Annotated in this window: 57 protein-coding genes and 1 pseudogene (1 of these 58 running past the window's edge); 32 read left to right on the forward strand and 26 right to left on the reverse strand. The window is 46.7% G+C overall.

From position 1 onward, the window contains the following. The 14 genes and pseudogenes from S2091_RS24535 to S2091_RS17470 form a co-directional block, all read left to right on the forward strand. A pseudogene (locus S2091_RS24535) lies at positions 1–155 on the forward strand (IS5/IS1182 family transposase); the annotation flags it as partial. A 251-nt stretch (positions 156–406) separates the two neighbouring features. Next, positions 407–835, forward strand: a complete 429-nt coding sequence (locus S2091_RS17405; protein WP_105533231.1) for a hypothetical protein — start codon at positions 407–409, stop codon at positions 833–835. Positions 836–905: 70 nt separating this feature from the next. Then, positions 906–1,541 carry a lipopolysaccharide transport periplasmic protein LptA gene (gene lptA, locus S2091_RS17410; RefSeq protein WP_105533232.1) on the forward strand — a complete coding sequence of 212 codons (636 nt, stop codon included), beginning with the start codon at positions 906–908 and terminating at the stop codon, positions 1,539–1,541. Positions 1,542–1,876: 335 nt separating this feature from the next. Then, a complete protein-coding gene (locus tag S2091_RS17415) occupies positions 1,877–2,326 on the forward strand; it encodes a hypothetical protein (RefSeq protein ID WP_105533233.1) in 450 nt (149 codons plus the stop codon). Between the two features lie 111 nt (positions 2,327–2,437). Further along, the gene (locus S2091_RS17420) at positions 2,438–2,854 is read left to right on the forward strand and encodes a GNAT family N-acetyltransferase (RefSeq protein WP_207769741.1); all 417 of its coding nucleotides are present in this window, start codon (positions 2,438–2,440) and stop codon (positions 2,852–2,854) included. A gap of 223 nt (positions 2,855–3,077) precedes the next feature. Further along, entirely contained in the window at positions 3,078–3,353 is a 276-nt protein-coding gene (locus tag S2091_RS17425) for a hypothetical protein (protein ID WP_105533235.1), read from the forward strand. 231 nt (positions 3,354–3,584) lie between these two features. Further along, on the forward strand, positions 3,585–4,139 hold the full coding sequence (locus S2091_RS17430; protein WP_133166935.1) for a hypothetical protein: 555 nt from the start codon (positions 3,585–3,587) through the stop codon (positions 4,137–4,139). A gap of 163 nt (positions 4,140–4,302) precedes the next feature. Beyond that, the gene (locus S2091_RS17435; protein ID WP_133166936.1) at positions 4,303–4,704 is read left to right on the forward strand and encodes a hypothetical protein; all 402 of its coding nucleotides are present in this window, start codon (positions 4,303–4,305) and stop codon (positions 4,702–4,704) included. A 98-nt stretch (positions 4,705–4,802) separates the two neighbouring features. Then, entirely contained in the window at positions 4,803–5,891 is a 1,089-nt protein-coding gene (locus S2091_RS17440) for an NHL domain-containing protein (RefSeq protein WP_165795020.1), read from the forward strand. An 878-nt stretch (positions 5,892–6,769) separates the two neighbouring features. Continuing rightward, positions 6,770–7,087 carry a hypothetical protein gene (locus tag S2091_RS17445; protein ID WP_105533239.1) on the forward strand — a complete coding sequence of 106 codons (318 nt, stop codon included), beginning with the start codon at positions 6,770–6,772 and terminating at the stop codon, positions 7,085–7,087. A 410-nt stretch (positions 7,088–7,497) separates the two neighbouring features. Further along, a complete protein-coding gene (locus tag S2091_RS17455; protein WP_105533241.1) occupies positions 7,498–8,178 on the forward strand; it encodes a cupin domain-containing protein in 681 nt (226 codons plus the stop codon). Next, entirely contained in the window at positions 8,175–8,759 is a 585-nt protein-coding gene (locus tag S2091_RS17460; RefSeq protein WP_105533242.1) for a TetR/AcrR family transcriptional regulator, read from the forward strand. Before S2091_RS17455 ends, S2091_RS17460 begins: the two co-directional genes overlap by 4 nt. A gap of 58 nt (positions 8,760–8,817) precedes the next feature. Beyond that, complete coding sequence (locus S2091_RS17465; protein ID WP_105533243.1) at positions 8,818–9,591, forward strand: SDR family NAD(P)-dependent oxidoreductase; 774 nt, start codon at positions 8,818–8,820, stop codon at positions 9,589–9,591. A 16-nt stretch (positions 9,592–9,607) separates the two neighbouring features. Further along, positions 9,608–9,916: a carboxymuconolactone decarboxylase family protein gene (locus tag S2091_RS17470; protein ID WP_105533244.1), complete on the forward strand. Its 309-nt coding sequence runs from the start codon at positions 9,608–9,610 to the stop codon at positions 9,914–9,916. Positions 9,917–10,283: 367 nt separating this feature from the next. Here the strand turns inward: S2091_RS17470 and S2091_RS17475 are convergent, their stop codons facing one another. The 6 genes from S2091_RS17475 to S2091_RS17495 form a co-directional block, all read right to left on the reverse strand. Then, complete coding sequence (locus S2091_RS17475) at positions 10,284–10,469, reverse strand: CsbD family protein (protein WP_105533245.1); 186 nt, start codon at positions 10,467–10,469, stop codon at positions 10,284–10,286. Positions 10,470–10,513: 44 nt separating this feature from the next. Next, positions 10,514–10,882, reverse strand: a complete 369-nt coding sequence (locus S2091_RS17480) for a PRC-barrel domain-containing protein (RefSeq protein ID WP_105533246.1) — start codon at positions 10,880–10,882, stop codon at positions 10,514–10,516. 255 nt (positions 10,883–11,137) lie between these two features. After that, positions 11,138–11,293, reverse strand: coding sequence for a hypothetical protein (locus tag S2091_RS24085; protein WP_165795021.1), 156 nt, complete (start codon positions 11,291–11,293; stop codon positions 11,138–11,140). Positions 11,294–11,629: 336 nt separating this feature from the next. After that, positions 11,630–12,667 (reverse strand): zinc-dependent alcohol dehydrogenase family protein, encoded by a 1,038-nt coding sequence (locus S2091_RS17485; protein WP_105533247.1) that lies wholly within the window; start codon positions 12,665–12,667, stop codon positions 11,630–11,632. 92 nt (positions 12,668–12,759) lie between these two features. Beyond that, entirely contained in the window at positions 12,760–13,434 is a 675-nt protein-coding gene (locus S2091_RS17490; protein WP_243405474.1) for a BON domain-containing protein, read from the reverse strand. A 328-nt stretch (positions 13,435–13,762) separates the two neighbouring features. Next, positions 13,763–14,149, reverse strand: a complete 387-nt coding sequence (locus S2091_RS17495; protein ID WP_105533249.1) for a collagen-like protein — start codon at positions 14,147–14,149, stop codon at positions 13,763–13,765. Between the two features lie 431 nt (positions 14,150–14,580). Here S2091_RS17495 and S2091_RS17500 point away from each other — a divergent pair, with 431 nt between their 5' ends. From S2091_RS17500 to S2091_RS17525, 6 genes are all read left to right on the forward strand, one after another. After that, complete coding sequence (locus S2091_RS17500; RefSeq protein ID WP_105533250.1) at positions 14,581–14,763, forward strand: hypothetical protein; 183 nt, start codon at positions 14,581–14,583, stop codon at positions 14,761–14,763. Positions 14,764–14,906: 143 nt separating this feature from the next. Then, positions 14,907–16,505 carry a phospholipase D family protein gene (locus S2091_RS17505; protein ID WP_105533251.1) on the forward strand — a complete coding sequence of 533 codons (1,599 nt, stop codon included), beginning with the start codon at positions 14,907–14,909 and terminating at the stop codon, positions 16,503–16,505. A 324-nt stretch (positions 16,506–16,829) separates the two neighbouring features. Beyond that, complete coding sequence (locus S2091_RS17510; protein ID WP_105533252.1) at positions 16,830–17,510, forward strand: thiol:disulfide interchange protein DsbA/DsbL; 681 nt, start codon at positions 16,830–16,832, stop codon at positions 17,508–17,510. Positions 17,511–17,926: 416 nt separating this feature from the next. Next, entirely contained in the window at positions 17,927–18,715 is a 789-nt protein-coding gene (locus tag S2091_RS17515; protein ID WP_105533253.1) for a gamma-glutamyl-gamma-aminobutyrate hydrolase family protein, read from the forward strand. Between the two features lie 33 nt (positions 18,716–18,748). After that, complete coding sequence (locus tag S2091_RS17520; RefSeq protein WP_105533254.1) at positions 18,749–19,468, forward strand: type 1 glutamine amidotransferase; 720 nt, start codon at positions 18,749–18,751, stop codon at positions 19,466–19,468. Between the two features lie 50 nt (positions 19,469–19,518). Continuing rightward, the gene (locus tag S2091_RS17525) at positions 19,519–20,802 is read left to right on the forward strand and encodes an NAD(P)/FAD-dependent oxidoreductase (protein WP_105533255.1); all 1,284 of its coding nucleotides are present in this window, start codon (positions 19,519–19,521) and stop codon (positions 20,800–20,802) included. On the opposite strand, the gene S2091_RS17530 is transcribed toward S2091_RS17525, so the two are convergent. Then, entirely contained in the window at positions 20,803–21,132 is a 330-nt protein-coding gene (locus S2091_RS17530; RefSeq protein WP_105533256.1) for a DMT family transporter, read from the reverse strand. A gap of 72 nt (positions 21,133–21,204) precedes the next feature. Here S2091_RS17530 and S2091_RS17535 point away from each other — a divergent pair, with 72 nt between their 5' ends. Beyond that, complete coding sequence (locus tag S2091_RS17535) at positions 21,205–21,630, forward strand: hypothetical protein (protein WP_105533257.1); 426 nt, start codon at positions 21,205–21,207, stop codon at positions 21,628–21,630. Between the two features lie 265 nt (positions 21,631–21,895). On the opposite strand, the gene S2091_RS17540 is transcribed toward S2091_RS17535, so the two are convergent. From S2091_RS17540 to cadR, 11 genes are all read right to left on the reverse strand, one after another. Continuing rightward, positions 21,896–24,175 (reverse strand): diguanylate cyclase domain-containing protein, encoded by a 2,280-nt coding sequence (locus S2091_RS17540; RefSeq protein ID WP_105533258.1) that lies wholly within the window; start codon positions 24,173–24,175, stop codon positions 21,896–21,898. Between the two features lie 428 nt (positions 24,176–24,603). After that, complete coding sequence (locus S2091_RS17545; protein ID WP_105533259.1) at positions 24,604–25,779, reverse strand: acyl-CoA dehydrogenase; 1,176 nt, start codon at positions 25,777–25,779, stop codon at positions 24,604–24,606. Between the two features lie 51 nt (positions 25,780–25,830). Continuing rightward, entirely contained in the window at positions 25,831–26,223 is a 393-nt protein-coding gene (locus S2091_RS17550) for a RidA family protein (RefSeq protein ID WP_105533317.1), read from the reverse strand. Continuing rightward, the gene (locus S2091_RS17555) at positions 26,223–26,654 is read right to left on the reverse strand and encodes an acyl-CoA thioesterase (protein ID WP_105533260.1); all 432 of its coding nucleotides are present in this window, start codon (positions 26,652–26,654) and stop codon (positions 26,223–26,225) included. The genes S2091_RS17550 and S2091_RS17555 overlap by 1 nt, the downstream gene beginning before the upstream one ends. Before the next feature lie 11 nt (positions 26,655–26,665). Beyond that, the gene (locus tag S2091_RS17560; protein WP_105533261.1) at positions 26,666–27,835 is read right to left on the reverse strand and encodes an acyl-CoA dehydrogenase family protein; all 1,170 of its coding nucleotides are present in this window, start codon (positions 27,833–27,835) and stop codon (positions 26,666–26,668) included. A gap of 14 nt (positions 27,836–27,849) precedes the next feature. After that, positions 27,850–28,704 (reverse strand): enoyl-CoA hydratase family protein, encoded by an 855-nt coding sequence (locus S2091_RS17565; protein WP_105533262.1) that lies wholly within the window; start codon positions 28,702–28,704, stop codon positions 27,850–27,852. Then, positions 28,704–29,192: a MarR family winged helix-turn-helix transcriptional regulator gene (locus S2091_RS17570; protein WP_105533263.1), complete on the reverse strand. Its 489-nt coding sequence runs from the start codon at positions 29,190–29,192 to the stop codon at positions 28,704–28,706. The genes S2091_RS17565 and S2091_RS17570 overlap by 1 nt, the downstream gene beginning before the upstream one ends. A gap of 31 nt (positions 29,193–29,223) precedes the next feature. Further along, the gene (locus S2091_RS17575; RefSeq protein ID WP_105533264.1) at positions 29,224–30,009 is read right to left on the reverse strand and encodes an SDR family NAD(P)-dependent oxidoreductase; all 786 of its coding nucleotides are present in this window, start codon (positions 30,007–30,009) and stop codon (positions 29,224–29,226) included. A gap of 1 nt (position 30,010) precedes the next feature. Beyond that, entirely contained in the window at positions 30,011–32,374 is a 2,364-nt protein-coding gene (locus S2091_RS17580; RefSeq protein ID WP_105533318.1) for a bifunctional salicylyl-CoA 5-hydroxylase/oxidoreductase, read from the reverse strand. A 20-nt stretch (positions 32,375–32,394) separates the two neighbouring features. After that, positions 32,395–34,041 carry an AMP-binding protein gene (locus S2091_RS17585; protein WP_105533265.1) on the reverse strand — a complete coding sequence of 549 codons (1,647 nt, stop codon included), beginning with the start codon at positions 34,039–34,041 and terminating at the stop codon, positions 32,395–32,397. 96 nt (positions 34,042–34,137) lie between these two features. Beyond that, positions 34,138–34,563, reverse strand: a complete 426-nt coding sequence (cadR, locus tag S2091_RS17590; protein ID WP_105533266.1) for a Cd(II)/Pb(II)-responsive transcriptional regulator — start codon at positions 34,561–34,563, stop codon at positions 34,138–34,140. Between the two features lie 174 nt (positions 34,564–34,737). Here cadR and S2091_RS17595 point away from each other — a divergent pair, with 174 nt between their 5' ends. Next, the gene (locus tag S2091_RS17595; RefSeq protein WP_105533267.1) at positions 34,738–37,044 is read left to right on the forward strand and encodes a heavy metal translocating P-type ATPase; all 2,307 of its coding nucleotides are present in this window, start codon (positions 34,738–34,740) and stop codon (positions 37,042–37,044) included. Positions 37,045–37,179: 135 nt separating this feature from the next. Here S2091_RS17595 and S2091_RS17600 read toward each other — a convergent pair whose 3' ends face one another. After that, complete coding sequence (locus S2091_RS17600; protein ID WP_105533268.1) at positions 37,180–37,647, reverse strand: nuclear transport factor 2 family protein; 468 nt, start codon at positions 37,645–37,647, stop codon at positions 37,180–37,182. A gap of 116 nt (positions 37,648–37,763) precedes the next feature. Here S2091_RS17600 and S2091_RS17605 point away from each other — a divergent pair, with 116 nt between their 5' ends. The 8 genes from S2091_RS17605 to S2091_RS17640 all read left to right on the forward strand — a co-directional run bounded on the left by S2091_RS17605 (position 37,764) and on the right by S2091_RS17640 (position 47,834). Next, positions 37,764–38,315 (forward strand): TetR/AcrR family transcriptional regulator, encoded by a 552-nt coding sequence (locus tag S2091_RS17605; RefSeq protein WP_105533269.1) that lies wholly within the window; start codon positions 37,764–37,766, stop codon positions 38,313–38,315. 444 nt (positions 38,316–38,759) lie between these two features. Next, entirely contained in the window at positions 38,760–40,130 is a 1,371-nt protein-coding gene (locus S2091_RS17610; RefSeq protein WP_105533270.1) for an amino acid permease, read from the forward strand. Positions 40,131–40,212: 82 nt separating this feature from the next. Further along, entirely contained in the window at positions 40,213–41,040 is an 828-nt protein-coding gene (locus S2091_RS17615) for a phytanoyl-CoA dioxygenase family protein (protein ID WP_105533271.1), read from the forward strand. A 26-nt stretch (positions 41,041–41,066) separates the two neighbouring features. Continuing rightward, positions 41,067–42,182 (forward strand): porin, encoded by a 1,116-nt coding sequence (locus S2091_RS17620; protein WP_165795022.1) that lies wholly within the window; start codon positions 41,067–41,069, stop codon positions 42,180–42,182. A 296-nt stretch (positions 42,183–42,478) separates the two neighbouring features. After that, a complete protein-coding gene (locus S2091_RS17625; RefSeq protein WP_207769742.1) occupies positions 42,479–43,240 on the forward strand; it encodes an ABC transporter ATP-binding protein in 762 nt (253 codons plus the stop codon). Further along, positions 43,240–45,663: an ABC transporter permease gene (locus S2091_RS17630; protein ID WP_105533273.1), complete on the forward strand. Its 2,424-nt coding sequence runs from the start codon at positions 43,240–43,242 to the stop codon at positions 45,661–45,663. The genes S2091_RS17625 and S2091_RS17630 overlap by 1 nt, the downstream gene beginning before the upstream one ends. 96 nt (positions 45,664–45,759) lie before the next feature. After that, the gene (locus tag S2091_RS17635; protein ID WP_105533274.1) at positions 45,760–46,500 is read left to right on the forward strand and encodes a response regulator; all 741 of its coding nucleotides are present in this window, start codon (positions 45,760–45,762) and stop codon (positions 46,498–46,500) included. Next, entirely contained in the window at positions 46,497–47,834 is a 1,338-nt protein-coding gene (locus tag S2091_RS17640; protein WP_105533275.1) for an ATP-binding protein, read from the forward strand. Before S2091_RS17635 ends, S2091_RS17640 begins: the two co-directional genes overlap by 4 nt. Positions 47,835–47,869: 35 nt before the next feature. Here the strand turns inward: S2091_RS17640 and S2091_RS17645 are convergent, their stop codons facing one another. Then, on the reverse strand, positions 47,870–48,760 hold the full coding sequence (locus S2091_RS17645; protein ID WP_105533276.1) for a LysR family transcriptional regulator: 891 nt from the start codon (positions 48,758–48,760) through the stop codon (positions 47,870–47,872). A gap of 134 nt (positions 48,761–48,894) precedes the next feature. On the opposite strand from S2091_RS17645, the gene S2091_RS17650 reads away from it, so the two are divergent. Then, positions 48,895–49,653, forward strand: coding sequence for an SDR family oxidoreductase (locus tag S2091_RS17650; protein WP_105533277.1), 759 nt, complete (start codon positions 48,895–48,897; stop codon positions 49,651–49,653). A 29-nt stretch (positions 49,654–49,682) separates the two neighbouring features. Here S2091_RS17650 and S2091_RS17655 read toward each other — a convergent pair whose 3' ends face one another. The 6 genes from S2091_RS17655 to S2091_RS17680 form a co-directional block, all read right to left on the reverse strand. Further along, positions 49,683–51,092: a PAS domain-containing sensor histidine kinase gene (locus S2091_RS17655; protein ID WP_105533278.1), complete on the reverse strand. Its 1,410-nt coding sequence runs from the start codon at positions 51,090–51,092 to the stop codon at positions 49,683–49,685. 192 nt (positions 51,093–51,284) lie between these two features. Beyond that, the gene (locus S2091_RS17660; RefSeq protein ID WP_105533279.1) at positions 51,285–51,569 is read right to left on the reverse strand and encodes a hypothetical protein; all 285 of its coding nucleotides are present in this window, start codon (positions 51,567–51,569) and stop codon (positions 51,285–51,287) included. 35 nt (positions 51,570–51,604) lie between these two features. Continuing rightward, positions 51,605–53,155: a SpoVR family protein gene (locus tag S2091_RS17665; RefSeq protein WP_105533280.1), complete on the reverse strand. Its 1,551-nt coding sequence runs from the start codon at positions 53,153–53,155 to the stop codon at positions 51,605–51,607. Next, the gene (locus S2091_RS17670; protein ID WP_105533281.1) at positions 53,152–54,426 is read right to left on the reverse strand and encodes a YeaH/YhbH family protein; all 1,275 of its coding nucleotides are present in this window, start codon (positions 54,424–54,426) and stop codon (positions 53,152–53,154) included. The genes S2091_RS17665 and S2091_RS17670 overlap by 4 nt, the downstream gene beginning before the upstream one ends. A gap of 109 nt (positions 54,427–54,535) precedes the next feature. Beyond that, positions 54,536–56,458 (reverse strand): PrkA family serine protein kinase, encoded by a 1,923-nt coding sequence (locus S2091_RS17675; protein ID WP_105533282.1) that lies wholly within the window; start codon positions 56,456–56,458, stop codon positions 54,536–54,538. A 213-nt stretch (positions 56,459–56,671) separates the two neighbouring features. Further along, entirely contained in the window at positions 56,672–57,130 is a 459-nt protein-coding gene (locus tag S2091_RS17680) for a MerR family transcriptional regulator (protein WP_105533283.1), read from the reverse strand. 150 nt (positions 57,131–57,280) lie between these two features. Between S2091_RS17680 and S2091_RS17685 the strand changes: the two genes are divergently transcribed. Further along, positions 57,281–57,671, forward strand: the 5' portion of a protein-coding gene (locus S2091_RS17685) for a GGDEF domain-containing protein (RefSeq protein WP_105533284.1). It continues 479 nt past the right edge of the window; only the first 391 of its 870 coding nucleotides appear in the window; it begins with the start codon at positions 57,281–57,283; the stop codon falls past the right edge of the window.

Here is a 57,671-nt window from a genome sequence, read left to right on the forward strand (position 1 = left end):
GCACGATCAAATTCTGGATGGGCACGCAGCACTTCCTAATGCGAACGCTAAAACACGTGGCCACCGAAATGAGTTTGCATGTGCTGGCGTACAACATGAAGCGCATGATAAAAATTATCGGGATCGCACCATTAATGCAGGCGGTGCAGGGATGAGGTGGGCTTTTTAGGTCGAATCAGAGCTAATTTAAACGCGAATTAGGCCGTTTTATGAATCGCGCTCAAAAAAATGGGATGCTCAAAAGGACTATTTCCGATTAAACTGACGCGTCTTGAGCGGCTTTAAAAAGTCGTTTGAATGGAAAAATTAGGTCGCAGCGCGAATTCTTGTTTTTACACGGCCTCGGCACATAGCCGACGGATTTAATGGCATTCAATTTATTTGAAAGATAGAGGACCTAAATAGTATGCGGCTACACGTCTTATTGATTGCAGGAATTTGTACCTGCGCAAGCGCTCAAGAAACCCAAAAACTTGACATCGGCCATGCAGAAATTTCTGGCGTACTTAAGAATGGGTCAAGGGTTCAACCGGGAGATGATGTTCCAACTGTCCCAGGAAAAACGTATGCAGGATTGCGGCCAGAACGTCGATTGGATGTTAGCGCCATAACCTCTGGGATGGATTCTTCGCCATTGGCTGGCGCTATTAAACTTGGATACCTAGATAATATCCAGCTCATCATGGATGCGCGTCAAACGGCCGAGTACAAACGTCTTTATGGCAAACATGTGGTCGTCGATTGTAATATTGATTATATTGGACGATATTACACACCAGTATTCTGTGGCGTTGTGTCGATTGTTTTGAAGCCTTCAGAAACGTCCAGTAAATGACAGGCGACACTCGGCATTTTTCGGAAGCTCGACCAGGGCATGTACTTTACGAAACCTGGCGAAAAATGAAATGAATAAATGGCCTTTTCATTTAGTTTTCCTCACATTGTCCTTAGTCTTGATTATGGCGCACGCCGAGAAGGCGGACAGCCAGCAAGACTTGCACATTCGGGCGGAATCGCAAACCTACGACGGCAACAAAAAAGTGACTGTACACATCGGCAATGTGCACGTGACGAAAGGAACCTTGGTCATTGATGCGGCGCGTATGGAAGTTGTTCAGGACGCCAATGGCGGTAACGTAGGTACGCTGTTTAGTGGCCCAGAAAAATTGGTGCATTACCGCCAAAAGAGAGATGGTGGGCCTGACCTTTGGGTCGAAGGTGAGGCCGATAAGGCTGTTTATGACGATACTCTTGGACAAATCAAACTGTATAACAAGGCACATCTGATCCTACTCGACGGAAAAAATAAAACCCATGAAAGTTCGGGAATCTATATTTCCTACGATAGCCGAACAGATTTTATGTCAATGAATAACACCTTGGATGGTGTTAGCGTTCCCGGTGCTGGTTTTACCGATGTTGTAATTTATCCTTTGGTAAAAAAGGAAGCGGATTTAAAATCGCCGACATCCAAGTCAGGCGATTCTTCCGGAAATAAACCAGCTACCAAATCGCCACCAAATTCCACTGAGCTGCACTGATTTGCCTGTTATTGAATGTCATCTGTCGGAAACCATATCTGTCTCTTCAGGGCACAGTCCTGGCAATCACTGAAAAGCCTCAATGACGGCAATCTGATCTGACCCGCCAGAGAACAGAAAAATTGCTATTTTTAATTTTTTAAATTATTGTTTGACGGCTGTGAATGGCGGCAATGCGCGAGACAGAAGACAGTGCCGTATGCCGGCATCCGCTCGGTGTCGGCACTTTTCGGACGTTGGACGCCTTGAGCAGAAATTGGTTAATTAACTTTAAATTGGGTCCCCATGCGTAAATATACCGTGGCAATATTGGTGATTATTTCCCTGTTTTTCCGATGATCGCACAAGCAGAATACTGTTGGATGATTGGCTGTATTGGTAATGTGGGGTACGTATATATTCCAGCAAGCCAAATGATTGTTAAGGCAGACACAACGGAGATGGACTTTAACGGTGCTAAATATAAGTTAGATCAATCAAATAAACTCTTGAAAGAATTTGGTTTGCCTTCTGTCGGCACTACGGTTGAACTTAATATTAATGCGACACTCCTTGCAAAAGATGAAATTGACTCATCATCAGTGCTCCAGGAAATTAAGCAACCTTGGTTTAATTTGGATAAGGAGCAATTGAAAGTTCAGTTGCATAATTATGACTTTAGCGAGAATTTTTTAGGCGGGGGCCTGATGAGATCAGGAGCGCGTTTCAAGGTTTTAGGTTATGTAGGTGATTATTTCTATGGGCATTCGAGATTATTTGCTCTCGTTTACATTGAATCAGATTGAAGTGAAATTCGCCTGAATTCGGCACATACCGGCCACTGACCTTTACTACCAATTTGCAGTTATGAAATCGTTTTTTTGACCACCGTTAATTCAATAATATTGGAGTGAATTTTGAACTTTGAATTCAAGACTCAGGACGTTGACTGGACAGTTGTTGCATCAATTTTTCAACAAGTGGGATGGGGTAATCGCCAACCAGCGGAGATTCGTTCCGCATTCGAAAAAAGTAGCTATGTAATATTCGCATACGATGGCGCCGAATTAGTTGCGTTCGGAAGAACCATGGACGACGGCCAGTACTACGCGCTTTTGGTCGATATTGTTGTAAAACCTGACCGGCAACAATCGGGCCTAGGTCGAGAAATTGTGAATTATCTCAAGTCACAATTAGTGGGCTACAAATTCATTACATTAACTGCAGCACCAGGAAAAGAAGAGTTTTATTTAAAATTAGGGTGGCAACGGCAGGCGACGGCGCTCATCTGGCCAGTGTCAGAAGAGCAGCAAAGACTACATGTGACATCCTAGAATCAAGTAATTGCTATTTCAAATATTTTGAATTATTGTTTGCCAGCGATGAATTCCCGCAATGCGCAAGACAGCGGCCAGTCAAGAATTTCAGTATCGGACGGCTGGCGGCACAAACGAGCCAGTCGCCACGCAGGTCAAAATATAAAAGCGAAGTCTATGCAGCACTAGGATTTCGTATGGTTCGCAAGTCATTGATATTAGCTACATTCAAGGGTTAGAAATGAAAGAATTAGTTTGTGACGTAGTGATCGGTTTTTCTGGACTGCTAATATTTCTAAACTGGGGCGGTATGATCTCCGCTATTTATTCCAAAAAATGTTATTCATTTGCACCGCCCTTCATGGCAGGTTTAGCTTCGATGATTGCAATGCTTGTTCAACCGAATATGCAAATTCGTGCGCTCTCGTGGATTCCGTTAGTGCTAGATCCAAGTATTGCATTGGCGATGTCATGTATTGCATTTAATTACTTTCGAAGAAAGCACCAAAATAAGTAGGCCAATTAATTTTATAAACTGGCTGGCAAGATCCGCCGCACATTGCCGTCATTGCCGGTTCAATCGAATTTGAAGCTAATAAGACATAAATGGAACGTAAATTGATTGATGAAAATCGAGTTCTTCTGTGGAGAGTTTAGCTTCGTCCGAGGTTCGCTTTCAGGAAAATATTTCTGGACCGCATTGGAGCCTCTCGCCCGCCCACCGTTATATTTGATCGACAATTGAATTATGTCTAGACAGTTTCTACCGATACTATTCTATTTTGTAATTGCACCATCCATTTCTTCAATTACGGTTGGTAAAGAAGTTCCCTGTCACTACGAGGAGTCAAGAATAGTTGGCTATGAAATGACGACTGATTTTAGGAGACTTTCTTACATAACCGCCGACGGCCAAAGCGTGTTCTTGGCAGAAGCCGGGGATGGAGCTATCTTGGAGGGCGATTTTAGAGCCGCACGTGGAACCAAATCGGAGTATTTTGAACCATGGGCAGACGTTTCCGAAGTTCGATATTCTGATCCAAAACTCTCGAGAAAAAAACTACTGGATTTTAAGATAATCTACGTGCCATTGAACTACGCATTGAAGTCCGTTGATCTTGGTTTAAGCGACGACTGGAAAATATACAACTATGTGTACGACTACGATCAGCATAAGAAAACCTATGATGAAAAAGTGTGGCAATTCCTGGTGAAGAATACAATGACTGGAGCCACAAATACGATAATAGCGTCCGATGTTGAGAAGGTGTTGCTGGCACGATGTAATTTAAAGCACCCCTAATGGGATGTTCTAAAGAACGACTTAAAGTGTTGTGTGGCGGGTGTCAGACCTAAAGCTGCCTTTGACGGTACGTCGGCATCTGGGCACAATCGGCACTAAGCGGTCGAATTACGTTGAGTGCAATTTGACTTTTTAACTTTAATTTTAATTTTGAAAGAGCTTGATGAAAATATTTGGAACATTTTTCCTGTTATTTTTGATGAATTGGTCATATGCGGAGAATTCTATGGATGGATATTACCGCTCAATTCGATCCGCTGATTGTTTTGTGGATTCAACAAAGTCGGAAATTTGCCAAGTTGAACAAGGTCTAAACATTAAGCACCGAAGTAAGGATAGTTATTTCATATGGATTCATACTGAAGGAAATTACGGGCATATCTGCTCCTATAAAGAAATTGGAAAATTGTTAGGCTCAAGCCTTGTCGTTGATAAAGATAATTGTAGGGTAGTGATACAAGTTGATAATGATGTGGCAAAAATTCGCGTGACTGGTGAGAGTTGCGAAGCAAATTATTGTGGGGCAAACGTCGATCTCAACGTTGACGGATTAAAACGGAAATAGAAATGCAACTGTCTCAACCCGGCACAATCCCGCCCGTCGATTGCACTGCCCATTTGGCTCATTGTCGACGAATCTAATAACTCATGTATCCATACTGTATGCGTAAAATATTAATAGCATTGTTGATGATAATATGCTCCACGCTTTGTAACTTTTCATTGGCGGCGGCAAAAGAAGGCACCCTAATTAAAATTGGGGATATTAGTTTTGGTAATGGACTACCTGTTGGCCTTGCGAGCGACAAAATTGGGAATATTTATATTGCCGACTTTTTTAAAAATCAAATTCTAAAGATTAATAGGGACAAAACGACGGTTGTAATTGCAGGGGACGGAAAATTGGGTTACCGAGATGGTTCAGGAAAAATCGCCCGATTTAGTGGTCCAAGCGCAATTGCAATAGATGACGGTGGGAACGTGATCGTAGCGGATTCTGGAAATAATCTTATACGAAAAATTAGCAAAGACGGAATTGTCTCAACGGTTGCGGGGGAATTTGAATGGTACAAAGACCCCAGTGTTCAAGACAGGAATGGCGCTCGGGACGGAGCGGCAACAAAGGCTCGCTTCAATTACCCGCAAGGCGTTGCAGTGGACTCTCGTGGCAATATTTACGTATCAGATTCGCAAAGCCAACGTATCCGATTGATTTCCCCAAAAGGTATTGTTTCAACGTTGTCAGGAATAAGTACGTGGTATCGGATCGGTTATGTCGATGGAACTGCTAGTAACGCGGTGTTCTACTATCCCGAAGGCCTTGCTTTTGGATCAGACGGCTTTCTGTATGTCGCTGATAATAATGCTATAAGAAAAATAGCTCCCGATGGATCAGTTTCAACTCTAGCAGGAGGGCAGCGGGCCCGAATTGCAGCATCAAAGAATGAACCGTTTAAATACACAGGCGGCAACATCGATGGGGCACCCCAAATCGCAGAATTCGCAGCACCAGTTGCACTGGCTATTGACAATCAAGGGAATATTTATGTGGCCGACGAAAATAATAAGGCAATCCGCAAGGTTGCGCCGGATGGAAACACCACAACTTTACTGGATCTCTCAAAATACTATCCGGCAGATACCAATCCGCCGACTGCGAGATCCGGTGCTCCGATTGGAATAACTATGTTGCCTGACGGCTCGTTGGTAATATGTGTGCCGGGTGGAATATATAAATATAGTGTGAATTAACATTCAATATTTCTATGCGCGGAGTGCATTTCGAATGACCGGTGTGTAGAACCTCGACTGTCGCTTCAGGGCACAACAGAGTCAGTCGCCATCAAAAATTCAACGTCAACTAAATGGCGGCGGTTACACGCCATTTAGTTAAGCACGGTAGATACTGTCTTGACCGTCAAGCAAAATCAGCATTAATCGCCCTATTCCGCCAGTAACGCCGCACGATAAATCAATTCGCGTTCAATTCGAAGCGTTGATCAAGTCGATGAAATAGCCGCCTTCGTGCGTAAAATGTAAGCGTGCTGCCAGCACCGTTCTGAACATCGCGCGAATAATTTACGTTTATCTGAGGGGTGAAAGTACCTAAGTCAATATGTCATCGGTATGGATTTTATCCGGGACAAGGGTGTAACGCTGCCGTGCGTCGACAAGTGGTTGGATACGGCCTGCGCTGCCGTAAATGGTCTACGTGTCAGTGAATAGACCAGGTGCGAAACGCGCAACGCATTGAACTGATCATTGACCGTAATCAAATTACCAGCTGACAGCTTGTGCCAAGTTTTTTTTAATTATCAACAGTAATATTCGTAACGAGCGTGCCTAAATTAATGTCAAAAATGCTTGACGCTTTACATCGCATTACCCGATACTTCAGGCTTCCCTGAGAAAAAGGGGAAGCAGGTTTGAGAGCCTGCTCTACTACAACCCGCACGAACGGCGCGAGCCGTTTTTTACGTGCGTGTACTGTCGCGCCTCTTCATCGGGCGGCAGTAACAGGAGCCTTCGGGCTGCTGGTTTTGGTTGTAGTGCCAGTCTCTCAACCTGCTATTTGCCGCCCACCCGTGTAATAGCGGGTGGCGTTCAAACCGAACTGGAAGGAACACACCATGACCAGCATCGATCAGCAACACACACAACAACTTCGTCCACTTATCACCCACCTCGCCGTCGACACGATTGACACCTATACACAGGCGCGTGACATCGTCAGAGATTTTTCGGCTATTTTTGAAGTACTCGATCATCTTGCCCTGACAGATTTTTCCAATGAGCGCATTGCACCCATCTTATTCCGGGCAGGATTTTGTCACGCGACGGAACGGCTCAAATTCATTGACGAAAAAATTTCCGAGGCTTATAAGACGCTTGATGATCTGAAAACGGACAGCAGTCCCGCTTTCAAGACCAGTAGTGATGCCAATTAAAACCTAGTTTCACTTTTAGCTGGATTGATGCATCAAACAGATTGAATAAATGACTGTTTTATCAGGTTGATGCGTCACACCTCTTCGACTAATTAAATCATTCTTCACCATCTTCACGTGTCGGATAAACACCCAAATCCAACACCCATTCCGCCGCTTCCACCTCAAACCATTCCTTAAACATCTCTAACGTGCGGAACTTCCCAGGTATCGCGTGAGTAATTGATTGCCTCCAACATCTGCGCAAAAAAATGCGACCAGTGCTCTTTAATAAATTCATCGCTGTCCTGCAAACTACCTTCAAATGAGGCAATTCTGCACGATGCACAGGGCAGAATGAAAGGAGCTTGACAAACGAAACGTTCGCTCATATTATGCCTACCTACTAGTCGGCATATTAACTCTAAATCATGAAACTGAATTCAAATTTTTTACAGCGTGTCGTCGTCGAGGTTTCAGGCTTGAATTGGGTCGATTCGCCGGTAACCGGAATCCAACGCCAGTCAATTGAGCGTGACGGCGAAGAAGTTGCGCGTGCAACCTCGATCGTGCGCTATGCGCCGGGCTCTGCTTTTGAAAATCATAAGCACGAATTGGGCGAGGAGATTTTGCTCCTGGATGGCGTGTTCAGTGACGAATCCGGTAGCTTTGGGTCTGGGACTTATATCAAGAATCCACCTGGTTCTTCGCATACACCGAGCTCCACGACCGGCTGCACATTGTTCGTCAAGCTGCGCCATCTTGATCTGGCAGATAGTCATCGCACCGTGATCGACTCTCATAAAGCAACTTGGTTTCCCGGGCTCGTGCCTGGTCTTTCGGTGCTGCCTCTTTCAGAGTTTGGCGCCCAACACACGGCTTTGGTGCGCTGGGCGCCGGGAACACAATTCAATTCGCATCGGCACTATGGTGGTGAGGAAATCTATGTACTGGAAGGTGTTTTTGAAGATGAATTCGGACGCTACCCTGCCGGCACATGGATGCGTAGCCCACATTTAAGTGCCCACCGTCCCTTCAGCAACGAAGGCTGCACCATCTTGGTCAAGACAGGTCACTTGCCAGTGGCGGAACCCTCAGAGGCACTCGCATGAAACATTTCTCCGAAATTTCGCCGACTGCTGTGCGCGTGGTTGATGCTGCTGAAGGCTTGGTGCAGCAGCACGGTTACAACGGCTTCTCATACGATGATGTCGCTCAGTTGGTGGGTATTAAAAAACCTAGTATTCACCATCATTTTCCTAAAAAAGAGGAACTCGTGGCCGTGGTCGCACAGCGCTATACGCACCGTTTTCGTGAGGCGCTGCTGAGCATCGAAGGGCAGCATGCGAAAGCGCCTGACAGACTAATTGCGTATGCAGCACTTTTCGAACGCACCTTCGCCAAGGATCGACGCCTTTGTGTCTGCGGCATGTTGGGTGCCGAGTCGGACTCGCTGCCAGAAGCTGTTGCCAGCGAGGTCGAGCGATTCTTTAAAGTCAATCTCGAATGGTTGAAACTTGTCGTTGCCGACGGTCAGCGTGCGGCGTTGATCACCTCAAAATCTACCGCAGAGGTTCTCGCAGAGGCATTTTTGTGCGCGTTGGAAGGCGCGATGGTGGTGGGCCGTGGCATGCGGTCTTCCCGCGGCCCGACCGAAGTTGGCAATACTTTTCTTTTTAGCGTGCTGACCTGAGGTCGGCATTTTTTTGCAACACAAACCTACCTTTTAGTAGGTAGTTAAGGAGTTAATTATGAATACTCAGTTTAATGGTAAGAAGCTGTTGGTCGTAGGTGGTACCAGTGGGATGGGGCTACAAACTGCCCGCATGGTTCTTGAGCAAGGTGGAAGCGTCGTCATCGTTGGTCACCGCCAAGACAAAGCCGAAGAAGCACGCAAAGAGTTATCGTTGTTGGGTTCTGTTACCGCCCTGACTGCCGACCTTTCGCGGGCCGAAGACGTGAGGCGACTTTTGGACAACATCGATGAACACCACAAGGACATTGATCTTCTGGTCAACGCGGCTGGGGTATTCTTCCCAAAGGCGTTTCTTGACCACACGGAAAGTGATTACGAACAATATTTAACATTGAATAAAGCGTTCTTCTTCATCACACAAAAAGTCGTGGCCAACCTCGTGACCAGCGAGCGTTCCGGTGCCATCGTGAACATCGGATCAATGTGGGCCAAACAGGCAATCGCGGCGACGCCGTCATCCGCGTATTCGATGGCAAAAGCAGGTTTGCATTCGTTGACCCAGCATCTTGCAATGGAGCTAGCATCCAAGAAAATTAGGGTAAATGCCGTTGCTCCGGCGGTAGTCGAAACGCCGATCTACGAAGGATTCATACCCAAGGCCGAGGTTCATGGTGCCTTACAGGGATTTAATAGCTTCCACCCAATTGGCAGAGTTGGGACACCACAAGATATAGCCGAGGCCATTATCTTCCTATTGTCTGAAAAGGCTGCATGGGTAACTGGTGCAGTCTGGGACGTGGATGGTGGCGTTATGGCAGGCAGAAACTAAACTTGGAGAAAATATTATGCATTCGATGGATAATCTGGAAAAACTAAAAACTTTAGGTGAGCTCTCGCCAAAAACCACCAACGCATTCTGGGCCTTTGACAGGTTGGCGTTGGCAGACGGCGCAATTCCGAAGAAGTACAAGGAACTGATGGCAATCGCAGTCGCCCTAACTACCCAGTGTGTGTACTGCATTGAAGTACATCGAAAAGCAGCTTTGGAAGCTGGCGCTTCTCCCACGGAATTAGCTGAGGTAATTCATGTTGCTGCGGCTCTGCGTGCGGGCGCAGCGATAACCCATGGCACTCATCTTTTATCATCAGACTAACATTCGACCTAAAAAAAGTAGTTGGCGCGTTTGAGCGCCAACTACTTTTTTACAAGGTTGAAATGTTGACTGAGCCGAAGTTACGCCAGTTTTCACTAACAATGGGAACCACGAGGAAATTAATTTCGAGCCCTTGTCATGAATAAAATAATTTAAATACTGAATAATTCAAATTTTTAACGCACTAACGTTTTTTGAGGCAAAGTGGGCTGATAAAACTCTAGCTCAACTTACCGCACTGTAATCAAAAATTTGAATAGGGAGACTTTAAGTTTCGATTCAATCGGACATTGTATGTACGTTCAGATTTGAACTAATCCACATGAAGCGCCTATTGCGTAACAAGCGCTCCATGTCAGTTACGGACTTAATGCTTTTTAACCGCATCCTTGATTATTTCCTTTGCATCACCGAGGTTTTTTTCAGATTTTCCGTCAATCTGCTTTTCTAAGCCTTTGAGTTGCTGTGATTTACTGCCCGTAACTTTACCGGCATCTTCTTGAATTTTGCCAGCGATATCTTTGCTTACGCCTTTAACTTGATCTTTGTTCATGTTCTTCTCCAATTGATACTGCATTATGTTGAAACAACGGGGGATTACATCCAAAACGGGGGGCGGTCGTAATAAGCGTGTACGTCGCGATTCCACTGTTCATCAGCCATTGAGGGCCAATGATCTGCATCGAAACCAGGCGCTGCTTTTAATACGTCCTTAGGTACATCAAGGACATAATTATTGCCATCAAATTGATACTTGAATGAGCCAAACGGAATTGCGAACAACTTTTCGCCCATACCTAAAAAACCACCAAACGATACGACAGCGTATGCAACCCGGCCCGAACTTGGGTCAATAACTATTTCCTTGATATCGCCAAGGCTTTCGTTTTTAGGATCGACTACGTCAGTGCCGATAATGCTCGATGCTTTTATGGGCGAATTTAAAAAGCCGTGCAAATGATTCATTTTTCTCTCCGATTACTTGATCGATAAAATAGGAAATCAATAGCGCTAGTATTCAACAGTAGATCTACCTTCTTAAACCGCCTGCACGCCACTTTCCAGAGTTAAGAATAGAGAAAAATTGGCGGCAACACCGTTCGGAAACACACATAAAAAATTGTACGACTCAAATTAGTTGTGTAACCGCTGCGCTGCTAATTCTAAATAGCTCTCCGTATCGATCTTGTTGATGTTCTTCATTTACTTCATGCCACCATTTTAGCGAGCGCCTTTATGGTCCTTTTGTCCATCATTCTTATGCCTGCCAACCACCTCGTTCTGTTCCTCTTTTTGCTTCTGTTTTTTTGCATCTGGTAACGGCGATGGGAAAGTTTTCCCTGGGTTTTTATGCTGATTGTCAGTTTGCTGAGTCATATCCGCTTCCTGGTAAATTTTGTCCCCGTTGAACTATTCGCAGGTGAACCTGTATCAAAATACGCGCTCCTAAAAACAAATACTGTGCGCAGCCGTACACACTTCAAAGAGAATAAATCTGCATGTGCAATGCATAAGTTTTTCTGCTTTGTTTACGATTGCAGCAGAACCGTCGTAGCTGGTGTGTTTCCACATCAGGAAACACGATTCGGCTACTTTCAATGCACGCTAGTTTTTTATGTTGGATTTAGATACCGCAGGGTTCTTTTCGATTGCGCACATAAAAAACTTCACTCAAAAATTTCATGAATGAAGTCATCGAAAAATTCGTTTAACTTAAATTTCGATAATCACTTTAAGTGCGTGCGTATCAGCCGCGTGCTCGAAAGTTTCATATGCCTCAAGTACATCGTTTAGTTTGAAGCGATGGGTGATCAATGATTTAGCGTCGAGTTTTTTTGACTGTAAAACGTTGAGCAACATTGGCGTGCTGATCGTGTCGACTAAACGCGTTGTGATTGTCAGATTGCGATCCCAAAGAGTTTCCAGATGAAGGTCTACTTTGGTGCCGTGGACGCCAATATTGGCAATTGTGCCGCCCGGGGCGATAATTTTTTCACACATTTCAAACGTAGCTGGAATTCCCACAGCTTCGATTGCGGTATCGACACCACGCCCACCGGTCAATTTCATAATAGTTTCAACCGCTTGACCGTCCTTACTATTAATAATCGACGTAGCGCCAAAGCGTTTCGCTACTTCAAGACGATTGTCATCCAAATCAATCATGATGATTTCAGCAGGGGAATAAAACTGAGCAGTCAACAGAGCCGCAAGTCCAATCGGCCCAGATCCGACTATTGCGACTGTATTCCCTGGTTGAACCTTGCCATTAAGCACACCACATTCAAAGCCCGTGGGCAGAATGTCACTTAGCATCACTAAGGCTTCTTCATCTGCGCCAGCAGGAATAGGATAAAGACTTGTATCAGCATAAGGAATACGAACAAATTCTGCCTGTGTGCCGTCTATGCTGTTACCGAGAATCCAACCGCCGGTAACACAATGAGAATACATTTGTTTGCGACAATAACTACATTTTCCACAAGCGCTGATACAGGAAATTAATACATGGTCTCCGGGTTTGAATGCCGTAACGGCTGCCCCGATCTGTTCGACGATGCCGACACCTTCATGCCCAAGTATTCGACCGGGTTGGCAGGTTGGGACATCACCTTTGAGGATATGTAAATCGGTGCCGCAAATCGTCGTTCTGGTAACGCTGACAATTGCATCCGTAGGCGCTAAGATTTCCGGTTTCGGGCAATCATCGAGAGATTTCTCGCCCTTACCATGATATACGAGAGCTTTCATCGCTTAAATTCCTATAGATGTGTATCGCGACCAGGCCGCGCTAATGATTGACAATTCGAGAGCACAAAATAATTTTTGATTAGATCAAATTGTTATCGCCATGCAATGTTAATGTTATCTACTACCTTATGTACTCCAGGGGTACCCCATGCAGCGTGGCAGGCCAACTTACGTTCAGACCAGTTATCAACTGTTCCGGACAGCGTAACGTTATTGTCATGGACATTGACTGAAACATTATTTGAGTTGTCTCTCGCATGCCGTTTTAATGCTGCTTCAATATTTGATTTGACGATATTCGATGAAACAACAGGTCGAATGTGAATATGATCACTCACTCCCTTGACGCCTAAAAGGTAACGAATTCCTGTTGCCAATGCCTGCTTCTGATATCGCCAATCCACTTCACCAGTTAAGGTAATCCAACCGTCTTCGACCATAACCTTAACGTGATCTTTCGGTAAAAAAGTGTTCCATTCCAAGACGTTCTCAACTGAGCGTGCTATGTCGGCATCATTCCGATGACTCGAACCAGGTAGAGAGATATCAATTTCAATTGCTAATGCCTTTACGCCAAAAACACGCTGTGCGGCACGTTCAGCATGCCATTTGTCTGCGAAGCTATGTACATGACCGGTTAATGTCACTATCCCGTCTTGCACCTCTACACCAATCTGTGTAGCGTTAACAGATTGCTCCCATTTAAGCTCTTCTATTACGTCCTGCTGTATTTGTGCATCGGTTTTCATGATGTTCTCTCTATGCATTTGAGCGGTTAAGCGTACACGGGATCCATGACCTAATTTCAGCCTTTCGTCATAGTGATCTTCGAGAAAACCATCCTAGCCATAACCTTTGCACCGCTATTTGATATGTATCAAAAATTTCAACTAATAAAGCGGGATCAAACCATATTGTGGCGCAGTGTTGCCATCACTTTTTTTATTCTGGATTTATTGCTACTGTCTTGGATTGTGGTGGGATAAATTCGCTAAAAATAAAACGCCACATTAAAAATCGACCAGCATGATCGCATCTCTCGATGCTGGTCGATAGCGTAATACTGGCGATGGAGTCCCAGCAACCTTGGTCAGGTCATTGCTGCGGTACGATCACAACAGTGCCATTGCTGTTTGTTCCTTTGGCTCCTGTGTTGCCTGTAGCACCTCTATTACCCTGATTACCTGTGGCGCCAGTATCGCCGGTTGCTCCGGTGTACCCGGTAGCACCTGTGTTACCCGTATTGCCCGTGGCTCCAGTGTCGCCAGTTGCTCCGGTGTAACCGGTGGCGCCTGTGTTACCAGTATTACCTGTATTGCCAGTATTACCGACGCGACCAGTTGCGCCTGTATTCCCGGTGTCACCGGTCGAACCTTGTGGGCCAGCGGGGCCGGCGGCACCGGTAGCGCCAGTAGGAAGCGTGACGCACCCACCCAACGCAAGCGATATCACTAACAGGGAAAGCAAAGCTGAATGTTTCATGATTGTTCCTTAATTTGATTAACGAAAACTGCGCACGTTATTGTGTGCAGCCATACAGACCTGATCCCTTCATTTCCAGCATTGATTAATGTTGGTGAACCGGCCATCGTTACTGAAGGATCACGTTTCAATGTGATCCGAACGCATCGCATTGAGATGACATCTACTGATACGTTACGATTGCAGTGATCTTAAGCAGATCGCACAAGACAGTCCGTTCGCTAGCGCGCATAAGGCATGGCGCGTTTCATCCATCATCCGATTAGTGCGTTAGCACACAGACGACGCTTGATTTTATAAGTACCCTGCAAAGACAGCCATGAACAAATGATCGCGACTTCATACCATAGCAATGACAGAGGGCTAGGTTTAGGTATCATTTTTCCAATTCCGTTATTACAGCTTCACAGATTCAATTCAGGAGGGTCATCATGAAATGGGTCGGAATGTATGTCATTGGATTTTTTATTTTGATTTGCGGCCTTCTGGTGGCGCTCTGGAAATTGGATATTCTGGCTTCAATCGGCACAACGTGGATCGTAATAGCGGTTGTAATCGCGGTTGGCATTGACATCATAGTTTCGGTATCCCAAAGCGATATCAATCGAAAATGAACCATCCGCGCTCAGCATCGCATTTTGTCCGTGACGCACAAACGAAGCGCGCTCATTACGCAATTCTTAACTACCAGCAAGCCTGATCTTAGACAGCCAAAACAACCATCCCAGAATGTTATTTGTTGAAATTGGTACGGAGAATGATTTTGATCAGCAAACTCTACTATGCAGCCGCGCTACTGACCGTCGTAATTCTTGGCGGGTGTGCTTCTCTGCCTCCAGGCGCGGACTTTCCAAAAAACACATCGACAGCATTTGAGCATCCGGAAAATACGCTACTTGGCAAGAATTTCGACAAAGCAGCTCATGCAAATGCAGGTAACTCCGGATTTCGCATCATTCCAGTAGGAGCGGATGGATTTTTGATGAGAATGCAAATGATCAAGGCTGCGGAACACACTCTTGACCTGCAATATTACATTTTCCACGGTGACGAAACGGGCCGTTTACTAACCGGCGCGATATTAAGCGCGGCTGACCGCGGGGTGCGTGTACGCATATTAATTGACGACGGCGAAACAGTTGATGGCGACGAGCAGATTTCAGTACTTGAAGCGCATCCTTCAATCGAGATCCGGATATTCAATCCCTTCAACTATCGCGGGCATATTCAATTTTTTCGAGCTACTGAGTTTATGTTCAATGCTGCTCGGCTTGACTACAGAATGCATAACAAACTACTTGTTATAGATAATTCAATTGCACTCATGGGTGGACGCAACATAGGAGATCAATACTTTCAAATTGACCCTGAATCTCAATTTGCAGATGATGATCTGTTTGCCGCCGGCCCGATTACTCAACACCTCTCAATGACCTTCGATGAATACTGGAACAATGCTCTATCAATACCAGTCAAGGCGCTTTCAAGCGAAACGCATTCACTGTTGGCATTAAACGATCACCGCCAAGAATTAAAAGAAGAAAGTCGTCAGTTGAAGGCCGATGGGGTTGACTATGTAAAGCAGATTGCTACCGGCGAACCTTTTAACGGGATTATTTCCGGTCGCTTGCCCTTGATCTGGGCGCACGCACAATTGGTTTACGACAGCCCCGACAAGAAAAAAGTAGAAAGCGGTGCGATGGTGGGCAGACTAATGCAGCGCGAAGTGGCCAATGCGACGATCGAAGTGCAATCTGAGTTACTGATGATAACGCCGTACCTGATTCCGGGCAAAGAAGGAATGCAGTTATTCAAGGATCTGCGCCAGCGCCATGTTCATGTGCGTATTCTGACCAACTCGCTTGAATCATCAGCAATGCTGCTAGCGCAGGCTGGCTATATGCATTACCGAAAACCGCTACTTGAAGATGGTGTGGAACTTTATGAAATTCGCGCTCTTTTGGAGAACAGTAAAGGTAGTGGTCAAACACCGGTCATATCGCGCTATGGAAATTACTCATTACATGGAAAGCTCTTTGTATTAGATCGAAAAAGGTTGTTCATCGGCTCAATGAACTTCGATCAACGCTCAATGCATCTCAATACGGAAATTGGGCTGATCATCGACAGCCCCGAGCTCGCTCAACAAGTTGCAGCGCGCTTTGAAGCAATGGTGCAACCGGGAAATGCATACAGACTGACATTGAGTACTGATAATGCCGCAAGTCAAAATATTGTTTGGCATACGCAAATAAATAAAGAACCCGTTGAATACGATATAGAACCTGCGCGGACAAATTGGCAACGATTCAAAGTTACTATTTTATCGTTGCTTCCGCTGGATAGTGAGCTTTGAGAAATTAGTGAATAGTTAAAATAGTTAATTTAATACTGATGATGAAATATAGAAGTAAATCCGGATGCCGACGTTAAATTGCCCCATAGTCCAACGCTGAACTGCCTCACATTCATAAAGCGCCCCTTCGCAAGTACTGACAATCGGTTTTGATCCCCTACCCGAAGCATCAGCATTTCATCGCTAGCATATTCCTATGCGGCAGATTCACCGCAAACCGCCGTAACAACACCACTTGCCAATTCGCTTTACTTTCAATATAGTTTCTCGATTGCAAAGAATATCAGCGCCTTGCAGGTTAAGGTTATCGCCAACAACACCCCCATGAAGACAAAACCAACTATGCACAACACAAATCCAGCGCGCCGTGCCGCTATCACTAAACTAGCTATTGGCCTTACCGGTGCCTGGTTGGCGCCACAATTAGTGCTGGCACAGGAACAATTCGTGGCAGGCAAAGATTACCAGGCGATAGCGACTCCATTTGCAACCGAAGTAGCGGCTGGCAAGATCGAGGTGCGCGAGTTTTTTGGTTATTGGTGTCCGCATTGCAATGCATTCGACCCACACCTGAATGAATGGGCTGGCAAACAAAAATCCGATGTTGCGCTCACTCATACGCCTTGGGCCTGGCAAGAATCGCAAATTCCCTTTCAACGGCTGTTTTATGCGTTAGAAGTAGCCGGGAAAGAAAAAGAATTACGCAGCAAGGTTTTTGAAAGCATGTTCAAAGACCATCTCCGTCTTGAATCCGTTGACGCGCAAGTTGATTGGGCCAGTAAACATGGCATTGATGCGCAGCAATTCCGCGCTCTGCTTGACTCGTTTTCTGTAGTAACCAACCTACGCAAGGGAACACAGTTAGCAAAAACGGCTGGTATTAAGGGCGTTCCATCCTTGGTTATCAACGGTAAATACCTGGTTACTAACGACGACAACCCACTCGGAACGATGGATTACCTGATCAATCTGGAACGCAAACTTGCCTCAAATAAAGCTAAATAAACGCATTATTTCCAGCGCACGCTAACCAGGCAACCAGCCCTATTCCTTTATTGCAAGGAGCAGGGCTGTCAACGAATTACGCCATACCGTGCTACACCATTTAAAAAGACGCAACGTCTGGTTAAATACCGATTGAATTATTACAAACCTTGCAAAAACAATATTTATTCAAATATTACTCATTAGAATCACTTTCCCAATAAGTCAGATTTACCAGAAAGCTGTCAAAAATCAGCAACTAAACTTGCGTAAACTGGGTTTGTTTGAAAATTGCCGCTTAGGTATTCTTAGTTTGCATGCGAATCAAGAACGTCGCTGCGCGGGAGAGCGGATGAGTCACTCAAGCTCCTCCCGTCTATAAAAATCAGCACTATCAAATTAGTGATGGCGGTTATCCGTCTAAACCAAGGTAATGTATGTTGAAAAAAAATACCCAACACGAAAAAGTTAGCCATCGTAAGCCAGTTGTATTGATGTCGATGGGCGCACAAGAACGCAAAGGCCATGACTATCAGGTGATGACCGTCAAATATATCAAGCCCTTAGCTGAACATGCCGGTTGCGTTCCCCTACTTGCCCCAACTTGCTGCGGCAGTGAAGATATTGAACAGTATTTATCGATGGTAGATGGCGTCTACCTCACCGGTGCAGGTAGCAATATTGATCCGGCGCTCTACGGGCAAGAAAACTTAACGCCAGATAAACAGCAAGACCCTAATCGCGACAACTTTGATATTCCCTTAATTCATGCAGCACTAAAAATGGGCTTACCTATTTTTGCTATCTGTCGCGGCATGCAAGAGCTCAACGTGGCTCTGGGCGGTGATCTTCATCAAAAACTTTACGCCGAACCCAACATGCTTGACCATCGTGAAGATGGTGATGAATCGGTGGATGAGCAATATGCCGATGCGCACCAAGTGCGTCTGGTTTCCAATAGTTGGCTTTCTAAGCTACTTGAAGCAGAAGAAATTCCGGTGAATTCGCTACATGGTCAGAGTATTAAAACCTTAGGGGCGGGAGTTCAAGTTTTGGCTCACGCGGAAGACGGCGCTATTGAAGCAATTCATTTACCGGAGGTGGAGCAATTTACTTTGGGAGTGCAATGGCATCCAGAATGGAAGGCGGCGCAAAATCCGAATTCAATAAAAATATTTGCCGCTTTTGGTGATGCTTGCCGCTTGCAAGTTCAGGCTCGTTCGTAGCATTTTTTTTGATTTACTCCTTAGAATCACAACATGAAACCAGTTTTAATCATCCAGCAAGTAGTACTTGATACCGCAGATTACTTTATCGATTTTTTAGCAACGCAAAACATCCCATTTGAGCTTCGCCAAATGCACGCTGGCGAGTTACCGCCCGCCTCCATTTTTGGCTACTCTGGTTACTGCATGTTGGGCGGCCCGATGAGCGTCAACGATGAAGAAAATTTTCCTTATCTGCGCCAACAAAAAGCCTTGGTACGTGAAGCACTGGCGGCAGGTGTTCCGATGATCGGGCATTGTTTAGGCGGCCAGTTAATGAGTACTGCGCTAGGTGGCACCGTGACGACAACGGCATTGCCGGAAATAGGTTGGAGTTCAATCCAGGTAACCGACACGCAAGCTGCGCAAGACTGGTTTGGTGGTCACAGCACGTTTGATATGTTCCAGTGGCATAACGAAACCTTCTCCATTCCCCACGGTGCCAAGCTGATCGCCAGCAGCGCCCATTGCCCGCATCAGGCTTTTATTATTGGCGACAAACACATCGCCATGCAGTTTCATTGCGAAGTGAAGCACAGCAAAGTCCGGCATTGGGCAATAGAAGAAAAAGCCGATATTGACGCACTACAGCATTTAGCCAGCGTGCAATCATCTGACTCTATTGTGGAAACGCTGAACCAACGCATTCCGGCCAGCAATGCCATGGCCCATATTATTTATAGCCGCTGGATTCGATCTTTGACGGATATCTAATAACTATTTCCTGAATTACGCAAACGAACTATTCAATCCCAAGGTGTTTTATGTCTTCAATTCCACATGCGGCTTCTTACTATGCCGACTCAGCCAACCCATCGCCAGATCGACCATCGCTGCTAGCCGCAATTGAAGCCGACATTTGTATTATCGGTGCCGGTTATACCGGTTTAAGTGCTGGCCTTCATTTGGCTGAAGCCGGTTTTAAAGTGGTGATATTGGAACAGGCTAAAGTCGGCTGGGGTGCGTCTGGTCGTAATGGCGGCCAGATTGTGCATAGCTATTCGCGTGACATTGATGTGATTGAAGCCAATTACGGTAAAGAGAATGCTAAGCCTTTAGCTGAAATGATGTTTGAAGGCGCAAAAATAATCCGTGAGCGCGTTACTAAATATAATATTCAGTGTGATTTAAAAACTGGCGGCGTGTATGCGGCATTGACCAAGAAAAAAATCAACGCGCTCGAAGAGCAAAAAGCATTATGGGAAAAATGGGGCAATACCGATTTAACCTTGATTGATAACCGTGACGAGATCAAAAGCGTTGTCAACACCGATCGTTATCAGGCAATTTTAGTAGATAAATCCGGCGGGCATTTTCACCCATTAAATCTGACCTTAGGGGAAGCCGCCGCAATTGAACAGCATGGCGGCGTGATTTATGAAAACAGTGCTGTCATCAACATTGAACGCGGTACAAATCCGGTAGTACATACCGCGCTGGGTCAGGTTAAAGCCAAATTTGTGATTGTGGCATGCAACGCGTACATCGGCGACCTTGAACCTAAATTAGCCAAAATGGCTATGCCATGCGGTACGCAAGTCATTACCACGGAACCGTTAGGACGGCTTGCAGATGAACTCATTCCATCCGATTACTGCGTGGAAGATAATAATTTCCTGCTTGATTACTACCGCTTATCGGGCGACAAACGCTTAATTTTTGGCGGCGGTGTGATTTACGGTGCGCGTGATCCCTCCCACATCGAGGCTATTCTTCGCCCTAATATGTGCAAAGTTTTTCCGCAACTTAAAAACGTCAAGATTGATTACAGCTGGACGGGCAACTTCTTGCTGACGTTATCGCGCATGCCGGAAGTCGGTAAATTATCCGACAACATTTATTACTCACAAGGCTGCTCAGGACACGGCATAACCTTCACGCATTTAATCGGACGCTTGCTGTCAGAAGCGATTCGGGGCCAGGCTGAACGATTCTCAGCCTTTGAACGTTTGCCGCATTATCCTTTCCCAGGTGGGCGTTTATTCCGAGTTCCACTCACCGCCATGGGCGCGGCCTGGTACGATTTACGGGATCGTTTAGGCGTTTAACTAATGGCTTACCGAAGTAGAAAATACGTTTAGCACGACTACTCCGGCAACAATCAGCGCAACGCCAATCACACCCGGCAAATCCAATTTTTGCTGATAAAGAAAATAACTAACAACGACAATTAACACCACGCCTATGCCTGACCACAAGGCATAGGCAATGCCCACCGAGATCGTTTTTAGGGTGAGTGATAGAAAGTAAAACGCGATGCAATAACCAACTATTACCACCAGCGAAGGGATCAAACGCTGAAAACCGTCACTGGCTTTTAAAAATGAAGTGGCAATCACTTCGGCGAGAATGGCAACGCCAAGATAAACATAGTGCATAACGGCATCTTTCTGGATGAATTAGATTAAACTAGACTGATTTGAAAACTAGCAGTGTAACCTTAGCCAAGTATGCCAAACCGACCTTCCACAGTGTTTATTTTTCCGTCCATTAAATTAGAAAAATTCGGTTCGCCTTTAGTGCAATGGATATTGATCTTCATTTTGAGTCTGGCATTTGCATCAGGCGCAATCACCGGTTATTTTGAAGCACGTCACGCGCTTGAGCCGCTCTGGTCTGACTATGCGACCAACATTTTATTAATCATTCTCACGCTTAGCTGGTATCACGTTGACAGCAATGATCGGCGCTATGACCGTAATATCTGGCTAAATATGCTGATACTTGGCCTCGCCATCATCGGCATTCCCTTCTACCTGATCCGTAGTCGAGTTCAAGGTAAAAAGCTCGCCGCCATCGGCTGGCTAATCGTTTTTACATGCCTATTTACGAGTTTAAATTTGCTGGGAACAGCATTGATGGGCTGGTTGGTGTAAAGCAATAACGGGAAGTCATTGAATACGTTAACAGTTTTCAAAAATAGGGGGAGTATATAAAACACCCCCTTATTTATTAATGCCGTTCAGATAAGCGAATAAACTGTGTAACGTCATTCCCGCGCAGGTGCACGAAGGAAGTGCCATTACTGTTCAATTTATGAGCTCTTGGATTCCCGCCTGCGCGGGAATGACGTTAATGAAGGAATAGCTTTTTAACGTGTAGAGCTTAACTGAACGGCATTACCCCTTATTCCTACTATTTTTAACTAGAATTCACCGCATTGTTTCTATTCTTTGCTTCATACATCGCAGCATCTGCGGCCTTAAGAATTGTGTCAGGATCGTCTTCATTGAAGAATAACTTGATCCCGATGCTGGCAGATCCTTGATGCATGATTTCACCAAACACATACTCCGTATTCAACACATTGTGAATCTTGTCTGCCACGAACTCAGCATATTCCTGTGCTTGCTCGAACTGTGAGTTCAACTCCATCAACAGCACAACAAATTCATCGCCGCCGAGGCGCGCGACGGTGTCCGACTCACGCACGACATGCGTTAAGCGCTTGGCGACTTCGATCAGCAGTTGATCGCCCGCATTATGTCCATGGGTATCATTCAAGACTTTGAACTTATTCAGGTCGAGAAATAACACCGCCGCATGGCTGTTATGACGTTTGTTAACGCGTATCGCCTGCCCTATCCTGTCCATGAGCAGACGGCGGTTTGGAAGGCCTGTCAACGCATCATGGAAGGCTTGCTCACGCAGTTCATCTTCAAGCCGCTTGCGCGTGGTGATGTCGCGAAACACCACAGTAGCCGCATGGCCGCCACCTTGCAGATTCAAAATCGGACTGACCGTGTATTCAACGGGAAAACAGGAACCGTCTCTCTTCCAGAACACGTCATTGTCAATATGCCTCACCTGCCCATCTTGCAAGGTGGCATAAATTGGGCAATCCTCAACAGGAAAGTCGCTGCGATCAGCATGATGATGGTGAATGGTTGCGTGGGCCATCCGCCCAAGAATATTATCGTCCTGCCACCCAAGCATGACTAAGGATGCGTCATTCTCAAGAAGGATAATTCCTTTTTCATTCACCACATGAACACCTTCCTTCATTGAGCGAAGAATATTTTCCAACATTGAGTTAATGCGCTTGATCTCCGTCAAATCAACAAACTGGATCAGCAGATGCGTTGCGTCATGAAGTTGAGTCGGTAGAATCCGGCATTCCGCGATAATGTCTTTGCCAAACGCGGTCATCATGCGCACTTCGCATTTCTGCAGGCTGTTATTGGTGAGCGCGGCCAGGCAGCCATCCAACAAGCCGGATGTTTGCCAAGTGGTGATATGCCGGAAATTTTTAGAAAGCAATACTTCGCTCGATGCGCCAACCAACTGAGTCAGAGCCTCGTTGACTTTGACGCATTGTCCGTCTACGGTATACACCCCAATTGGGAGTGGCGAATTCAACAAAATAGCCTCGTTGAACTTAAGCACCTCCGTCAGTTTATCGGTCGTGGCTTCAAGATCGCCGATGACGTTTAGCTTGCGTATCTGCTCCCGATAAATCAGGTAGAAACTCAATAAAATGATCGAAGCAAAAAAACCGGTAACTATCCATGCTTTTTTAACTTCAAGCTGCCAATTGGACAGCGCATCATCGATAGATAGGCCGACAATCAGGCTCATTGCTTGTCCGGAAATTCGCTGAAAATAAAACGAGCGTTCAACGTGATCGAGGACCGAATTCGTTATATAAGAGCCGGACTGTGCGCCAGCCTTATCCAGTGCTTCCAGGGTCGGCGAGTTAATCTTGCTGCCCATGATTTGCATATCCTGCTTGCCATGTGCATAACGGACAATCACATTCATGTGATTATCTCTAAGCACGAAGGCGTCATTTTCGTTGAGCTTCATTTCTTTACCGGAAAGTCGCTCAGTCATTCCATCCAGTGCAATGGAACCATACACAATTCCACCGAATTGACCATCTGGCAAATTAAATCGGCGCGCACAGATCAGCACCCATTTTTTGCTGTAACGCCCCATAACCGGTTCGGAAATCACCATTCCAGCATCAGGATTAATCATAAGTTGTAAAAAATACTCACGATCGGCCACATTGACTTTTTCGGATCGGTTTCCTTTTATGCCAAATATCACATCTCCCGATGCGTTAGTCGCACTTAACAAGATCAGTGATGGAACTCTACTCTGCAATTCAAGCAACTCCGCATTAAGTTCACGACCATCAAAACCTTTAGATTGCTGCTGCCGAATATGATCTGTCGCAGCGAGTAGAGTGAGATTGATATTCTGGAAGGAGCCAGCAATACTTGCGGCTAACGTTGCGCCTAAATCTTGCGCACTTAACCGGGTACGCTCCAACTGCTGTTCACGACTGGCTTGCAAGCTGTTTAATTGAAAAACAATAGCTAGGGCGATCAGTATCAGGGGCGTGGCAATTTGCAAAAAAAGGCTGGTTCTGGTAGTGGAATTCAACCATAAACTCAGGGTTGATTTTGCATGCATTTTAATTTTCCCGGTTGTTGATTCCAAGATAATTAGGAGCGCCAATGTCTAAACTGACAATCCTCCAAGGGGATGCATAATCAACCCCGCGCCCTGTAAAGTAAATGATGCAAGCGGCGGGAAAATATTAAAACAACATGATGATGAGTCGATTATCAGAAAAATCGTGACATTACCCATGCCGGACGAACGCCCGGTTATTTATACAGCATAGTTCCATCACTAGCTGTCTGCAAGAAAGCTGAGGCTTAAAATTGCCACATACCACGAGAAATAGTGTTTTTATATCAATATAATCGATTGGCAAAGGTGGCTACTTTTTGCCATTGAGGTATCACATTGACCCAAAAGCTAAAAAAAAATGGTAGCCGTTACTTTGGCTACCATTTCAAACAAACTAACAAAAAAACTAACCAACTCTTAATAAATTAAAACGCCGCAATCCCGGTTTGCGCACGGCCTAAAATCAAGGCATGAATATCGTGAGTACCTTCGTAGGTATTAACTACTTCCAGATTCACTAAATGACGGGCAATGCCGAATTCATCAGAGATACCATTCCCGCCCAACATATCACGCGCCATACGGGCGATATCCAATGATTTTCCGCATGAATTACGCTTCATGATGGACGTAATTTCAACTGCTGCAGTACCTTCGTCTTTCATCCGCCCTAAACGCAAACAACCTTGCAAAGCAAGCGTAATTTCAGTTTGCATATCAGCCAGTTTTTTCTGGATTAACTGGTTAGCCGCCAACGGGCGACCGAATTGTTTTCTGTCCATGGTGTATTGACGCGCCATATGCCAGCAGAATTCTGCCGCGCCTAAAGCACCCCAGGCGATGCCGAAACGGGCTGAGTTTAAGCAGGTAAATGGGCCTTTTAAACCTTCCACATTCGGCATTAAATTTTCTTCAGGGACAAATACTTCATCCATCACGATTTCACCGGTGATAGAAGCGCGTAAACCGACTTTGCCGTGAATAGCTGGAGCAGTTAAACCTTTCCAGCCTTTTTCCAGAATAAAGCCGCGAATCCGTCCGTCGTCAGTTTTAGCCCACACCACAAATACATCAGCAATAGGGCTATTGGTAATCCACATTTTTGAACCGGATAAAGCATATCCACCAGGCACCGACTTGGCGCGTGTCACCATGCTGCCAGGGTCTGAGCCGTGGTTAGGCTCGGTTAAACCAAAACAGCCGATGTATTCACCGGTGGCTAATTTTGGTAAGTATTTTTGTTTTTGCGCTTCGCTGCCAAATTCATTAATTGGTACCATGACCAAGGAACTTTGCACACTCATCATTGAGCGATAGCCGGAATCGATCCGTTCTACTTCGCGTGCGACCAAACCGTAGCAAACATAATTCATGCCCGCGCCACCGTATTCGACGGGGATAGTGGAACCTAATAAACCGAGTTCGCCCATTTCGCGGAAAATCGCAGGATCAGTTTGTTCATGACGGAATGCTTCCAGCACCCGTGGTGCTAAACGCTCAGAACAATAGGCTTGCGCTGCATCACGCACCATGCGCTCTTCATCGGTGAGCTGTGCATTGAGTAACAGTGGATCGTCCCAGTGGAAAGCTACTTTTGACATACTTGTTTCCTTATATTATTAATTAAGCGTAGTGAATTAAGTGTGAGTCTTCTATTCTGGCACAACTGCCGTCACTTCGATCTCAACTTTTGCGCGATCTTCTATCAACGCCACGACTTGTACCGCCGTCATACTCGGAAAATGACGCCCAATAATCGCGCGATAGGCTTTGCCAATTTCAGGATAAGCAGCAACGTATTCCACCTTATTTACGACATACCACGTCATTCTGACGATATGTTCCGGTTTGGCACCACCTTCATGCAGTACCGCCACGACATTCTGTAAGGCTTGCCGAACTTGCCCGGCAAAGTCGTCGGTATGGAATTGGCACTGCTCATCCCATCCGATCATGCCACTCACAAATATTTGCCGACCTGTTGCAGAAACGCCATTTGCGTAGCCTTTTGGCGACACCCAATTATCTGGTTGCAAAAATTTCATCATAGTTCTGTTCCTAACACTTCTTTTAAATAAGGCATCATTTTCTGACGCAAAGACACCGGTAGCGAAATCGCTTTGCGGGTTTTCATGTCCATCAACACCAGCACCATTTTAGCCAACACACGTTGCACGGCATCGGGACCCAATAACGCAATTTCAACATGCAGTGAGGTATTACCAACTTTGGTAAGTGATAATTGCGCTTGTAAAATCTCACCTAACTCACTGGGCTTTAAAAAAGAACACTCCACATGTGCGGTCGGCAGACCATAGCCAAGTTGCATGTGCATTTCTCTGAAACTGCTGCCTAAGCCATGCTCGCACCAGTCTTCAATCACGGTATTAAAAAATTCAAAATATCGCGGATAGAAGACAATGCCAGCTGGGTCACAGTGAGCAAAACGAATTTGAATTGGAAGGGTGAATTTCATCTTAGTTTGCTTTACACCTTATTTACTTCACTGAGCAATTCACGCGCAATAATTAATTGCTGCACTTCCGTAGCACCTTCGTAAATACGCAGAGCGCGAATTTCCCTATACAAGCACTCGACAGGGACACCACTGACCACCCCTAAACCACCAAACAGTTGCACAGCCGCGTCGATCACTTGCTGCGCAGTTTCAGTTGCCGTCATTTTTGCCATGGCGGCCTCGCGGGTCACACGCTGCCCCTGATCTCGTTGCCATGCCGCACGATATGTGAGCAGTGCTGAACTATCGATTCCAGTCGCCATTTGCGCCACTTTGGCTTGGGTTAATTGAAAATCAGCCAGTGTTTTACCAAACATCTGACGTTGTTTTACATGCTGCAAAGCTTCATCTAAAGCGCGTCGTGCAAAGCCCAAAGCAGCAGCGGCTACCGAGGTGCGGAACACATCTAAGGTTGCCATCCCCACTTTAAAACCCTGTCCGGCATCGCCTATCCGTTGCGAAGAATGCACGCGGCAATTAGTGAACTTGAGCTTGGCTAAGGGATGCGGGGCAATCACTTGAATACGTTCAGCAACCTGCAAACCGGGATTATCTGCGTCGACAATAAATGCGGAAATGCCGCGTGCGCCGGGCTGCTCCCCAGTGCGTGCAAACACCACGTAAAAGTCGGCAATGCCACCATTTGATATCCAGGTTTTTTCACCGTCCAGGATATAATGTTCGCCCACTAAAGTAGCTTGACACTGCATGGCCGCGACGTCGGAACCGGCTTCCGGCTCAGATAAAGCAAAGGCTGCAATCGCGTGACCTTTGGCTACTTTTGGCAAATAATTAGCGCGTTGCGATTGACTACCAAATAAACTAATTGCGCCAGAACCCAAGCCCTGCATAGCAAAAGCGAAGTCAGCCAAACCGTTATGACGCGCCAGCGTTTCTCTAATCAGGCAAATAACGCGCGTATCAATCTGGTCTGACGTAGCACCATATTCTTTGCCCGCAATCGCATGTTGCAACCAGCCAGCATCACCCAATTGTTTAACCAAAGTTCGACAAGCTTGATCTACATCCGCATGATGCTGCTGGCTTAACGTGGCACTTGCCCATTGATCTAATTGAGCGGCTAATTCTTGATGGCGTGGCTCAAAAAAAGGCCAAGCTAAATAGCTGGTATCAGACATGGTATTCTCCTCACTTAGTTCCCCTCAAATTGTGGCTTTTGTTTCGCTGAAAAAGCATGATAAGCACGGTGAAAATCATTAGTTGCCATACAAATTGCTTGTGCCTGAGCTTCCGCCTCTATTGCCTGATCTACACCCATATTCCATTCTTGTTGCAACATCTTTTTAGTCATGCCGTGCGCAAATGTTGGGCCTCGGCTTAATTCAGCGGCATAGGCCTGCGCTTGCTGCAATACCAAGTCTGGTTCGCAGAGCCGATTAAAAAAACCCCAACGCTCGGCTTCGACACCGGACATAGAGCGCCCCGTATACAACAAATCAGCAGCACGTCCCTGCCCTATCACACGTGGCAATAAAGCACATGCGCCCATGTCACAACCTGCTAAACCGACCCGTGTAAATAAAAACGCAGTCTTACTGCGTTCGGTGCCCAAACGTATGTCTGAAGACAAGGCCAAAATTGCACCGGCTCCAGCGCAAATACCATCCACCGCAGCAATAATCGGCTGCGGACAGGCGCGCATGGCTTTGACTAAATCACCGGTCATTCTGGTAAAACGCAATAAGCTGGGCATATCCAGTTGCGTTAACGGCCCGATGATTTCAAACACATCACCGCCAGAGCAAAAATTGTCGCCTGCACCCACTAACACAACGGCTTTCACATCATCGGCATAGGCTAAATCTAAAAATAGCTGTCGCAATTCCGCATAAGACTCAAACGTGAGCGGGTTTTTCCGCTCAGGGCGATTCAAGGTAATGGTAGCTATCGCTTCATGCACGTTAAAACCAAAATGCTGCGCTTTATAATCTGCCAAAGTTAAATGATTGCCGGGCAGTTGATCGGCTTTTCCAGCTAAATAATTCATTACAAACTCGCTTTCACTTTAGAGAGCAGTTGAATCAGCATGTGCTTTTCTTCAGCCTGCAAACCATGTAACAACTCTTCCACCCATTGCTCATGCACTATCGCCATTTTTTTAAATGAGGTTAAGCCTTCTGGGGTTAATTTGAGACTAAATGAACGACGGTCATTGGCAACCACCACACGTTCGACCAATTTTTCTTTTTCTAATTGATCGGCAATGCCGGTGATATTCCCGCCGGTTACCATCATTCGCTTAGATAATTCACCCATCCGCAATCCTTCTGGGTGACGCACTAATTGCGCCATTAAATCAAAGCGCGGTAGAGTAATATCAAACTCAATCCGCAACCGGCTACGAATTTCGGTTTCTAATTTAACCGTGCTCGATAACATGCGCAACCATAGCCGTAATGACAAATGATGCTCGTCAGTTAATCTGGTTTCTAAGTCAATCGCCGGTTCTGAAGCAGGCTCAGGTAATACGTTCATATTTTTATTCTCCCTCAATATCCCATTAGGACTACATCAACTCGCCGCCATCCACCGGAATTGCCTGCCCATTCATGGCTGAAGATGCTGGCATGCATAACCATGCCACGGCATTCGCTACTTCTTCCACTTGCACCAATCTGCCTTGTGGGTTACTGGCCGCCAACTCAGCCCGCGCTTGCTCCTCAGTGCGGCCGGTTTTTTTAACGATATTGGCAATTGCTTGCTGTATTAAATCGGTTTCGGTATAACCAGGGCAAACGGCATTCACCGTAATACCTTTTTTAGCGACTTCTAATGCCAAAGAACGGGTTAAACCAATAACTGCATGTTTGGTTGCGCAATAAGCTGAGGCATAACCATAACCGGTTAAACCAGCGGTCGAAGCAACATTCACAATGCGTCCCCAGCCCATTTCCAGCATGCCAGGTAAAACAGCTTGAGTACACAGAAGCACACTGGTTAAATTAACCGATAGCATGGAATTAAATAGCGCCAAATCGGTTTTCATGAAAGGGGCTGAATGTGCTTGACCGGCATTATTAACCAAAATAGCAATCGGCCCAAACTGTGCTACGGCAGTATTAAATGCGGCTGCCACGGCAGAACTATCAGTCAAATCTAATTCAACGCAATTAACCTCACCAAAAGCACTTAATTTTTCAGCGACTTGCTGCAAATTAGATAAGCTCCGAGCCACAATAGTGACCTTGGCGCCTTGTTGCAACAACGCTTGTGCAATCGCTAAACCAATACCACGCGTACCGCCTGTGACTAGCGCATGTTTACCTTTTAAATTAACCACTTTATCCGTCATATTATTTACCTAAAGATTGCGAAATTACCTGTTGAAGCTGTTTCTCACGCGCCAAATTACGTTCTAACTGCAATTTACCTGCTTGATATTGCACAGGCCAGCTAATGTCACTAAAGCCGGATTTAGCCGCCTCATGCAAGGTCCATGCAGGGTCAGCTAAATGCGGGCGAGCGAGGGCACACAAATCCGCCCGGCCTGAGGCAATGATGCTATTGACTTGATCTGCATCAGTAATGGCACCAACGGCAATGGTGGGGATATCGACTTCATTACGAATTCGGTCAGAAAACGGCGTTTGAAACATACGGCCATATACTGGCTTTTCTTGCTTGCTAACTTGCCCGGCTGAGCAATCTATCATGTCCGCACCGGCCTGTTTAAAAAAGCGCGCAATCAAGACCGCATCGCTAGGCGTAATTCCGCCCTCCACCCAATCATGGGCAGAAATTCGCACGCTAATTGGTTTATCGGCTGGCCAAACTTCGCGTATTGCAGCAAATACCTCTAATGGATAACGGCAGCGATTTTCCAAACTTCCACCATATGCATCAGTACGATGATTCGTTAGTGGGCTAATAAAGCTGGATAAAAAATAGCCGTGCGCGCAATGTAACTCCAACCAGTCAAAGCCAGCCTTATCCGCAGCGATTGTCGCCATCACAAAGTCATCTTGAATGCGTTGCATATCATCCAGGCTTGCTGCACGGGCAATTTGTGATACGCCAGGGTAGTAGCATTGCTCGGAAGCCGCAACCAAGGGCCAATTATCTTCGCCCAAGGGTTGATCTATACCATCCCAAGCACGTTTGGTGGAGCCCTTAGCTCCGGCGTGACCTAGCTGCATCGCTATTTTAGCGTCGCTATTCGTGTGCACAAAATTAACAATCCGCGCCCAGGCTACGGTGTGCTCGGGTGAGTACAAACCTGGGCAAGCGGGAGTAATGCGCGCATCGGCTGATACACAGGTCATTTCTGCAAATACCAAACCTGCGCCGCCCATTGCTCGACTTCCTAAATGCACTAAGTGATAATCGCCCGCTACGCCGTTTATTGCCGAATATTGCGCCATCGGCGACACGACAACACGGTTTTTTAAACGGACACCGCGCAATTGAAAAGGTAAAAACATCGGCGGGACGGGCTTATTTTCAAACTTATTATCGGGGTTACTTTGCTGCACCTGATTCGCTAGCCATTGCTCATAATTACTAATATAAGCGGCATCGCGCAAGCGTAAATTATCGTGCGACAAACGCTGACTGCGGGTGAGTAATGAATAAGCGAATTGTGGCGCTTGCATGGCGGTATAACGGCTGACGTTTTCAAACCATTCCATCGAATTACGCGCTGCGCTTTGAATTTTAATCACGTCGATTGCGCGACTTTCCTGATAATGTTCCAAAACCGATTCCATACCTTGCGCGCCATATTGCTTAAAGCATGCCGCCAATTCGATGGCGTCTTCCAACGCTAATTTAGTACCTGAGCCAATTGAAAAATGCGCGGTGTGGGCAGCGTCGCCCATCAATACTATCGGCACAAATTTACTATCCAGTTGCACCGTATGCACCCAATTTTGGCAAATAATACGCGGAAATTTGATCCAATTAGTTGAACCACGCAAATGGCTGGCATTGCTCATTAAGGCATGTCCATCCAAATACTTAGCGAATATTTTTTCACAAAATACAGCGGCTTCCGCTTGTTCCATTTGATCCAAACCAGCTTTGAACCAAACCTCTTCCGGTGCTTCAATAATGAAGGTGGAAAGCTCAGCATCGTATTGATACGCATGCGCTTGAAACCAGCCAAACTCGGTTTCTTCAAATGCAAAGGTAAATGCGGAAAACTGTTTTTTAGTGCCTAACCAAACAAAGCGACATAAACGGGTTTCAATATCCGGTTGGTAACTGGCTGCATATTTGGTTCTGATACGGGAATTTAAACCGTCGGCGGCAATAACTAAATCGGCCTGATATTGTTCGGCCAGGGCTAATTCATCTTGCACATCGTTTTCAAACACTAAACGCACACCTAGATCTTCACAGCGTTTTTGAAGAATATTCAGTAAATGTTTGCGCCCAATCCCACAAAAGCCATGCCCACTCGATGTGATTTTTTGGCCTTTAAAATGCACATCGATGTCATCCCAGTGATTAAACGCCTGCAAAATTTGTTGCGCACTAATATCATCTGACTGTACTAAATTTCCCAGCGTCTGATCAGAAAAAACTACACCCCAACCAAACGTATCATAGGGACGATTACGCTCAACGACGGTAATTTGATGCTCTGGATTTTGCAGCTTCATGAGTAGGCCAAAATATAGGCCGGCTGGGCCTCCGCCTATACATAGAATATTCATATTGGTATTTTTCATCTTCACTAACTCCGCAATTTAAATCGTTGCAACTTACCGGTTTCAGTACGCGGCAAACTGTCTTTAAATTCAATTGCACGCGGATATTTATACGGTGCGATGATTTCTTTTACATAGCTTTGCAAGCCTGCCACCATGTTCGCATCACTTTTAGCATCGCCCTTAAATTCCGGGCACAGCACAATGTAGGCCTTAACTATTTGCCCACGCTCTTCATCCGCACAGCCAATCACGGCACATTCAGCTACGGCCGGATGTTGCAACAACACCTCCTCCACTTCAGGAGCAGCGATGTTATAACCGGCAGAGATAATCATGTCATCGGTTCTGGCGCGATACCAAAAATAGCCATCGTCGTCCATTTCATAAGCATCACCAGTGACATTCCAGCCATTACAGACATAGTTAGCCTGACGTGGGTCAGCTAAATAACGGCAGCCGGTCGGGCCTTTAACTGCCAAGCGCCCAACCACGCCTGCGGCTACCGGCTGACCGTCATCGTCCAGTATGCATGCCTGATAACCTGGAATTGGTTTACCCGTCGCACCAGGGCGAACTTCATCGTCCGCCGCTGAGATAAATATATGCAGCATTTCAGTCGCGCCTATCCCATCGATCATGCGCAGGCCCGTGGCTTGTTGCCATGCAGCTCGGGTTGCGATTGGCAATGCTTCTCCAGCCGAAACCGTTTTACGTAAGCTGGACAAATCAAATTGATGCGCTAAAACCGCCATATGCCGATAGAAAGTCGGCGCGGTAAAACAGATACTAGCTCGGTAATTTTGGATCGCTTGCAAGAGAGTTTCGGGGCTGTATTTTTCTAATAAGACCGCGCTGGCACCGACTCGCAATGGAAATAACGCCAAACCACCTAAACCAAAGGTAAATGCCAACGGTGGTGTGCCGATGAAGATATCATCCGCGTTACTGCGCAAGGTTGAAACGGGAAAGCAATCGCAAATTGCCATCACATCGCGATGAAAATGCACGGTGGCTTTAGGTTTCCCGGTGGTGCCGGATGTGAATCCGATCAAGCAAACGTCTTCCACGCTAGTTGCAAACGTGGTGAATTCGGTGGATTTTTTAGCCAGGAGCTCTTCCAACCCACCATCTTTACTATTCTGATCTAGTGCGCCGTAATAAATTATTTTTTGTAAAACAGGATGCTGTTCTTGTGCGCTCAGTAGTTCATCTTTTAAGTCAACGCTACACAAAGCCGCGCTAATTTGCGCTTGCTCCAGCATCACGCCTAGTTCTCTGGAGCGTAACATCGGCATACTAGGTACGGCAATGCAACCCACCTGCCAAACCGCTAAAATACACGCCACCAACATTGGATTATTCGCCCCGCGCAATAGCACCCGATTACCCGGGATTAATTGCATTTGGTCACGCAGTACATGGCTGATTTGATTGACTTGCGCCTGAAGTTGCGCATAGCTTAGAGTGGCGTCGGCGCCAATTAACGCCGCTTTATCCGGGTGGAGAGCCACTTTACTTAATAGCTCTTGCGCACAGTTTAATTGTGCTGGGTACTGTAAATGCGATAAATCAAACAGTAATTCAGGCCATTCTGACCGCGGCGGTAAATTTTCAGATGCAAAATTATCCCTGATTATATCCAGACCTTGATCCAATTTCACAGTACTCATAGCTTCTCCATACCTACGACGCTTAAGCCAGATTAAGCAAGAAAAATTACTTTAAACCTAAAATAGTTTTCTGTAAAGGGAAGTTATCAAAAAATATTATTTAGAATGACAAGCACACGCCTCGCCATGCGCAGCAGCAACTAACTCATGCAAAATACCGCATTCCAAGCCGAAATGCGTTGCATCGCAACGTGCCCGCAAAGTAGTTAATTGATTTTCCAGCGCCTGCATGCTAGCCAAACGTGCTCGAACCCGATTAATTTGCTGGTCAATCAAGCTATTAATATCGCCGCAATCATTACTTGGATGCGTCATAAACTCAACTAAGCGCGTAATTTCAGCCAGTGGCATATCCAAAGCACGGCAATGCCGGATAAAAGAAAGCCGCTCCAAATGCGCCTTGTTATAACTTCGATAGCCATTTGCCAAGCGCAAAGGCTCTGCTAACAACCCGGCTTTTTCATAGTAACGAATCGTTTCTACCTCAACTCCCGTGGCTTGCCCAAGCTCTCCGATACGCATTATTTTCTCCCAAGTTAAAAAATAACCAAGTAAGCATTATAAGCCACTTGACCTTGTAGCTACTATAGGCTTTACATTGGCAGCTAGAAACAATATTGAACAGCCGCGAGAGCGTATTAGTTAATAAGTTTAAGCGTAAGCAGTAAATTTTCTCAACGGTTTATGGGGTAAAAAATGGCGAACTATCTGCAAATAAAATCCAAACACAGCCACGGCAGCAACTGCAACCACGGTCACAGCCACGACCATGGGCACGACCATAAACACGAAGAGAAGCAAGAGCACAAGCATGATCACGGCGCTCACGCTGGAAGAGCTTGCAGCGCTGGCGCTCCGGTGACATTCACCGGCCTGGCCGCGCAGATCGCGGTCGATGGCGGCGTGCGCACCGCAATGCGTATCACGCAGATGGACTGCCCGACCGAAGAAGGATTAATCCGCAAAAAACTGGGCGGCATGGCGCAAGTCAAAAGCATGGAATTCAACCTGATGCAGCGCGTACTTACTGTAGTGCATGCACCCGAGGCACTGGACTCCGTTATTCAAGCAATACGTTCATTAGGTTTCGAACCGGAATTGCCCGGAGCCAGCGGCGAGTTGGCCGCCGAAGTGCAGGCACCGGCCAAAGCTTGGTGGCCGTTAGCATTGGCAGTAGTCGCTGCGATAGGTGCCGAGGCCAGCTCCTGGCTAGCTTGGCCCGCGGCGCTGGGTATTGCGCTGGCGTTGCTGGCAATTGGAGCATGCGGCCTGAGTACTTACAAAAAGGGCTGGATCGCACTACGCAATGGCAATCTGAATATTAATGCGTTGATGAGTATTGCTGTAACCGGTGCAGCGCTGATCGGTCAATGGCCGGAAGCAGCTATGGTCATGGTGTTATTCACGATTGCCGAATTGATTGAAGCCAAGTCGCTGGACCGCGCGCGCAATGCCATTAAAGGTTTAATGCAACTCACGCCTGAACGCGCCACGGTGCAGCAGGCCGACGGCAGTTGGAGCGACGTGGACGCCAAGAGCGTTACGCTAGGTAGTGTGGTGCGCATCAAACCCGGTGAACGTATCGGGCTGGATGGCCAGATTGTGCAGGGCCGCTCAAGCATCAACCAGGCACCGATCACCGGAGAGAGTTTGCCGGTCGACAAGGCCGAAGGCGACGCAGTATTTGCGGGCACTATCAATGAATCTGGCTCATTCGACTACCGAGTCACGGCAGCAGCCAACGACAGTACCTTGGCACGCATCATTCACGCAGTGGAAGAAGCGCAAGGCGCCAAAGCACCGACCCAGCGTTTCGTCGACCAGTTCTCACGGATCTACACGCCAACGGTATTTGGGCTGGCCGTATTAGTCGCTGTGCTCCCACCGTTGCTGATAACCGGCGCGGGATGGCATGAATGGATATATAAAGCTCTGGTATTACTGGTGATCGCCTGCCCTTGTGCATTGGTGATTTCAACACCGGTAACCATCGTTAGCGGTTTGGCTGCCGCAGCTCGACGCGGAATTTTGATCAAGGGCGGCGTCTACCTGGAAGATGGCCGCAAGCTCTCTTGGTTGGCGTTGGACAAAACCGGCACGATCACTCATGGCAAACCGATGCAGACTGATTTTGCTGTCATCGCCACTGATGTGTCAGCCGAAGACAGCCAGCGCTGGGCCATGAGTTTGGCTGCACGTTCCGACCATCCTGTTTCTAAAGCCATTGCCAAGGCCAATATCGGTACGGCACCAGAGCAGGTCGAAGCATTTGAGGCGCTGTTAGGCCGCGGCGTGCGTGGCGTGATTAATGGCCGCAACTACTTCCTCGGCAACCACCACATGGTGGAAGAATTAGGTCGCTGTTCGCTTGAACTGGAAGCCCGCCTAGACGTCTTGGAGCGTCAGGGCAAGAGCGTAGTGCTACTAGTGGACGACAGCCATGTATTAGCGCTGTTCGCTGTAGCCGACACGGTGAAAGAAAGCAGCCGTGCGGCGATTGCCGAACTACACGCGTTAGGTATCAAGACCATGATGCTGACCGGCGACAACCCGCACACAGCCGAAGCGATTGCCGCGCAAGTCGGCATTGATGAGGCACGCGGCAACCAGTTACCTCAAGATAAACTGCAAGCCATCGAAGCACTGGCACGTAAAGGCGCCGTGGTCGGAATGGTAGGGGATGGCATTAACGATGCTCCTGCACTGGCGCGTGCCAACATCGGTTTCGCCATGGGCGCGATGGGCACCGATACGGCGATTGAGACCGCCGATGTGGCACTGATGGACGACGACTTACGCAAAATCCCTGGCTTTGTAAGACTGTCGCGTGCTACGCATTCAATACTGATGCAGAACATCGCGCTGGCACTCGGCATCAAGCTGGTGTTTCTGGTACTGACTCTGACGGGCGCGGGCACCATGTGGATGGCGGTATTCGCCGACGTAGGCGCTAGCTTGCTAGTGATCGGTAATGGACTACGCTTGATGCGGCATAAAGTTTAACTGTACTAACTTAAAAAACATCAACTGCGCTGCCGGACTTATTTGCAGACACCTGAATGGAAGTGCAATAAAACTGCACTTCCATTTTTACATGTTACTGTTTTTGGCTCATGAGTTTGGCGGCACCGGCCTTGCTCATAGTGCCAATTCACTCAATTCCGGATGTTCATCAGGACGGCGGCCAATCGGCCAAAAGAATTTGCGCTCAGATTCGCTGATCGGAAGATCATTAATACTTGCATGGCGGTGCGTCATGTAACCTTCCGCATTAAATTCCCAGTTTTCATTACCATAGGCACGAAACCATTGCCCGGCATCGTTATGATATTCATACGCGAACCGCACCGCAATGCGGTTGCCGCCATACGCCCACAACTCTTTGATTAACCTGTATTCCAGCTCCCTCCCCCACTTCCGCGTCAAGAATTGATGAACCTGTTCGCGCCCGACAGGGAAATCGGTTCGATTGCGCCAGCGCGTATCTTCCGTGTAGACAAATACCACCTTGTCCGGATCTCGGGTATTCCACGCATCTTCAGCCAAGCGTACTTTTTGAATTGCTGTTGCCTTGGTAAATGGCGGCACAGGTAGTTTGATAGTCATCATAATTCCCTTAAATAGGTTACTGAAATAATTAATAGACAGATCTGTCTGTTTTTAAGTATATACACGATGAACAGGTCTGTCTATAATACGATTTTGCAAACTATGAATTCACCATGTCACAACCATCGAACCCGCGCGAACGTATTCTGCTAACCGCTCATGACCTGTTTTATCGCGACGGCATTCGTGCAACCGGAATAGACCGGGTTATTGCAGAATCAGGCGTCGCCAAGGCCACCTTCTATAAATATTTCCCAAGTAAAAACGATCTCATTTATGAATTTCTGGAATATCGACATCAATATTGGATGACCTGGTTCGTTGATGCGCTACAGCGCCACGGCGACGAGCCCAAGGCGCTAACTCTGGCGATGGCAGAGTGGTTTGCGAATGCGGGTTTTCGCGGCTGCGCCTTCATTAATAGCGTTGCAGAATTAGGTGGAACGTTACCTGAGGTGCTGGAAATTTCACGACGTCATAAGCAAGAAATGACTGAAACTATTTCCAAACTTTTACCGCCATCCCGACACCGAAAACAGGATGCCGCCGCGTTAAGCCTGGCTGTAGATGGAGCCATTATTCGAGCACAGTGTGATCCAGAACCGGATGCTGCACTGGCATCGCTGGAATTAATCCGAAAATTATTGATGGCTACACCAAAATAATTCCATTTATTTCAACATGCCCTGGTATTTAAAAAAATATTGGGCGTGTATATAGCCCCCTCAGATCTACCCCAAATCTTAATTAATGCGCAGACAAATGCGCTATCGCTTACGTCCCTCCCACTCCACGATAATTGCAAAAAAGTCCTGATCGATCAAAGAGAATTGCACAACTTTGTGCTGCATTCTGCGCAGTGAAAATCGCAATACCGATCATGCAACAGCATCCTCTTTTCGGCAATAAATCAACTTAAATAGTTATTATATTTAATTGACATTTTTAAATTAAAATTGTATATACAGTAACTCTTGATAAGCGGCAGTCTGAGCAAAAGATTGCCGCATCAAACAGTGTGCCGTTCAGATCGCTTGAACAAAAGCCACCATAAGCTCGACACAGATCGGCAAATACGTCAGCAAATTAAATCAACAAGGAGATACCTCATGCAAAAACAGACAATGGTCCGCGGATTAACCGCCCGGCATATCCGATTTATAGCGCTGGGTTCAGCGATTGGTACCGGATTATTTTATGGCTCGGCAAGCGCAATTCAACTGGCCGGGCCGTCCGTGATACTGGCCTACCTGATCGGCGGCGTAGCCATTTACCTGATGATGCGCTCGCTCGGCGAAATGGCCGTGCACAATCCCATATCAGGCTCGTTCGGGCATTATGCCGGCCAATATCTGGGGCCGTTAGCGGGGTTTCTTACCGGCTGGACTTATGCACTTTCCATGATGTTCGTCTGTCTGGCCGATGTCACAGCGGTGGGCATTTATATGAGCTTTTGGTTTCCAGACGTGGCACGCTGGGTGTGGGTACTCAGCATTATTTTATTTGTCGGCGCACTGAATTTATGTAACGTGAAAGTGTTCGGCGAGATGGAGTTCTGGCTGACCTTAATCAAGGTCGGCGCAATTGTTGCCATGATCGCTGGCGGTGCAGCCATTATTATATTTGGACTGGGAAATACCCAGCCCGCTGGCGTTAGCCATCTTTGGCAAGATGGCGGATTTATGCCGAATGGAATAGGCGGCATGGTCGCGTCATTTACCATAGTAATGTTTGCGTTTGGCGGGGTTGAAATAATCGGCATTTCTGCCGGAGAGGCACAAGACCCGCAAAAGAGCATTCCTAAAGCGATTAATGCGGTACCAGTTCGTATTCTGCTGTTTTATGTGCTGACTTTATTCGTCTTAATGTCGATCTACCCTTGGCGACAAATAGGTAGCGAGGGAAGTCCTTTTGTGCAGATATTTGACAGCCTGAATATTACTTTTGCCGCAGCCATGCTAAATTTTGTCGTGATTTCTGCCGCCATTTCCTCGATTAACAGCGATATCTTTGCCGCCGGTCGGATGCTGTATGGAATGGCATTGAAAGGTCAGGCACCGGCCGGTTTTGCCCGTCTGTCTGCATCAGGCGTACCAACGTTGACGGTATTGGTAATGGGTGCAACGCTGTTATTTGGCGTCGTGCTTAACTATCTCATGCCAGAAGATGTATTCCTGCTGTGCGCTTCCATTGTCACGTTTGCCTGTGTCTGGGTGTGGCTGGTTATTTTACTGTCGCAATTTTCCATGCGCATGAAAATGAGCAAAGAAGAAGTCGCCAATTTAAAATTCCCTGTCCTGTTTTGGCCCTACGGCCCAATAATCGCTACCGCATTTATGGTGTTTATTTTTGGCGTTCTCGGTTATTTCCCTAAAACACAACCAGCCTTAATAGTTGGTGTTGTTTGGCTCATCGTGCTGAGTATTGTTTATAAATTTTGGATGAAGCCATTCACGCCAAAAATTGAACAACAAAACTAGTTGCGTGTTTTTCTTTCGTTATTCCAGCCTATGCTGGAATAACGTTAACAGCGAAATGAAGTAACAAATGGGAGAATCAACAATGCAGAATCAGCCCTATGAATTTATTGTTCAACCAGAGATTATCGAATCATTTCAACGCGACGGCGCAGTATGTATCCGTCGCTTATTTACGCCGGATGAAGTTGCGCTGTTAGAAAGCGGGATTGAAGAAAATCTTCGTGCGCCGAGTACCCGATCCAAAATCGCTAGCAAAGCAGATGATCCTGGTCGTTTTTTTGAAGACTTCTCCAACTGGCAAGAAATCGACGCCTATCAACGCTTTATTGTGCATAGTCGTGTCGGCAGCGTGGCGGCCCAGCTCATGCAAAGTGACACGGCACGTTTGTATCACGATCATTTATTGGTCAAGGAACCCAACACCAGACAAAAAACTCCCTGGCATCAAGATCAACCTTATTACAACATTGAGGGTCGGCAGAATTGCAGTATGTGGATGCCGGTTGATCCAGTCACCAGAGAAGCAACGCTGGAATTTGTGGGCGGTTCACATTTGGGGCCTTGGCTGATGCCGCGCACTTTTTTAGATAATCAAGCCAAGTGGTTTCCCGAAGGAAGTCTGACGGCATTACCTGATATTGATGCCGATCGATCAGCCTGGAATATTTTAGGTTGGGCGCTGGAGCCATGTGACGCAGTGTTCTTTCATATGCTGACACTGCACGGCGCGAACGGTGTTGGTAGCGCACGGCGGCGGCGCGTTTTTTCGGTACGTTTTCTGGGCGATGACGTGCGCCATGCTCCACGCCAATGGAAAACTTCGCCTGAATTTCCTGGCTTGGCAGAAGCATTGCCAGCCGGAGCTGCAATGCAGCATCCGCTATTTCCTCTGTTATGGCCGCGCAGATAAATCAATCCAATTGGAGACAAAACAAAATGAAAAAATCATTATTTATGCTTGCAGCACTCGGCGCACCTGAATTCGCTGAGGCGCAATCCAACGTTACTATTTACGGCATTGCCGATATGTCGATTAACCACTTCTCCGGCAGTAATGGCGGTTTACAAGAAAACAACTCTGTGACACGTCTTGATTCAAACGCAGGCAACAATTTTGCTGGTAGTCGACTCGGCTTCAAAGGTCGTGAAGACTTGGGTGGCGGATTGAGTGCCGACTTTAAACTGGAAATGGGCATTCAAATGGATACCGGCCGTTCTGAACAGGGTGGCCGACTGTTTGGCCGTGCCGCCAATATAGGCTTGAACACTGGCTACGGCTCACTACATCTAGGTCGTCAAGATACACCCGCATTTGACTTGCTCAACAGTTCTGATCCGATGGGAGTTGGCTTGGCAGGTACCACCGCCAATATTCATATTGGCAATAAATCGGCCTTTCCAGTTGGTCAGCCAGGAGCTGCGCCACAACAGGGCTGGATTGGAATCGGCGCTATCCGAGCTAACAATAGTATTCGCTATGACACACCCAACTTCAATGGCTTCAGTGCCAGTGTTCTCTATGGCATGGGCGAAGTAGCTAGTTCAAGCAATGGCAATCTCGGTATTGTTGGCTTGAATTATAAATCGCAGGCAATGACCATCGGCTATGTACATATTGATGATAATAGTGCTGGAGTAGTGACCGCTCAAACTGCAGACTTTAAACAAAAAAGCGACGCACTGGCATTCACCTACGACTTTAAAATAGCCAAGCTATACACGCTGGCCGCAACCAAAAAAGCGGACTCGGCCGGTATTGAAGATAAAGCCAATTACTATCTGCTCGGCATGAACGCGCCCATTACCAGCAGGGACCAAATCATGCTGAGCTGGAATCGCTCGGCTGGTCGCAATTCCAACGCAAACAGTGCCGATCAATTCAGCATAGGCTATTCACATGCGTTATCCAAACGGACTATTCTCTACACCTCGTTTTCCAAGATACTAAATAAAGGTAACGCCTCTTTTGGTATCGACGGCTACGACGGACACGATGGCGCAAATTTTGACTATTCGAGGCTTTTCAACGCCGGAATTCTTCATTCCTTTTAATCTTGCACGTAGTTTGGGCTGATGCCGTTCATCAGCCCAAACTTGACAATGATTCACGAGCGAACCTCCCACTCCCCCCCCAAATCTTCAACATTTTTGTTTCTGCTTTGTTTCTATCCGCAAATAGAAACGCCAGGATACAAGAAGCCTCTTAGCAAGACACAAGCCAGCAACACAAACCCGTTTTAATACACTCACTGGCGTACATCGTGCATCGCCGAGTCGGTCTGCTGACATATCAGCCAGGCAAGGACAAAATTCGACTAAAAATGCACTTCATCTAACGAAAGAGTGAAATGAGTTTAAAACCAATGTTACGCCCGCCGATCATCTTGCATGACGTGGTCAAAAGCTATGAAACGCCATCCGGGTCATTTATGGCATTAAAAAAAGTCAGCCTTGAAATTCAGCAAGGGGAATTTATTGCCGTAGTCGGCAAATCAGGTAGCGGCAAAACGACCCTGCTAAATGTGATTGCCGGAATTGATCGCCCCTCTTCTGGCTCTGTCACCGTGGCTGGACAAGCTTTGCAGGAGCTTAGCGAACATCAGCTATCAACCTGGCGCGGTACGACGGTGGGAATAGTGTTTCAATTCTTTCAATTACTTCCAACCTTGACCGCCCTTGAAAATGTGATGCTGGCGATGGATTTTTGCAAGAAATATCCTGCTCGCGAGCGCCGGGCACGCGCAATGGAACTGCTAGCCAAGGTTGGCGTAAGTGAACAGTCCAACAAACTGCCCGCGACGCTTTCCGGCGGCCAGCAACAACGGGTAGCCATCGCACGCGCTTTAGCTAACGCACCGACGCTGATCGTTGCGGATGAACCAAGCGGCAACCTGGATTCAGTAACGGCAGCGACTGTTCTTGGTCTGCTACGCACGCTGGCAGACAGCGGCACCACGGTCGTCGTCGCCACGCATGACAAAGATATTGCCGCACTGAGCGACCGCAGTATTTATGTCGCCGATGGCAAGCTAGAATCGGTCTCAGCGTCAGCTTCAGTTTCGTCTGCCCAACCGTTACATCCGATACACCTTCAACAAGGAGCGGGATAATGACTACGTTCTGGCGTAAGGCGATTGCCGATTTTTGGCAAGAGCGCACCCGCACCGCGCTGGTCGTCATCGCGATAGCGCTCGGCGTGACCGGTTTTACTGCGGTTTTGTCGAGCTATGCGATTCTGACTCGCGAACTGAATGACGACTACCTCGCCACCAATCCGGCCTCGGCGACGTTGTACACGGATAAAGTTGACGATACGTTGCTGAGTACCATCTTGGAAAATCCGCAAGTGGGTACGGCAGAACCACGTCGTGTGGTGACCGGAAAAATCAAATCAGGGCCAGCCGAATGGCGCAATCTGGTACTTTTTGTAATCAATGATTTTAACAATCTTCGCGTCAGCACCGTGCAGCACGAACAAGGCGCGTGGCCACCGGCGACCGGCGAAATACTCATTGAGCGCGACGCGTTTCAGGTTGCAAAAACCAAGATCGGCGAGCACGTCACAATCAAGATGACCAGTGGGCAAGAACATACACTTCTGGTGAGCGGTGGCGTACACGACGTCGGGCAAGCTCAAGCACGTATGGATAATCTTGTATATGGCTATATCACCTTAGCTACGCTTGCCGAACTTGGGGAACAGCCTTATCTGGATCAGCTAAAAATCGTTGTTGCGAACGATGGTTTTAATCAGGCACATATTCGTGAAGTCGCCGCCGGAATTGAAAAAATCATCATAAAAAATGGTCATTCCGTACTGAAAATCGATGTGCCAGTGCCGGGCGAACATCCACATACCCAAATCATGGGAATGTTATTGCTGGTCATGGCGGGTTTTGGCGTGCTGGTTCTGCTGCTCAGCGGTGTGCTGGTAGTCAACCTGTTAATGGCATTGATGGCGGCACAAATTCGTCAAATCGGCGTAATGAAAGCCATTGGCGGTTCGCGTTGGCAAATTGCACAAATCTATTTCAGCCAGGCGTTATTTCTGGGCCTTGCCTCGTTATTGATTGCTGTTCCGGCGGGCTTGTGGGGCGGACGTGAACTGTGCCGCTTTTTAGGCGTATTCCTTAACTTCGATATCAACAGCTTTGCCGTACCGCTCTGGATTTTCCTCCTGATCGCGGCTATCGGCGTGGTAACGCCGTTACTGGCGGCTGCCCATCCCATATTAAAAGCCTGCAGTGTTTCCGTACGTACTGCCTTATCCGATGTTGGGGTCGTTCACAATCAGTACCGCAGTAGCTGGTTTGATCAATTACTGGCACACCTAAGCGGTGAGCGGCCTACATTGCTGTTTGCGCTACGTAATGTATTTCGCCGACGCACACGTTTGATATTGACCTTAATCACCCTCTCAGTTGCCGGCGTTTTTTTTATGGCGGCGCTCAATGTACGAGCCTCGATGATTGATACGCTTGATCACTTATTTGCGACTCGTCAGTTTGATTTAACCGTCAATTTTGTTGGAATGGCCCCAGATGATGCCGTCACCCGCGCTGTGAGCAATACCGCTGGCATCACCCGCGCCGAAACCTGGATTAATGCCGATGCTATTTTTTCTGCTAAAGGTGAATCTGATAACGCCACAGAGCAGGAAACTCACACTTCCGATGAAAATAAATTCACAGTCATTGCACTGCCTGAACAAACCGCCATGTTCAAACCGAACATTATCGAAGGCCGGAATTTACTGCCGGGTGAAACGGATGCGATTGTCGTTAATCATGTATTGGCGGATAAAATACCCGCAATCAAGGTCGGTGCCATCATCAAATTAAAAATCGGGTCGGAGAAAAACGGTTACCAGCAAAACCAGTGGCATGTCGTCGGTATTGCGCGTGAACCCTTTAGTTCTGCCGCTGGCTATATTCCCAAGGCCTATTACGCCGCTACCAAACCCAACATGAGCAATAGCGTGAATTTGGTGCTGACTCGTACTGATGAAGGCGCAATTAATGCGGTAAAAGCAGATCTCGAACGCAACCTCGAACAACAGGGGATTCATGCTCGCAGCAACTACACCAAAGGAGAAGGCCGCTCAGTAATTGATGAACATATAGTGATGATTTATGTTTTTTTGATTATCATGGCAGGCATTGTCGGTGGCGTGGGTGGACTCGGTTTAATGACCACCATGAGCCTGAATGTGCTGGAACGACGCCGCGAAATGGGTGTGCTGCGAACAATCGGGGCAACGCCGCGCACGGTATGGCTGATAGTCGCGAGCGAAGGTGCCCTGATCGGATTGATGAGCTCGGTACTGGCAATTGCGGCGGCCTGGCCAATCAGCAAAGGTATCGGCGATATGCTGGTTGGACTGATGTTGCGTAGCGTTCTCGATTTTCGTTTTGATCCTAGCGGCATTTGGATTTGGTTGGCAGTCAGCGTAGTATTAGCCGTCGCCGCCAGTTTTATGCCAGCCTGGCAGGCATCCCGTAGTTCGGCGCGTGATGCGCTGGCTTGCGAATAACGGTTAGCTTGGTTGCTGCAGCGATCCTGACACGGTCGCTGTAGCTTCAATGGGTTGTTTTAATGCTTGAATTATTGTTGGGAAATACAGCGAAATATGGAACAAGTTGATCACATTTTAATCGTCGATGACGATGCCGACATCCGTGAACTGTTGGGGCAATACCTCGAAAAAAACGGTTTTAAAGTCAGCGCTGCAGCCAATGGTCGACAAATGCGTCAGATCTTGGCCGTGAGCACAATCGATGTAATCGTGCTTGATCTAATGCTGCCCGGCGAAGACGGTCTGGCATTGTGCCGTGACCTGCAAGTTGGTCGCGCCACCCCTATTCCTATTTTGATGTTAACCGCACGCAACGAAGAGGCCGACCGCATTCTCGGCCTGGAAATGGGCGCCGACGACTACCTTACCAAGCCATTCGCATCACGCGAACTGCTGGCACGGGTGCGTGCCATCTTGCGCCGTTCACGCATGTTGCCGCACGACTTGCACCCAACCGAAACAGCCCATGTATTGGCATTTGGTACTTGGCAGCTAGACACCAGCGTCCGGCATCTGTTCGATAGCAGCAACACCCTGGTTTCGTTGAGCGTGGCGGAATATCGCTTGTTGCGGGTATTTCTAGACCATTCACGACGCGTGCTAACCCGCGACCAATTACTAAACTTAACGCAAGGACGTGACGCGGAACTGTTTGATCGTTCTATCGATATTCTAGTCAGCCGCTTACGCCAACGACTGCGCGATGATCCACGCGAGCCGGTCTATATAAAAACCGTGCGCAATGAAGGTTATGTGTTTTCGGTTCCAGTTGAAATTCGCGTGGCGGCTTCATGAAATCATTTTTTTCGCGCATCAAGAATGCTTGGCCAGACACGCTGTTTGGACGGTTAGTGTTAATTTGGCTATTAACTTTTCTGATCGGGCATGTGCTGGAGATCGGGGCAAGCTACACGACGGTACTGAACTACCAGACCACAAAAAGCGAATACTACTTATCAAAGGATATTGCGCTGCTAGTTCCGGCGCTGGAGCATGCGCAGCCTTCGGAACGCGCACTCTGGCTTCAACGGATGGAACGTCAGGATTATCGCTATGAACTTGGTGCCGGTGCTGCTGCCAACACGATTCAACTCACCTCAACACGGGCCAAAGAAATCAGTGCAGCGTTAAGCCTTGCACTAGACTCACGCTACCTCATCAGCGTCACCGCACCGAATACGCCAAAAGAACTGATGGTATTGCACTTGCCGTTGAGCGACGGCACACCGTTGACTATTCACTTAAATAAAATTGCCCTAAAAATGCCATGGTGGGGCGGAGCCATTTTTGCGACGCAGATTTTATTCCTGATTATTCTGACCTGGTATGCCCTACGTCAGGCAATGCGTCCCTTGCTACGTTTGGCGGAGGCATCCGAAGCACTGGGCTCTTCGCTTCAATGCGAGCCAATTATCGAAAGCGGCCCCTCTGAAGTAGCCCGGGCAGCGGTAGCATTCAATGCAATGCAACGGCGCATCACTGAACATCTGGCAGAACGGGTACACATACTTGCCTCAATCTCACACGATCTGCAAACCCCCATTACCCGCATGCGACTGCGCGCCGACTTATTGGATAACGGCGTAGATAACGGTGCACTCAGAGACAAGCTGCATGGCGACCTGAATGCGATGCAGGTATTGGTAGAAGAAGGCATTGCCTATGCCCGTAGCGCACATAGCGTTAATGAAGTTCCGTGCCGGGTTGATATCGACGCCCTGCTAGACAGCCTGACCTGCGATTACCTTGATGACGGCCAGCAAATTGGGCTGCAAGGCAAAGCCAATCGCGTCATCACCACCCGGCCACACGCGTTGCGACGCATCGTCAGCAATTTGGTCGATAACGCGCTGAAATTTGCGGAACAGGTTGAAATTTCAGTGATGCTGCACACGCCCAATCTACTGAACATATCCGTGCAAGATCGCGGCCCGGGTATTCCAGCCACCGAGCTGGATGCCGTATTGAAGCCGTTCTACAGACTCGAAGCTTCACGCAACCGCAGCAGTGGCGGAACGGGTCTCGGGCTGGCGATTGCGCAACAGCTATCCATCGCATTGGGCGGCACGTTGTCCTTATCCAATCGCGATGGTGGCGGCTTGCAAGCGACTATTTCATTACCATGCTGAGGCGTGAATCCAACAAACAAATTTCCACTACCAACTTAGCTGCGCATGATTTCAGCAACCCAGTTCATAAACAGTTGTGTGCGTTTGGGTAAATGACGTCGATTTACATAAAGTAGCGACACCGGCATTGGCGCGGCGGAATACTCCTTCAAGACTTCCACCAATTTACCTTGAGCGATCAGTTCGCTCACCCCTATTTCCGGCGCTTGAATAATACCCAGCCCAGCCAGACAAGCCGATTGATAAGCATCAGCACTGTTCACCGACATTGCCGCAGCCACTGCTATTTTCTTGCTTTGATCACCATCCTGATAATCAAAAGTACTGATCGAGCTGCCAAATGAAGTAGCGTAGTGAATCATTTTATGCGCAGCCAAATCATCCAGGTTGCGCGGAATGCCATGGTGAGCCAGATACTCCGGGCTGGTGCAATTGAGTAATTTAAAATGCCCAAGCGGTCGGGCAATGAGCGACGAATCACTTAACGTTCCAACGCGTATTACACAATCAAAACCTTCACGTACCAGATCTACGCGCCGATCTGTGCAGCTCAACTCAATATCAATGCGCGGATGCCGGCGCAGGAATTCGGGTAACTTGGGAATGATCCTGTTTTGAGCCACTCCGTTCGGCATATCAACCCGGATACGGCCAGCAATATCAACTTCACTTTGCCTGAACATGGTTTGCAATTCATCCATATCCGCCAGCATATCTTTACTGCGCTCGTAAAAAACCAAACCGTCCTGCGTCATCTGCACGGTGCGCGTCGTGCGCTGCAGCAGTCGCGTACCCAAGCTATTTTCAAGTTGTTTAACAGCCGTTGACACACTGGCTTTGGGTAAACCCAAACTATCCGCCGCCTGCGTAAAGCTAGCGAGTTCCGCAACCCGCACAAAAATTGTCATTGCCTCTAACTGATTCATATTAGCCCTTGAGATTAATTATTGTTCGTATTTTACGAACAGTGTAGTCATTTTTTCGGTCTTTGTTTTAATAAAATTGCGCAATAAACTTGCGTCATCCCATTACCGGGAAGCCATTAATCAAGGGGATTAACATGAGTAATAAAATTGCAATCATAACGGGCGGAAGTCGCGGTTTAGGCAAAAGCGCGGCCTTAAAACTAGCGCAACAGGGAGTCGATGTGATTCTTACTTACCATAGCAAAAAGGCAGAAGCGCTGGCGGTAGTCGCAGAAATTGAGTCCTACGGCGGGCAAGCAGCAGCCCTGCAACTGGATGTAGGTAACAGCGCATCGTTCAATGAATTTGCAACACAAGTGCAGCAGCTTCTAGCCGAAAAATGGCAACGGAAAGATTTTAATTTTTTGGTCAATAACGCCGGTATTGGCATTCATGCAGGGATTGCGGAAACCACGGAAGCCCAGTTTGATCAATTAGTGAATATTCAATTTAAAGGTGTATTTTTCCTAACCCAAAAATTGTTGCCACTAATCGCCGATCACGGCCGGATTATCAATATCTCCACAGGACTAACGCGCTTTGCCTTGCCGGGCTATGCCGCCTACGGAGCAATGAAGGGTGCCATCGAAGTATTGAGCAAATATTTAGCTAAAGAACTGGGGGCACGTGGTATTGCCGTCAACGTCGTGGCACCTGGGGCAATTGAAACCGATTTCGGTGATGGCGCAGTAAGAGACAACTCACAAATCAACAGCTTTATTGCCTCACAAACAGCCTTGGGACGGGTTGGCTTGCCGGACGATATTGGCGGTGTAATCGCCTCTCTGCTAAATGATGCTAATGGCTGGATAAATGCTCAACGTATCGAAGCATCTGGTGGTATGTTTTTATAAAACCGACCACGCGTTGAGCTAATACCACGCTACTCCAAACGCGCGGTACTACGCTCAGGCGCAACCAGCGGCAAACGCAGCTGAAAATGTGCGCCATGCCCGGGGCTGGTGGTTAGCATGATGTTGCCGCCCAAGATGTCGGTGACGATATTATTAACAATATACAGCCCCAGCCCGCTACCGCCCACACCCATCCGCGTCGTAAAAAATGGATCGAAGGCATGCATCGCCACCTCGTCGCACATGCCTTCACCATCATCACTAAACTCAAGAAGTACATACTCATTATCACGTCGTGCGTGCAACAGCATGTTGCCGCTTTCCTTATGAGCGAAAGCATGCACCAAGGCGTTATTAATGAAGCTGGTCACTATCTGTTCAATCGATCCCGGGTAACTATCCAGCTGAATGTTTTCTTCAATATAAACCTTCAGAACATGGCTGCTTTTACTCAAAGTTGGGCGCATGGTTGAGATGATGTCTGTTATCACCCGCTGCAAATCAAAGTGCCGACGACGTTCGCTGGCCTGGTCAACCGCCACCTGCTTGAAGTTACGCACCAAATCTGCAGCCCGAATAATATTGCGCTCGATCAGGCTAGCTTCGTCTATCGTGTTCTCAACATACGTCACCAATGCAGAGCGTTTCAGTGTTCCCGTATTGACCGAGGCGCTCAGTTCCTGAACATGCACATTTAAGGTAGAAGCCGCCATCAGTGCGTTACCAATCGGCGTATTAAGTTCATGTGCTACGCCTGCAACCAGCGTTCCCAGTGCGGCCATTTTTTCGGCCTGTACCAACCTCCGCATCGCGGCCTGCAGTTCGTTATTAATCGCCACCAATTTTTCCTCGGCGCGCTTACGTTGCGTAAAATCATAGAACTGAACCAGCACATGATTTTTGCCGTTGATCTGCATGGGAAGTATTTCACAGTCAAACCAGACTTCCCGCCCAAACAGATTCGTATCGTGAATTTCACAGCGCTGCCCCACTCCCTCAATTAACACCGCCGTGAATTTTTCAAGCAAACCACACGCCTCAAACACGCTGTTGTTGTGGTACTGCAGCATCGACGCTCGCGTCAATGTAAAAATATGGGCATAAGCCTCATTCACCTCAACACACCGGCCATTGGGCGCATATACCGCCATTGGCAAGGGAGAGTTAAATAAGATAGATTCGTTAAACTTCAATAATTCAGCTAATTCTTTGTTGATGTCTTCATATTTCGCTGTATACATTTTGAGCACAACAAAAACCGCAGCCCCAATGAGTGCCGTCACGAAGATCGTCATCAGGTGCGATTGCCACAATGTCAAGCGCGATCCAAACAGAAGGGTTTTTACTGTTTCGAAACAGATCATCAACAAAGCAGTCGCACCGAATACCAGAAAAAGTTGCTTACCTAGCGAGACTTTGTTCGGTGTTATTTTCATCATATCGTCGCACTTGGTCGTGAACTCACAGGTTGTTTTTATGATGTGGAAGGAATTACTGCCATTGGCACTATTAGTATAGTGCGCGAAAGAAATTTTTCAATTAATAACAAAAGGATCACATAACAAAAAACGGTTAATGCCGAACCAAAATTCAACATTAACCGCCTTTCAGAATAGACCTCTACCCAAACACTAATCCAATATTAACTGATGCACTATATTGGTAGATTCATCACCAATCTGGCTGCGCCATGCGCGCGCAAAAAAGGTTCGCTCCTGATCAGTAGGCTGCGACGACCAAGAAACATACAGGGTGCCTTTATCATCATGAAGATTGGCAATTTTTGCGATGCAGGCTTTATTGTCCGAAATATCGGCCTGTCCAATCACATAGCCATAAACCCGATTTAACCGCTCTAAGCGGTCAGGTTCAGTATCGCTATGAATTGCGCTGATAGTGGGGTGATCTAAGTACATTACAGCTTCCTTTCTCATGAATTTTCTGACTAAAACTACCCGCGCACGGCCTTGCATTCATTACGATGCAACACTTTTCCGGATTCGTCCAGCGTATCTAAATACACGTCGAATCCCCACAAGCGCGTGACATGTTTTAACACTTCATTAGTTTGCTGATTCAATGGCCGCCGTTGATATTGTGCGTGCCGTAATGTGAGCGAACGATTACCTTGCATATCAACCGACCAGACCTGAATATTCGGTTCACGATTACCTAAATTGTATTGACCGGCTAGCCGTTCACGTAAATATTTATAACCATTATCGTCATGAATGGCGGAAATTTCGAGCGTCTCCTGGCTGTCATCATCCAACACCGTAAAAAAGTGAAAATCACGGATCAACTTAGGTGATAAATATTGAAGAATGAAGCTTTCATCTTTAAAGTTACGCATCGCAAAATCTAACGTTTTTTGCCAATCCTGACCGGCAATATCGGGAAACCAATGACGATCTTCGTCAGTCGGATATTCACAAATACGGCGAATATCGCACATCATGGCAAAACCTAACGCATAAGGATTAATGCCATTAAAATGCGGGCTGGTAATGGGCGGTTGATAAACCACATTGGTATGGCTTTGCAAAAACTCCATCATAAAGCCCTCACCAACAATGCCTTCGTCAAACAGTTGATTCAAAATCGTGTAATGCCAAAAAGTAGCCCAGCCTTCATTCATAACTTGCGTTTGCCGTTGCGGATAAAAATACTGTGAAATTTTTCGTGTCACGCGCACAATTTCACGCTGCCAAGGTTCTAAGCGTGGCGAATATTTTTCAATAAAGTAAAGTAAATTTTCTTGCGGCTCAGGCGGCACCCGGCGAATCTCTTCACCGGCCACCGCTTGATCGCGACGCGGCACAGTGCGCCATAAATCATTGACCTGTGACTGCAAGTATTCTTCACGTTCACGTTGCCGCAAATGTTCTTTGGCTAAAGAAATTCGCGCTGGGCGTTTGTAACGATCTACGCCGTAATTTTGCAGAGCATGGCAAGAATCAAGCAGCATTTCAACCGCATCAATACCATAACGCTGCTCACAATCCGCGATGAAATTTTTGGCAAACAGCATGTAATCAATAATCGCATCGGCGTCAGTCCACGTGCGGAATAAATAATTACCTTTAAAAAAAGAATTGTGTCCATACGCAGCATGAGCAATTACCAGCGTTTGCATGGTTAAGCTATTTTCTTCCATCAGATACGCAATGCAGGGATTGGAATTAATCACAATTTCATACGCCAAGCCCATTTGACCGCGTTTATAGCTTTTTTCCGTCTTCAAAAAATGCTTGCCGAAGGACCAGTGGTAATACGAAATAGGCATGCCGACCGAAGCATAAGCATCCATCATCTGCTCTGCCGAAATGACTTCCAACTGATTTGGATAAGTATCTAAACCAAAATTTTTCGCCACACGTCTGACTTCAATGTCCACTTTCTCAAGCAATTCAAAGGTCCATTCAGACTGTTCTGGAAGACGATTTACATTCGGCTCGGGTTTTTCAGCGGCACTTTTTTTAGCAATTTTTTTATCTGTCATAATTTCGCATTCTGTTTCTTAAACAGATCCCGAAATACCGGATATATATCCGATGGGTCCTCAATTTTCCGCATGGCAAAATGAGAATGGTAGCTCGCTATTTGCTCGTATTCACGCCACAGATTCTGAGGCTCTCCATCGGTAATTTCTACGTAAGCGTAATATTGAACCAAGGGTAGAGTGGTATCCATCAAGAGTTGACGACAGGTGATGGAATCATTGTCCCAATTATCGCCATCCGACGCTTGCGCTACATACGCATTCCATTCCCCAGTTGGATAACGGTCACGCAAGATCGTATTTAACAAATTAATCGCAGACGAAACGACAGTACCACCCGATTCCCGTGAATTAAAAAATTCTTGCTCATCGACTTCCATGGCCGTGGTGTGGTGCCGGATAAAGACTAATTCAATTTTTTCGTAAGAGCGGGTTAAAAATAAATACAGCAAAATAAAAAATCGTTTAGCCGTATCTTTTTTAGCTTCATCCATTGATCCAGACACATCCAAAATGCAAAACATCACTGCTTGACTGGAAGGTTTAGGTACTTTGATCCGATTGCTGTAACGCAGATCAAACGTATCTAAAAATGGAATCGCTAATAATCGGGTACGCAAATGGGTGATTTCATGGCGCAATAAAAGTACGCGATCATCATCAACACTGACACCCTCATCCAACAAGGCGCGTAACTCTTGTTCAGCCAGTTTGATTCGTCGGCTTGATTTGCCACCGACCGCAATGCGCCGGCTCAACGCGCCGCGTAAAGAACGCAACACATGCAGGTTAGTCGTCGTGCCAGACATTTTGTAACCGGCACGTAATTGCTTGAAGTCGGTCGAAGCCGTCAGCTGGGTTTTCACCATGTTCGGCAACTCTAAATCTTCAAAAAAATAATTCATGAACTCTTCGCGGCTGACTTCAAAAACAAAGTCATCTTCGCTGGTTTCTTCGCTGTTACCAGCCTGCCCTTTGCCCGAGCCTGCGCCACCTTTAGGACGTTTGAATTGATCGCCTTTTAGATATTCTTTATTCCCCGGGCGAACGGTTTCCCAAACACCACCATGGTCATGGCCAAAGCTAGGCTCATTAACGTCTCTAACGGGAATCGATATTTTCTCACCACTTTCCACATTGGTGATAGAACGGCCTTTAACAGCACGTGTGACGGCCTCTTTGATCTGATCTTTGTAGCGACGCAAAAACCGCTCACGATTGACCGCCGATTTATTCTTTCCTTGAATTCGTCTGTCTATTAAGTGAACCAAGATAGCCTCCTGATTTTTTGCAAGTTAGGATTTACGCATTCAGCCTATAAGCATTGGATTGTGCCAGTGCAAACTCTGCCCAAATAACGGCTTTGCGTAAATCCCAGAATTATGAGGTTTTTCTCACTCGCAAATACCACTCGCATAAAAGACGAACCTGTTTCGCGGTATAACCTTTTGCCACCATCCGCTCAACAAATTCCTGGTGTTTATTCGCATCGTCAACACTGGCTTTCGCATTGAATGAAATGACCGGCAAAAGTTCTTCGGTGTTAGAGAACATTTTTTTCTCAATCACCGTGCGCAGTTTTTCGTAACTATTCCAGGTCGGATTTTTACCTGCATTTTGAGCTCGGGCGCGCAGCACAAAATTAACGATCTCATTCCTAAAGTCTTTGGGGTTAGAAATGCCGGCTGGCTTTTCAATTTTTTCCAAATCATTATTCAGTGCTTCCCTGTCAAAGCTTTCGCCCGTATCAGGGTCACGGAATTCCTGATCTTGAATCCAGAAGTCCGCGAAGGAAACATAACGATCGAAAATATTTTGGCCGTATTCAGAATAACTTTCCAGATACGCAGTTTGAATTTCTTTACCAATAAATTCGATGTAGCGTTGCGCTAAATATTCCTTGACGTAAGAGAAGTATTTTTGCTCCACTTCAGGCGCAAATTGTTCACGTTCAATTTGCTGTTCCAATACATAGAGCAAATGCACAGGGTTAGCCGCTACTTCTGTCGTATCAAAGTTAAATACTTTAGAAATTATTTTGAAAGCAAAGCGGGTGGATAAGCCATTCATCCCCTCATCAACGCCCGCGTAGTCGCTGTATTCCTGTTTGGATTTCGCTTTTGGATCGGTGTCTTTTAAATTTTCACCGTCGTACACCAGCATTTTGCTAAATATGCTGGAGTTTTCTGGCTCTTTTAAGCGTGACAAGACCGAAAATTGCGCCATCATTTTGAGTGTTCCCGGGGCACAAGGCGCTTGTGTCAAGGAAGAAGAGCGCACCAGTTTTTCGTAGATTTTTATCTCATCCGAAACACGCAGGCAATAAGGTACTTTGACGATATAAATACGGTCTAAAAACGCTTCGTTATTTCTATTATTTTTAAATGCCTTCCATTCCGATTCATTCGAGTGCGCCAAAATAACGCCCTCAAACGGAATCGCGCCAAAGCCTTCGGTTCCTTTGTAATTACCTTCCTGGGTAGCCGTCAGTAATGGGTGCAGCACTTTAATCGGTGCTTTAAACATTTCCACAAATTCCATCAAACCCTGGTTTGCCAAGCACAGCCCGCCAGAATAGCTGTAAGCGTCAGGATCATCTTGCGCATAGTCTTCCAGTTTGCGGATATCGACTTTACCGACCAAGGATGAAATATCCTGATTATTTTCATCGCCCGGTTCCGTTTTTGAAATAGCCACTTGCTTCAATACCGAAGGGTAGCGTTTCACTACGCGGAATTGATTAATATCGCCATTAAATTCGTGCAAGCGTTTTACGGCCCAAGGGCTAGGAATCGTGCGTAAATAACGGCGTGGGATACCAAAATCCTCTTCCAGAATTACCCCATCCTCTTCCTCATTAAACAATCCCAAAGGGGACTCATTAATTGGGGAGCCTTTAATCGCGTAAAACGGAATTTTTTCCATCAACGCTTTTAATTTTTCAGCAATAGAAGATTTACCGCCACCGACCGGGCCGAGTAAATATAAAATTTGTTTGCGTTCTTCCAAACCTTGCGCCGCATGACGGAAGTAGGACACAACTTGCTCAACGACTTCTTCCATTCCATAGAACTCGCGGAAGGCTGGATAAATTTTTATTATTTTATTTGCGAAGATGCGGGAGCGGCGTGGGTCATGGCGCGTATCAACTAATTCTGGCTCACCGATAGCGGCTAATAACCGTTCTGCGGCGGATGCAAAAGCTAATCGATCGCGTTTGCATAATTCCAGATATTCCTGCAAAGAATATTCTTCTTCCCGGGTACGTTCATAACGTGCTGCATAGTTATCGAAGATCTTCATGGTTGCGTCCTTTTAATACTCAGACATAACGACAATAAGCCAGATTCGCTGCGCGACTTTTCCCGTCGCTGATAATTTTGCAGCGACTATTTTCCGCCCGGCAATTTAATAATATACGCTTTGCTTATTTTGTTATAGATTAAATTGTTGAAATTCCCAAATTTTAAAGAGGGAATAGAGGCAGATTTATTGAGCTACTTTTATCATGGCAAATTAGCTAGCTATTTTACAAGTAATTGCTTCTACAATTGGGCACGGTAATGATGAATCGGTATCGGCGCACTCGCTGATTAAGCGCACCAAAATATGTTCAATTTTTTGCAGGTCATCCATTTTTTTACGTACTTGCGTTAACTTATCACTAGCTAACTGACGTACAGAACTTCGGGACGTTTGCTTCAAATGTTTCTGACTTGTAACTTCACTTCCCTGATCACTCTCTTGATCGTTTAATTGCAATAGACTAGCCACTTCATCAAGAGTGAAGCCTAATTCTTTGGCTCCCTTAATAAATCGTAACCGCTCCACAAATTGACTAGAATAGATTCTGACAGCACCAGAACTTGCTGCTGGAATAGACAATAATTGCCGGCGTTGATAATACCGAATTGTTTCAATACCAACCTCAGCTACTTTTGATAGTTGTCCGATAGTATAATTACATTTATGCATTACTTTTAGCCTATAAAACTCGTTGGGTTCTACTTTTACAATTTTTAGTTGTTATGACTGACGAGGGGTATTAGTATTCTAAGTCCGAAACTGGATTATTTTTATTAAAAAAAACCAAATTTCATGCCTATTTCTCAACAGTATTAGAATATGAAAAAAATATTTTCCAGCTACTTAAAACGAATTGCTTCGCCCGGATTTATCTCCGAAGGCTTTGCCATTACCGCAAGCTACTTAGCAATTTTAATTCTATTTCCTTTTGATATAAACACCAGTTCACAAGTATCGTTACATGTTCTCTATGTTTTTCCTCTCACACTCATTGCTCTGCATTGCTCCCGAAGTAACCTGGTAATAGGCGCAGCAGCGTTATCGATTACACTCCAGGCGATTGCCCTCTGGATGCCTAGCGAGGTTTCATTCACCATCAAAATTTACCTCTTTTTGATGATTGTATTATCGAACAGCACCTTCGTTTTGGTCGCCAGATTTGCCCGCACCAACATAATCGAAGCAGAACGTTTGTCCACCATTGATCCGC

This window comes from Solimicrobium silvestre (genome assembly GCF_002976435.1).
Lineage (GTDB): Bacteria > Pseudomonadota > Gammaproteobacteria > Burkholderiales > Burkholderiaceae_D > Solimicrobium > Solimicrobium silvestre.

Excerpts from the sequence above, each read along its gene's own strand:
- S2091_RS17425 (WP_105533235.1), top strand. The coding sequence starts at position 3,078 with ATGAAAGAATTAGTTTGTGACGTAGTGATCGGTTTTTCTGGACTGCTA.
- S2091_RS17645 (WP_105533276.1), bottom strand. The coding sequence starts at position 48,760 with ATGAATCAGTTAGAGGCAATGACAATTTTTGTGCGGGTTGCGGAACTC.
- S2091_RS17635 (WP_105533274.1), top strand. The coding sequence starts at position 45,760 with ATGGAACAAGTTGATCACATTTTAATCGTCGATGACGATGCCGACATC.
- S2091_RS17675 (WP_105533282.1), bottom strand. The coding sequence starts at position 56,458 with ATGAAGATCTTCGATAACTATGCAGCACGTTATGAACGTACCCGGGAA.
- S2091_RS17465 (WP_105533243.1), top strand. The coding sequence starts at position 8,818 with ATGAATACTCAGTTTAATGGTAAGAAGCTGTTGGTCGTAGGTGGTACC.
- lptA (WP_105533232.1), top strand. The coding sequence starts at position 906 with ATGAATAAATGGCCTTTTCATTTAGTTTTCCTCACATTGTCCTTAGTC.
- S2091_RS17530 (WP_105533256.1), bottom strand. The coding sequence starts at position 21,132 with ATGCACTATGTTTATCTTGGCGTTGCCATTCTCGCCGAAGTGATTGCC.
- S2091_RS17405 (WP_105533231.1), top strand. The coding sequence starts at position 407 with ATGCGGCTACACGTCTTATTGATTGCAGGAATTTGTACCTGCGCAAGC.
- S2091_RS17495 (WP_105533249.1), bottom strand. The coding sequence starts at position 14,149 with ATGAAACATTCAGCTTTGCTTTCCCTGTTAGTGATATCGCTTGCGTTG.
- cadR (WP_105533266.1), bottom strand. The coding sequence starts at position 34,563 with ATGCGTATCGGAGAGCTTGGGCAAGCCACGGGAGTTGAGGTAGAAACG.
- S2091_RS17615 (WP_105533271.1), top strand. The coding sequence starts at position 40,213 with ATGCAGAATCAGCCCTATGAATTTATTGTTCAACCAGAGATTATCGAA.
- S2091_RS17545 (WP_105533259.1), bottom strand. The coding sequence starts at position 25,779 with ATGTCAAAAGTAGCTTTCCACTGGGACGATCCACTGTTACTCAATGCA.
- S2091_RS17435 (WP_133166936.1), top strand. The coding sequence starts at position 4,303 with ATGAAAATATTTGGAACATTTTTCCTGTTATTTTTGATGAATTGGTCA.
- S2091_RS17460 (WP_105533242.1), top strand. The coding sequence starts at position 8,175 with ATGAAACATTTCTCCGAAATTTCGCCGACTGCTGTGCGCGTGGTTGAT.
- S2091_RS17625 (WP_207769742.1), top strand. The coding sequence starts at position 42,479 with ATGAGTTTAAAACCAATGTTACGCCCGCCGATCATCTTGCATGACGTG.
- S2091_RS17595 (WP_105533267.1), top strand. The coding sequence starts at position 34,738 with ATGGCGAACTATCTGCAAATAAAATCCAAACACAGCCACGGCAGCAAC.
- S2091_RS17570 (WP_105533263.1), bottom strand. The coding sequence starts at position 29,192 with ATGAACGTATTACCTGAGCCTGCTTCAGAACCGGCGATTGACTTAGAA.
- S2091_RS17565 (WP_105533262.1), bottom strand. The coding sequence starts at position 28,704 with ATGAATTATTTAGCTGGAAAAGCCGATCAACTGCCCGGCAATCATTTA.
- S2091_RS17555 (WP_105533260.1), bottom strand. The coding sequence starts at position 26,654 with ATGAAATTCACCCTTCCAATTCAAATTCGTTTTGCTCACTGTGACCCA.
- S2091_RS17540 (WP_105533258.1), bottom strand. The coding sequence starts at position 24,175 with ATGCATGCAAAATCAACCCTGAGTTTATGGTTGAATTCCACTACCAGA.
- S2091_RS17655 (WP_105533278.1), bottom strand. The coding sequence starts at position 51,092 with ATGATGAAAATAACACCGAACAAAGTCTCGCTAGGTAAGCAACTTTTT.
- S2091_RS17680 (WP_105533283.1), bottom strand. The coding sequence starts at position 57,130 with ATGCATAAATGTAATTATACTATCGGACAACTATCAAAAGTAGCTGAG.
- S2091_RS17490 (WP_243405474.1), bottom strand. The coding sequence starts at position 13,434 with ATGCATAGAGAGAACATCATGAAAACCGATGCACAAATACAGCAGGAC.
- S2091_RS17415 (WP_105533233.1), top strand. The coding sequence starts at position 1,877 with ATGATCGCACAAGCAGAATACTGTTGGATGATTGGCTGTATTGGTAAT.
- S2091_RS17475 (WP_105533245.1), bottom strand. The coding sequence starts at position 10,469 with ATGAACAAAGATCAAGTTAAAGGCGTAAGCAAAGATATCGCTGGCAAA.
- S2091_RS17535 (WP_105533257.1), top strand. The coding sequence starts at position 21,205 with ATGCCAAACCGACCTTCCACAGTGTTTATTTTTCCGTCCATTAAATTA.
- S2091_RS17600 (WP_105533268.1), bottom strand. The coding sequence starts at position 37,647 with ATGACTATCAAACTACCTGTGCCGCCATTTACCAAGGCAACAGCAATT.
- S2091_RS17505 (WP_105533251.1), top strand. The coding sequence starts at position 14,907 with ATGATTTTGATCAGCAAACTCTACTATGCAGCCGCGCTACTGACCGTC.
- S2091_RS17480 (WP_105533246.1), bottom strand. The coding sequence starts at position 10,882 with ATGAATCATTTGCACGGCTTTTTAAATTCGCCCATAAAAGCATCGAGC.
- S2091_RS17515 (WP_105533253.1), top strand. The coding sequence starts at position 17,927 with ATGTTGAAAAAAAATACCCAACACGAAAAAGTTAGCCATCGTAAGCCA.
- S2091_RS17445 (WP_105533239.1), top strand. The coding sequence starts at position 6,770 with ATGACCAGCATCGATCAGCAACACACACAACAACTTCGTCCACTTATC.
- S2091_RS17500 (WP_105533250.1), top strand. The coding sequence starts at position 14,581 with ATGAAATGGGTCGGAATGTATGTCATTGGATTTTTTATTTTGATTTGC.
- S2091_RS17550 (WP_105533317.1), bottom strand. The coding sequence starts at position 26,223 with ATGAAATTTTTGCAACCAGATAATTGGGTGTCGCCAAAAGGCTACGCA.
- S2091_RS17630 (WP_105533273.1), top strand. The coding sequence starts at position 43,240 with ATGACTACGTTCTGGCGTAAGGCGATTGCCGATTTTTGGCAAGAGCGC.
- S2091_RS17485 (WP_105533247.1), bottom strand. The coding sequence starts at position 12,667 with ATGAAAGCTCTCGTATATCATGGTAAGGGCGAGAAATCTCTCGATGAT.
- S2091_RS17455 (WP_105533241.1), top strand. The coding sequence starts at position 7,498 with ATGAAACTGAATTCAAATTTTTTACAGCGTGTCGTCGTCGAGGTTTCA.
- S2091_RS17430 (WP_133166935.1), top strand. The coding sequence starts at position 3,585 with ATGTCTAGACAGTTTCTACCGATACTATTCTATTTTGTAATTGCACCA.
- S2091_RS17440 (WP_165795020.1), top strand. The coding sequence starts at position 4,803 with ATGCGTAAAATATTAATAGCATTGTTGATGATAATATGCTCCACGCTT.
- S2091_RS17510 (WP_105533252.1), top strand. The coding sequence starts at position 16,830 with ATGAAGACAAAACCAACTATGCACAACACAAATCCAGCGCGCCGTGCC.
- S2091_RS17660 (WP_105533279.1), bottom strand. The coding sequence starts at position 51,569 with ATGTACTTAGATCACCCCACTATCAGCGCAATTCATAGCGATACTGAA.
- S2091_RS17605 (WP_105533269.1), top strand. The coding sequence starts at position 37,764 with ATGTCACAACCATCGAACCCGCGCGAACGTATTCTGCTAACCGCTCAT.
- S2091_RS17640 (WP_105533275.1), top strand. The coding sequence starts at position 46,497 with ATGAAATCATTTTTTTCGCGCATCAAGAATGCTTGGCCAGACACGCTG.
- S2091_RS24085 (WP_165795021.1), bottom strand. The coding sequence starts at position 11,293 with ATGACTCAGCAAACTGACAATCAGCATAAAAACCCAGGGAAAACTTTC.
- S2091_RS17585 (WP_105533265.1), bottom strand. The coding sequence starts at position 34,041 with ATGAGTACTGTGAAATTGGATCAAGGTCTGGATATAATCAGGGATAAT.
- S2091_RS17575 (WP_105533264.1), bottom strand. The coding sequence starts at position 30,009 with ATGACGGATAAAGTGGTTAATTTAAAAGGTAAACATGCGCTAGTCACA.
- S2091_RS17470 (WP_105533244.1), top strand. The coding sequence starts at position 9,608 with ATGCATTCGATGGATAATCTGGAAAAACTAAAAACTTTAGGTGAGCTC.
- S2091_RS17665 (WP_105533280.1), bottom strand. The coding sequence starts at position 53,155 with ATGACAGATAAAAAAATTGCTAAAAAAAGTGCCGCTGAAAAACCCGAG.
- S2091_RS17525 (WP_105533255.1), top strand. The coding sequence starts at position 19,519 with ATGTCTTCAATTCCACATGCGGCTTCTTACTATGCCGACTCAGCCAAC.
- S2091_RS17580 (WP_105533318.1), bottom strand. The coding sequence starts at position 32,374 with ATGAATATTCTATGTATAGGCGGAGGCCCAGCCGGCCTATATTTTGGC.
- S2091_RS17560 (WP_105533261.1), bottom strand. The coding sequence starts at position 27,835 with ATGTCTGATACCAGCTATTTAGCTTGGCCTTTTTTTGAGCCACGCCAT.
- S2091_RS17650 (WP_105533277.1), top strand. The coding sequence starts at position 48,895 with ATGAGTAATAAAATTGCAATCATAACGGGCGGAAGTCGCGGTTTAGGC.
- S2091_RS17520 (WP_105533254.1), top strand. The coding sequence starts at position 18,749 with ATGAAACCAGTTTTAATCATCCAGCAAGTAGTACTTGATACCGCAGAT.
- S2091_RS17620 (WP_165795022.1), top strand. The coding sequence starts at position 41,067 with ATGAAAAAATCATTATTTATGCTTGCAGCACTCGGCGCACCTGAATTC.
- S2091_RS17610 (WP_105533270.1), top strand. The coding sequence starts at position 38,760 with ATGCAAAAACAGACAATGGTCCGCGGATTAACCGCCCGGCATATCCGA.